The sequence below is a fragment of the Streptomyces hyaluromycini genome (genome assembly GCF_002217755.1).
GTDB classification, from domain to species: Bacteria; Actinomycetota; Actinomycetes; order Streptomycetales; family Streptomycetaceae; genus Streptomyces; species Streptomyces hyaluromycini.
The window spans coordinates 948,125-1,002,935 of sequence record NZ_BCFL01000017.1 but is presented as its reverse complement, the minus strand read 5'-3'; the positions used below and the strand labels follow the sequence as shown (position 1 = coordinate 1,002,935).

Annotated in this window: 58 protein-coding genes and 1 tRNA gene (1 of these 59 only partly in view); 30 read left to right on the top strand and 29 right to left on the bottom strand. The window is 70.7% G+C overall.

The features are described 5' to 3' along the window. The 5 genes from SSP29_RS12550 to SSP29_RS12535 all read right to left on the bottom strand — a co-directional run. A protein-coding gene (locus SSP29_RS12550) for a lanthionine synthetase C family protein (RefSeq protein WP_150134036.1) crosses the window boundary here: on the bottom strand, positions 1-232 show its 5' end (the start). The gene continues 944 nt to the left of window position 1, outside the view; 232 of the gene's 1,176 nt are visible here — the first part of the coding sequence; it begins with the start codon at positions 230-232; the stop codon falls past the left edge of the window. Next, a complete protein-coding gene (locus SSP29_RS12545; protein ID WP_089100617.1) occupies positions 229-3,282 on the bottom strand; it encodes a lantibiotic dehydratase in 3,054 nt (1,017 codons plus the stop codon). The genes SSP29_RS12550 and SSP29_RS12545 overlap by 4 nt, the downstream gene beginning before the upstream one ends. Before the next feature lie 80 nt (positions 3,283-3,362). Then, entirely contained in the window at positions 3,363-3,581 is a 219-nt protein-coding gene (locus SSP29_RS55470) for an FxLD family lanthipeptide (protein ID WP_089100616.1), read from the bottom strand. Between the two features lie 196 nt (positions 3,582-3,777). After that, complete coding sequence (locus tag SSP29_RS52495; RefSeq protein ID WP_145968885.1) at positions 3,778-3,957, bottom strand: hypothetical protein; 180 nt, start codon at positions 3,955-3,957, stop codon at positions 3,778-3,780. Continuing rightward, positions 3,954-4,361 (bottom strand): hypothetical protein, encoded by a 408-nt coding sequence (locus SSP29_RS12535; protein WP_150134033.1) that lies wholly within the window; start codon positions 4,359-4,361, stop codon positions 3,954-3,956. The genes SSP29_RS52495 and SSP29_RS12535 overlap by 4 nt, the downstream gene beginning before the upstream one ends. A 211-nt stretch (positions 4,362-4,572) precedes the next feature. Between SSP29_RS12535 and SSP29_RS61175 the strand changes: the two genes are divergently transcribed. Next, positions 4,573-5,133: an ATP-binding protein gene (locus SSP29_RS61175; RefSeq protein ID WP_123060324.1), complete on the top strand. Its 561-nt coding sequence runs from the start codon at positions 4,573-4,575 to the stop codon at positions 5,131-5,133. Here the strand turns inward: SSP29_RS61175 and SSP29_RS12525 are convergent. Then, positions 5,014-5,718: a 2'-5' RNA ligase family protein gene (locus tag SSP29_RS12525; RefSeq protein WP_089100615.1), complete on the bottom strand. Its 705-nt coding sequence runs from the start codon at positions 5,716-5,718 to the stop codon at positions 5,014-5,016. The two genes, SSP29_RS61175 and SSP29_RS12525, sit on opposite strands and share 120 nt — an antisense overlap. A gap of 55 nt (positions 5,719-5,773) precedes the next feature. Further along, positions 5,774-7,114 (bottom strand): NsdA family TPR-like regulatory protein, encoded by a 1,341-nt coding sequence (locus SSP29_RS12520; protein WP_089100614.1) that lies wholly within the window; start codon positions 7,112-7,114, stop codon positions 5,774-5,776. 224 nt (positions 7,115-7,338) lie between these two features. Between SSP29_RS12520 and SSP29_RS12515 the strand changes: the two genes are divergently transcribed. The 3 genes from SSP29_RS12515 (at position 7,339) to SSP29_RS12505 (ending at position 9,496) form a co-directional block, all read left to right on the top strand. After that, positions 7,339-8,220 carry a helix-turn-helix domain-containing protein gene (locus SSP29_RS12515; protein ID WP_089100613.1) on the top strand — a complete coding sequence of 294 codons (882 nt, stop codon included), beginning with the start codon at positions 7,339-7,341 and terminating at the stop codon, positions 8,218-8,220. After that, the gene (locus SSP29_RS12510) at positions 8,217-8,468 is read left to right on the top strand and encodes a DUF397 domain-containing protein (RefSeq protein WP_150134031.1); all 252 of its coding nucleotides are present in this window, start codon (positions 8,217-8,219) and stop codon (positions 8,466-8,468) included. The genes SSP29_RS12515 and SSP29_RS12510 overlap by 4 nt, the downstream gene beginning before the upstream one ends. A 131-nt stretch (positions 8,469-8,599) precedes the next feature. Next, the gene (locus SSP29_RS12505) at positions 8,600-9,496 is read left to right on the top strand and encodes a hypothetical protein (RefSeq protein WP_145968884.1); all 897 of its coding nucleotides are present in this window, start codon (positions 8,600-8,602) and stop codon (positions 9,494-9,496) included. A 21-nt stretch (positions 9,497-9,517) separates the two neighbouring features. Here SSP29_RS12505 and SSP29_RS12500 read toward each other — a convergent pair whose 3' ends face one another. Continuing rightward, entirely contained in the window at positions 9,518-9,823 is a 306-nt protein-coding gene (locus SSP29_RS12500; RefSeq protein WP_145968883.1) for a hypothetical protein, read from the bottom strand. A 581-nt stretch (positions 9,824-10,404) separates the two neighbouring features. On the opposite strand from SSP29_RS12500, the gene SSP29_RS12495 reads away from it, so the two are divergent. The 7 genes from SSP29_RS12495 (at position 10,405) to SSP29_RS12465 (ending at position 17,812) form a co-directional block, all read left to right on the top strand. Then, on the top strand, positions 10,405-10,887 hold the full coding sequence (locus SSP29_RS12495; RefSeq protein ID WP_089100610.1) for a hypothetical protein: 483 nt from the start codon (positions 10,405-10,407) through the stop codon (positions 10,885-10,887). Beyond that, positions 10,884-11,546 (top strand): hypothetical protein, encoded by a 663-nt coding sequence (locus SSP29_RS12490; protein WP_089100609.1) that lies wholly within the window; start codon positions 10,884-10,886, stop codon positions 11,544-11,546. Before SSP29_RS12495 ends, SSP29_RS12490 begins: the two co-directional genes overlap by 4 nt. 728 nt (positions 11,547-12,274) lie before the next feature. Next, complete coding sequence (locus SSP29_RS12485; RefSeq protein WP_089100608.1) at positions 12,275-14,710, top strand: helicase C-terminal domain-containing protein; 2,436 nt, start codon at positions 12,275-12,277, stop codon at positions 14,708-14,710. Between the two features lie 61 nt (positions 14,711-14,771). Further along, positions 14,772-16,193, top strand: coding sequence for an ATP-binding protein (locus tag SSP29_RS12480; protein WP_089100607.1), 1,422 nt, complete (start codon positions 14,772-14,774; stop codon positions 16,191-16,193). Between the two features lie 287 nt (positions 16,194-16,480). Next, positions 16,481-16,759: a ribbon-helix-helix domain-containing protein gene (locus tag SSP29_RS12475; protein WP_089100606.1), complete on the top strand. Its 279-nt coding sequence runs from the start codon at positions 16,481-16,483 to the stop codon at positions 16,757-16,759. Beyond that, positions 16,756-17,181 carry a hypothetical protein gene (locus SSP29_RS12470; protein ID WP_089100605.1) on the top strand — a complete coding sequence of 142 codons (426 nt, stop codon included), beginning with the start codon at positions 16,756-16,758 and terminating at the stop codon, positions 17,179-17,181. Before SSP29_RS12475 ends, SSP29_RS12470 begins: the two co-directional genes overlap by 4 nt. Before the next feature lie 121 nt (positions 17,182-17,302). After that, positions 17,303-17,812, top strand: a complete 510-nt coding sequence (locus tag SSP29_RS12465) for a DinB family protein (RefSeq protein WP_089100604.1) — start codon at positions 17,303-17,305, stop codon at positions 17,810-17,812. Positions 17,813-17,831: 19 nt separating this feature from the next. Here the strand turns inward: SSP29_RS12465 and SSP29_RS12460 are convergent, their stop codons facing one another. From SSP29_RS12460 to SSP29_RS12440, 5 genes are all read right to left on the bottom strand, one after another. Further along, positions 17,832-19,721 carry a copper resistance CopC/CopD family protein gene (locus SSP29_RS12460; RefSeq protein WP_174855961.1) on the bottom strand — a complete coding sequence of 630 codons (1,890 nt, stop codon included), beginning with the start codon at positions 19,719-19,721 and terminating at the stop codon, positions 17,832-17,834. A 236-nt stretch (positions 19,722-19,957) separates the two neighbouring features. Continuing rightward, on the bottom strand, positions 19,958-20,728 hold the full coding sequence (locus SSP29_RS12455; protein ID WP_089100602.1) for an SDR family NAD(P)-dependent oxidoreductase: 771 nt from the start codon (positions 20,726-20,728) through the stop codon (positions 19,958-19,960). After that, positions 20,725-21,198 (bottom strand): cupin domain-containing protein, encoded by a 474-nt coding sequence (locus tag SSP29_RS12450; protein ID WP_089100782.1) that lies wholly within the window; start codon positions 21,196-21,198, stop codon positions 20,725-20,727. Before SSP29_RS12450 ends, SSP29_RS12455 begins: the two co-directional genes overlap by 4 nt. After that, positions 21,185-21,793, bottom strand: coding sequence for a GNAT family N-acetyltransferase (locus SSP29_RS12445; RefSeq protein ID WP_150134027.1), 609 nt, complete (start codon positions 21,791-21,793; stop codon positions 21,185-21,187). The genes SSP29_RS12450 and SSP29_RS12445 overlap by 14 nt, the downstream gene beginning before the upstream one ends. Then, the gene (locus SSP29_RS12440; protein WP_089100601.1) at positions 21,780-24,092 is read right to left on the bottom strand and encodes a penicillin acylase family protein; all 2,313 of its coding nucleotides are present in this window, start codon (positions 24,090-24,092) and stop codon (positions 21,780-21,782) included. The genes SSP29_RS12445 and SSP29_RS12440 overlap by 14 nt, the downstream gene beginning before the upstream one ends. Before the next feature lie 233 nt (positions 24,093-24,325). Here SSP29_RS12440 and SSP29_RS12435 point away from each other — a divergent pair, with 233 nt between their 5' ends. The 3 genes from SSP29_RS12435 to SSP29_RS60895 all read left to right on the top strand — a co-directional run bounded on the left by SSP29_RS12435 (position 24,326) and on the right by SSP29_RS60895 (position 25,700). Beyond that, complete coding sequence (locus SSP29_RS12435; RefSeq protein ID WP_089100600.1) at positions 24,326-24,976, top strand: HdeD family acid-resistance protein; 651 nt, start codon at positions 24,326-24,328, stop codon at positions 24,974-24,976. 189 nt (positions 24,977-25,165) lie between these two features. Then, positions 25,166-25,513 (top strand): hypothetical protein, encoded by a 348-nt coding sequence (locus tag SSP29_RS12430; protein WP_145968882.1) that lies wholly within the window; start codon positions 25,166-25,168, stop codon positions 25,511-25,513. A 58-nt stretch (positions 25,514-25,571) separates the two neighbouring features. Then, entirely contained in the window at positions 25,572-25,700 is a 129-nt protein-coding gene (locus SSP29_RS60895) for a hypothetical protein (protein ID WP_275539756.1), read from the top strand. Between the two features lie 86 nt (positions 25,701-25,786). Here the strand turns inward: SSP29_RS60895 and SSP29_RS12425 are convergent, their stop codons facing one another. After that, the gene (locus tag SSP29_RS12425) at positions 25,787-27,421 is read right to left on the bottom strand and encodes a helicase HerA-like domain-containing protein (RefSeq protein ID WP_089100598.1); all 1,635 of its coding nucleotides are present in this window, start codon (positions 27,419-27,421) and stop codon (positions 25,787-25,789) included. Between the two features lie 115 nt (positions 27,422-27,536). Between SSP29_RS12425 and SSP29_RS12420 the strand changes: the two genes are divergently transcribed. Then, positions 27,537-27,833, top strand: coding sequence for a type II toxin-antitoxin system VapB family antitoxin (locus SSP29_RS12420; RefSeq protein ID WP_003999914.1), 297 nt, complete (start codon positions 27,537-27,539; stop codon positions 27,831-27,833). Positions 27,834-27,966: 133 nt separating this feature from the next. Continuing rightward, positions 27,967-28,635, top strand: coding sequence for a LytR C-terminal domain-containing protein (locus SSP29_RS12415; protein ID WP_150134025.1), 669 nt, complete (start codon positions 27,967-27,969; stop codon positions 28,633-28,635). 216 nt (positions 28,636-28,851) lie between these two features. On the opposite strand, the gene upp is transcribed toward SSP29_RS12415, so the two are convergent. Further along, complete coding sequence (gene upp, locus SSP29_RS12410) at positions 28,852-29,487, bottom strand: uracil phosphoribosyltransferase (protein ID WP_089100780.1); 636 nt, start codon at positions 29,485-29,487, stop codon at positions 28,852-28,854. Positions 29,488-29,602: 115 nt separating this feature from the next. On the opposite strand from upp, the gene SSP29_RS55460 reads away from it, so the two are divergent. The 4 genes from SSP29_RS55460 (at position 29,603) to SSP29_RS12390 (ending at position 31,381) form a co-directional block, all read left to right on the top strand. Next, a complete protein-coding gene (locus SSP29_RS55460) occupies positions 29,603-29,809 on the top strand; it encodes a hypothetical protein (RefSeq protein ID WP_438363786.1) in 207 nt (68 codons plus the stop codon). Between the two features lie 394 nt (positions 29,810-30,203). Continuing rightward, on the top strand, positions 30,204-30,731 hold the full coding sequence (locus SSP29_RS55455; RefSeq protein ID WP_089100596.1) for a tRNA adenosine deaminase-associated protein: 528 nt from the start codon (positions 30,204-30,206) through the stop codon (positions 30,729-30,731). Between the two features lie 56 nt (positions 30,732-30,787). Beyond that, a complete protein-coding gene (tadA, locus tag SSP29_RS12395) occupies positions 30,788-31,219 on the top strand; it encodes a tRNA adenosine(34) deaminase TadA (RefSeq protein WP_150134022.1) in 432 nt (143 codons plus the stop codon). Positions 31,220-31,296: 77 nt separating this feature from the next. Further along, positions 31,297-31,381: transfer RNA gene (locus tag SSP29_RS12390), tRNA-Ser, on the top strand. 45 nt (positions 31,382-31,426) lie between these two features. Here the strand turns inward: SSP29_RS12390 and SSP29_RS58440 are convergent. Then, positions 31,427-31,630, bottom strand: coding sequence for a PLDc N-terminal domain-containing protein (locus tag SSP29_RS58440; RefSeq protein WP_167449904.1), 204 nt, complete (start codon positions 31,628-31,630; stop codon positions 31,427-31,429). Between the two features lie 220 nt (positions 31,631-31,850). Here SSP29_RS58440 and SSP29_RS58435 point away from each other — a divergent pair, with 220 nt between their 5' ends. The 5 genes from SSP29_RS58435 (at position 31,851) to SSP29_RS12360 (ending at position 35,715) form a co-directional block, all read left to right on the top strand. Continuing rightward, complete coding sequence (locus SSP29_RS58435; protein WP_089100593.1) at positions 31,851-32,027, top strand: hypothetical protein; 177 nt, start codon at positions 31,851-31,853, stop codon at positions 32,025-32,027. A gap of 17 nt (positions 32,028-32,044) precedes the next feature. Further along, a complete protein-coding gene (locus tag SSP29_RS55450) occupies positions 32,045-32,338 on the top strand; it encodes a Dabb family protein (RefSeq protein WP_089100592.1) in 294 nt (97 codons plus the stop codon). 185 nt (positions 32,339-32,523) lie between these two features. Further along, positions 32,524-33,486 carry an RNA polymerase sigma factor SigF gene (locus SSP29_RS12370; RefSeq protein ID WP_438363792.1) on the top strand — a complete coding sequence of 321 codons (963 nt, stop codon included), beginning with the start codon at positions 32,524-32,526 and terminating at the stop codon, positions 33,484-33,486. Between the two features lie 454 nt (positions 33,487-33,940). Continuing rightward, complete coding sequence (locus SSP29_RS12365) at positions 33,941-34,867, top strand: RNA polymerase sigma factor SigF (RefSeq protein WP_089100591.1); 927 nt, start codon at positions 33,941-33,943, stop codon at positions 34,865-34,867. A gap of 50 nt (positions 34,868-34,917) precedes the next feature. Then, positions 34,918-35,715, top strand: coding sequence for a TrbL/VirB6 family protein (locus tag SSP29_RS12360; RefSeq protein WP_150134018.1), 798 nt, complete (start codon positions 34,918-34,920; stop codon positions 35,713-35,715). Positions 35,716-35,780: 65 nt separating this feature from the next. Here the strand turns inward: SSP29_RS12360 and SSP29_RS12355 are convergent, their stop codons facing one another. Beyond that, positions 35,781-35,987, bottom strand: coding sequence for a hypothetical protein (locus SSP29_RS12355; RefSeq protein WP_089100590.1), 207 nt, complete (start codon positions 35,985-35,987; stop codon positions 35,781-35,783). A 206-nt stretch (positions 35,988-36,193) separates the two neighbouring features. Between SSP29_RS12355 and SSP29_RS12350 the strand changes: the two genes are divergently transcribed. The 4 genes from SSP29_RS12350 (at position 36,194) to SSP29_RS12335 (ending at position 40,850) form a co-directional block, all read left to right on the top strand. Then, positions 36,194-36,790, top strand: coding sequence for a MarR family winged helix-turn-helix transcriptional regulator (locus SSP29_RS12350; protein ID WP_089100589.1), 597 nt, complete (start codon positions 36,194-36,196; stop codon positions 36,788-36,790). A 104-nt stretch (positions 36,791-36,894) separates the two neighbouring features. Beyond that, the gene (locus tag SSP29_RS12345) at positions 36,895-39,378 is read left to right on the top strand and encodes an MFS transporter (protein ID WP_167449913.1); all 2,484 of its coding nucleotides are present in this window, start codon (positions 36,895-36,897) and stop codon (positions 39,376-39,378) included. Positions 39,379-39,500: 122 nt separating this feature from the next. Continuing rightward, complete coding sequence (locus tag SSP29_RS12340; RefSeq protein WP_089100587.1) at positions 39,501-40,322, top strand: YceI family protein; 822 nt, start codon at positions 39,501-39,503, stop codon at positions 40,320-40,322. A gap of 54 nt (positions 40,323-40,376) precedes the next feature. Next, positions 40,377-40,850, top strand: coding sequence for a PPOX class F420-dependent oxidoreductase (locus SSP29_RS12335; protein ID WP_089100586.1), 474 nt, complete (start codon positions 40,377-40,379; stop codon positions 40,848-40,850). A gap of 118 nt (positions 40,851-40,968) precedes the next feature. Here SSP29_RS12335 and SSP29_RS12330 read toward each other — a convergent pair whose 3' ends face one another. The 8 genes from SSP29_RS12330 to SSP29_RS12295 form a co-directional block, all read right to left on the bottom strand. Continuing rightward, complete coding sequence (locus SSP29_RS12330; RefSeq protein WP_150134016.1) at positions 40,969-41,700, bottom strand: TetR/AcrR family transcriptional regulator; 732 nt, start codon at positions 41,698-41,700, stop codon at positions 40,969-40,971. 134 nt (positions 41,701-41,834) lie between these two features. Continuing rightward, positions 41,835-43,217 (bottom strand): MFS transporter, encoded by a 1,383-nt coding sequence (locus SSP29_RS12325; protein WP_150134015.1) that lies wholly within the window; start codon positions 43,215-43,217, stop codon positions 41,835-41,837. 108 nt (positions 43,218-43,325) lie between these two features. Further along, positions 43,326-45,641, bottom strand: coding sequence for a glycosyltransferase family 39 protein (locus SSP29_RS12320; protein WP_089100584.1), 2,316 nt, complete (start codon positions 45,639-45,641; stop codon positions 43,326-43,328). Next, positions 45,638-47,149, bottom strand: coding sequence for a bifunctional glycosyltransferase family 2/GtrA family protein (locus SSP29_RS12315; RefSeq protein WP_089100583.1), 1,512 nt, complete (start codon positions 47,147-47,149; stop codon positions 45,638-45,640). Before SSP29_RS12315 ends, SSP29_RS12320 begins: the two co-directional genes overlap by 4 nt. 14 nt (positions 47,150-47,163) lie before the next feature. Next, positions 47,164-48,807, bottom strand: coding sequence for a sensor histidine kinase (locus SSP29_RS12310; RefSeq protein WP_089100582.1), 1,644 nt, complete (start codon positions 48,805-48,807; stop codon positions 47,164-47,166). Further along, positions 48,804-49,544 carry a response regulator transcription factor gene (locus tag SSP29_RS12305; RefSeq protein WP_150134013.1) on the bottom strand — a complete coding sequence of 247 codons (741 nt, stop codon included), beginning with the start codon at positions 49,542-49,544 and terminating at the stop codon, positions 48,804-48,806. The genes SSP29_RS12310 and SSP29_RS12305 overlap by 4 nt, the downstream gene beginning before the upstream one ends. Before the next feature lie 255 nt (positions 49,545-49,799). Then, positions 49,800-50,720 carry a DUF2797 domain-containing protein gene (locus SSP29_RS12300; protein WP_089100580.1) on the bottom strand — a complete coding sequence of 307 codons (921 nt, stop codon included), beginning with the start codon at positions 50,718-50,720 and terminating at the stop codon, positions 49,800-49,802. A 375-nt stretch (positions 50,721-51,095) separates the two neighbouring features. Continuing rightward, on the bottom strand, positions 51,096-51,464 hold the full coding sequence (locus SSP29_RS12295) for an HGxxPAAW family protein (RefSeq protein WP_089100579.1): 369 nt from the start codon (positions 51,462-51,464) through the stop codon (positions 51,096-51,098). A 196-nt stretch (positions 51,465-51,660) separates the two neighbouring features. Between SSP29_RS12295 and SSP29_RS12290 the strand changes: the two genes are divergently transcribed. Beyond that, positions 51,661-52,152, top strand: a complete 492-nt coding sequence (locus SSP29_RS12290; RefSeq protein WP_089100578.1) for a MarR family winged helix-turn-helix transcriptional regulator — start codon at positions 51,661-51,663, stop codon at positions 52,150-52,152. Here the strand turns inward: SSP29_RS12290 and SSP29_RS59330 are convergent. The 4 genes from SSP29_RS59330 to SSP29_RS12270 all read right to left on the bottom strand — a co-directional run bounded on the left by SSP29_RS59330 (position 52,107) and on the right by SSP29_RS12270 (position 54,236). Next, positions 52,107-52,322, bottom strand: a complete 216-nt coding sequence (locus SSP29_RS59330) for a hypothetical protein (protein WP_089100577.1) — start codon at positions 52,320-52,322, stop codon at positions 52,107-52,109. The two genes, SSP29_RS12290 and SSP29_RS59330, sit on opposite strands and share 46 nt — an antisense overlap. Positions 52,323-52,408: 86 nt before the next feature. Next, positions 52,409-52,666, bottom strand: coding sequence for a hypothetical protein (locus SSP29_RS12280; protein WP_089100576.1), 258 nt, complete (start codon positions 52,664-52,666; stop codon positions 52,409-52,411). Positions 52,667-52,789: 123 nt separating this feature from the next. After that, entirely contained in the window at positions 52,790-53,161 is a 372-nt protein-coding gene (locus tag SSP29_RS12275; RefSeq protein WP_089100575.1) for a VOC family protein, read from the bottom strand. Positions 53,162-53,249: 88 nt separating this feature from the next. Further along, on the bottom strand, positions 53,250-54,236 hold the full coding sequence (locus SSP29_RS12270) for a tetratricopeptide repeat-containing protein (protein WP_145968881.1): 987 nt from the start codon (positions 54,234-54,236) through the stop codon (positions 53,250-53,252). Positions 54,237-54,811 lie beyond the last annotated feature (575 nt).

Here is a 54,811-nt window from a genome sequence, read left to right as displayed (position 1 = left end):
TGAAGCTGAGGACGTACGCGACGGCTGGCGCGCCCTCGTACAGGCCGCATGCCTCCGGGGCGGCCTGTATCGGGCCCTTGACCATGGCAGCGGCCCACGGCCGGAGCGCATCCGTGTCGTCTTCGCCGGTGTGGGATCTGACGGCGTGCAGCAGGGCGGCTCCCGCCGCGCCGGAGTACAGCGACTGGCCCCAGCCGGGCCTGGTGGGTGTGGGCGACGCGTCGTGGTTCATGGGTGGCTCTCCCCCAGCCGGGCGGTCCACGCGAGAGCGGACTGACGGGCCAGGCGGCGGCAGATCCGCTCGTCCTCCCGGTCCAGGCCGCGCAGGCGGTTGTGGTGCATGTGCAGCAGGGACTCCAGAACCGAGTCGAGGTCCATGTCCTTGGCGAGGTGTTCGCGATACAGCGTCAGGGCCACGGCGCGGCGGTGCCACGCTTGGGCGAGCGCTTCGCCCCAGCCGCGGGCGTGGGGCGTGGCGTGGCGAACGAGGTCGATGGTCTGGTCTCTGGCGCCTCGCTCGACTCGGGCTGGAGGCGCGGGACGGTTGGCCAGCCAACGCATGCCCTCGTCGGGGCCGAGCAGGCCGCAGGCAATGTCCACCATGCCGGCCGCGGCCAGTGCGCGTCCGTCGACGCCGTCGGCTCCCAGGCCCTGCAGGACGGCGAGGGCGTAGGCCGAGTCGGCGGTGAACACCGCCTCCGCACCGCGCAGGGAGGCGCCGGGGCCGTAGCGGCCGATCTCTGGGGTGTAGGTGTCGAACACGAGCCTGCTGCTGAGCCCCTCGTGGCGTAGCCCGGCGGCCCATCGGGCGACGAGCTCGGTATAGGCGGCGTACTGTCCGGGGCTTCGGGTGCGGGTGCGCAGGCGCAGGTGGTCGGGGTCGTGCGGGGTGCGGTAGCGGACGAACCACCACTCGGGTCCGCCTTGGAGCTGGGCCATGAGCCGTGCGAGGTGGGTGCCGATCAGTTCATCGAACTGGTCGGGGTGCGTGTAGATCTTGGCGTTCAGCCAGGGTGCCCACACCGACCCCGGTACGGGCCCGAGGGTGCTGTTGGTGAGCACGGGGAGGGGGCCGGAAAGTGGGTCGGGGGCTGGCGGGCGGGTGCTGGTCATCGGCAGGGCGATCTCGTGGACGTGGCCGCCGATCCAGCCGTAGCTCTCCTCGGGCGGCGCCTCGGTGAGCACGGCCTGGTCTTCCCTGGCCAGGTGGGCGCGCAGGACGGCGACGTGGGCGGGCACGTCGAGCCGCAGTCGTCGTGTGCGGTCGTCCTCCCGCAGCTCGACAGCATTGTGGCAGTGCCACCGCTTCCGCCAGCGGCCGAGGGCGTCCGCCCACTCCCGGGTGTCCGTACCCCGGCCTGGGAGGGCGTCGGCGGTCAGGTTCCAGCGGCCAGGAGAGAGGATCACGCGCCCGTAGCGGACGCGTGGCAGGAACGGTAGCCGTGCGCCGTGCGGGCCCCAGTCGAAGCCGGTCCAGGCGGGGCCGAAGGCGCGGGTCAGGTGCGCCAGGAACCGGGCCAGGGGCGGAGGTTGCTTGTCCAGGGCCATGGCGTGAAAGACCTGCGGGTCCACGACGCGACGGCGGGAGATGCTGACCAGGTACAGGCGAGTGTGCGTGGCCGTGACCGCGAGGTCATCGACGTCGATGAGCGTCGGCACGGTGTCGGCAGGGCTGCGGTGCTCGCCCAGTGGGATCACGTGCGGGAGATAGGCGGGGATGCGGGCGACGTTCTCGGTGTGCGGGTACAGCGGCGGGAAGGAGAGCTGCGCGGTCAGCGCGTTCTCGACGCTCGCGGGGACCTGACGGTAGATCTCGTCGAGTCCCGAGCCGGTGGCGACCGGTGAGAACCGGGACGTGAGCGTTCCTGCGGCGCGGGCCGGCGTCACGGTGAGCGTGAAGTCCCCACGCTCCAGCGCGGGCAGGCTGTCGGCGTGCAGGCGCGCGCACATCTCCACGTGAGGCGGCGCCTCCCGCGCGGCCATCGTCTCGTCGGCCAGGCGGTCGATCATGTCGTCGGTGAGGACGATCTCTCTGCCACCGTCGGCCAGGGCCTGCCAGGCCAGGGCCAGCAGCCGCTCGTCCCGCTCGGAGACCACCGGTGGCGGCGCGGTCATGCGGCTGCCGGGATACTCGGCCGGGTAGCCGAGCCCGGACGCCGCGTCGACGACCTCCTTGACCGGCACCAGCGTGCCGGTGCCGTACCGCTCCCAGAACGCGACCTGGTACTCCTTCCACACACCCTGGCCCGCCGGTCGGCGCGTCAACCGCAGCAGCGCATCGGCGGCCCGCTCCATCTCGCGCGCGACGCTCTCGGGGATCTGTACGTCGGCGTCCAGCCGCAGGTCGATGGTGAGAGGGCTTCGGCCCGCGCCGGAGAGCCGACGCAAGAGCGGCGTCAGCGCCTCCCGTTGGGGCGCCTGGCGGTTCGCGGGAAGCCGGTTGTGCTCGTGCACGGCGCGTCGCACCGCTTCCAGTTCGTGTAGGACCTGCCCGGCCTCCGGCACCGTACCGACGTCCACGCCGTGCAGTCGCTCGATCAGGTGGGACAGCGGATCGGTGTCGGTCATCGGCGGGCGCAGGCTGGTGATCAGGAACTTCTCGCGCACCAGCGTGCCGAGCAGTGTGGTGATGTGGCGTGGCTCGGTTCGGGGAAAGGCGGAGGCCAACTGCTCGGCGAGAGCGGCGAAGCGAACCGGCTCGCGCGCGAGGTCCTCGATCCAACGGACCGCGCTGGTGCGCCGGACGGTGGCCCCCATCGGCCCGCCGTGCGGGACGTGAAGGCGTCCGCCTCGGCGTGCCGCCAGGTTGTTCAGGACCACGTCCAGGCGTTCCAGCAGGTCGGGGCTCGCCTCCAGACGAGCGACGACGTCGTCCAGCCACTCGGTGTCCACCCGCGCCACGGCCCGGTGTGCGTCTCCCCATCTCGCGTACGGTGTGGAACCCACGCCGACCGGCGCCACCCCGGCGAAGAGGCCGAACGGGGTCGGCCGCCCGGTGGCTCGCAGCGCGTAGCGGACGGTGGCCAGGGCCGCGCGCCGGACCTGCTTGGGACGTGCCGGCTGCCCCGCGCGGATCGCGTCGACCCGCGTGGCAAGGTCACCACTCGTCTGCCGGACGGCGTCGGCGAACCCCTCGTCGGCCCACACCTGCTTCAACCATCTACGGCAGGCGTCCGTGTCGGCCGGATCGGGCCACCACTCCGGCAGGCTCGTCAGCGGCATCGCGGCGGCCCGGAGCAGGGCCGTGCCCGTGTGCTGGTAGAGCTTTTCGTCACTTCCCATTTCCAGTGCCTCCGCCATAGTGCTGTGACCGGGGCGGGGCCGGGAGCGAAAGTGCTCCCGGCCCCGCGTACGAGCCGCTGTCAGACGGCGCTCGCGCAGGACGAGGCGCAGGACGGCTTGCAGCCGTCACCGGTGTCGCACGCCCTGGGAAGCAGGTCAGAGTCGACCTCCGTGATGATGGTGAGGTCGATGTCGAAGGGGTCGGCGGGTACGTCGAGGGCGCCTGCCACGACGGACGCCTCGGCGCCGGCCGTTACCGGCGGTGGCGCGCTGATCGGGCTGAGTGTGGTTGCGGTCATCGCACTTCCTCTCGTGTCGGAAGGGTTCGAACGGTTCGTCGTACTGCTGGCCGGCCGGTGTGCGGCTCGCCGTGCCGCACACCGGCTGGCTTCCTGCATTCGCACCTTGCGGTGCGGCCCCTCTCCGGCTGATCGGATTCCGTGGGGGACGGGGATTCGGAGCATCCGGAGAGGGAGTCGAGGACGCGGGCCGTAGCTACCGGATCTGGCCTGCGTAGAGCGTGGTCAACGCTGTGCCGGTCACCAGGACGGGCAGGAACAGCACTTGGAAGGCGCCGAAGCCGAACCGGCCGACATACTTCGCCGGGTGCCGCAGCACCAATCCGAGCTGGCTGAGCAGTTGCCGCAGAGGCCGTAGCCGCATGCTGGTCATCACGCCGCCGTCCTCCGTAAGAGCGTCGGGACGGTGGCGTCGACGACCGCCCACGGTGTCGTGATCAACGCCCCGGTCCGGGCCTGCCAGGCCGCGAGGTTCGTCTTGTCCTCCTCCAGATGCCCCAGCATCACGAGCAGGGGGGTGACGATCCCGGCCGCCCGCCCCTGCTCGACCGCGGCCAGAGCGTTGTGCCAGCCCTCGCACAGGGCGCGGCTCTCGAACGGTGGCGCTCGGTCGACGTACGTCTCGACCGCCTCCCAGCCGGCATCGGCGACGTACTGCCGTGTGCTGGCCACGCTGTGGTCGGCGATCTCACCGAGCGACGCGGGCAGGCAGGCATACAGCACCAGGCGCGCGCCCGGGGGCACCTCGTGCGGTGCGGTCTGCCTCGCGCTGCCGCTCATTCCGAGTTACCTCCAGCCGGTTGGGTCGAGACGCCAAGGGCCGGCGTCTCGAAGAAGAGCCTCGCTGGGGGCGGCCGACGGCGGTACGCCGTCAGGACGCCGTTGGTCCGCCGTCCGGCGGCGCGCGAAGAGGCGGAGCTGCGGCGTACCGTCGCGGCTCACGGATGGCGAGGCTGATCGGTCCAGTGCCCAACCGGAAACGAGAGTGGCGATGGACGCGGTAGACGAAGAGCGCCTCTGCAGGCAGACACCGGTAAGGCGTCATTGGGTGAAGTTGGCCGACTACGCCGAGCCTTCGGGCCTCGCGCGGCGACACGTACACGAGTCCCTCAAGGGATGTGCCACACCGGGGCGCGTCGACGACGCCGTTCTGGTCGCCTCGGAACTGGTGGGCAACGCGGTCAGACACACCGCCGGCGGACCGGACTGCATGTGCGTGGAGGTCTACCGGGACGTAGCGGTACTGCGAGTCCACGACGCGGGACGGGATGTCTCCGAGGTCCGGGCACGATCAGCGCAGGCGTCGCCGGGTGAGCTGACGGGAAGTGGTCTCGGACTGCTGCTCGTCGGGGCGCTGGCCTCCGAATGGTCGGTCCGGCCGACCGCGATCGGTAAGGAAGTGGTCGTGGTCTTCCCCCTGGATGTCCGTGGGCTACCCGAGCGGGACGCTCTTCCGTACATCCCAGCGGTACGTCCGCCCCTCGCGGCGGAGCTCCACCAACTGAACGGCGGACACGGAGAGCTCGACAGCGGGGAGAGCACGAAGTGCTGAGACCGCCTCCACGACGGGGGCAGCGGGACGCCGACGGTTGTTGTAGGCGAGGCTCAGGTGCGGTCGGAAAGCGGACGTCGGCTTCTTCGGCGCGAGACCAGCACTGCTTCCGGCCTCGGCCAGTGCGTGGTGCAGCCGAAGCAGGGGTTCCCACGGGCCGAGGGACAGTCGGACGGCACCGCGGGAGCCGGCCAGCGGCATGGCACGTATGGAGAATGCGGGGGGCAGCAGCGCCTCCGCGTCCCGCGCCAGGCTGTCCAGCTGATCGGGGGCGACAGCGCCCGGCCTGCCCACGCGGGCGAGGGTGATGTGCAGCCCGTCCGTCGGCACCGGGTCGAGGCCGAGGGGGGCCAGCTCCTCCTGGCAGTGCCGGGCGAGGGTCGCGAGCCGCTGGTCGTCCGGAAAGCTCAGCATCCAGTAGTACGCCCGGCTGCCGTCCGCCCATCCGGGGCGTGCCCAGTGATCGGTCATCTCGTCGAGTGCGCTGAACGCCGCCCAGTCGTGGGCCGCGGTGACCGCCGGATCATGCGTGTCGGCGGGAGGCTCGGCGGGGAACGCGGCGGGATCGGCGCTGAGCAGGGGCACCCGTCGAACTCCTTCGGCTTCACACCGCCCCGGTGTACGACAACACCGACGGCGTCTACGACGCGGATGACGCCATGGCCAGGACGGCTGGCTGCGAGCTCCAGGCCCGGAACTCCTCGCCATAATCGCGTACCGCCGGGTGATCACGCCACGGCCTGGCCTGCTCGCGCAGGTCACGGGAGCGTTGGTAGACGGAGCTGATCGGGGTGTCTCCGCACAGCCGTAGAGCCTCACCCCCGAGCGCCATCGCGTGATCGATGTCGGGAGTGCGCTGCTGCAGCAGCGCGGTGGCGACGTCGAGGCGTACCAGCGAACGGCTCCAGGAGGATGTGGAGTGCTCCACGAGGTCGTCGATGTGCTCGGCGTCGCGCAGCACCTGGGCCGTGTTGCGCAGGGCAACGTGTGACGTGACGGCGTTGGCCAGTGTCCGGGCCCGTCCGTACGGCTCGAAGGAGATGCAGGAGGTCAGCCCGACGGGTACCTCGTGGAGGTCGGAGAGGCGGAGTGCCTGCCCGATCGCCTGCTCGACGGCACGCCGGTCACCGGTCTTGCCGAGGGCTCGGGCTCGGCCGTTGGCGAGCAGGCGGATGGACTGGGCATGGCGTGGCGCGCGCTCGACGGCCGCGGCGGCGCAAGCGTCGGCCTCGTCATACCGGCCGGCGTAGTAAAGGCCGAAGGAGAGGGTCCCACGCGCCCAGAGCTCTGTGTCCAGGTCGCCGATCTCACGGCTGAGGTCCCGGGCTTCGGTGCAGTACGCCTCCGAAAGCGCGAAGTCGCCCGTGTTCACCGCCATGTAGCCGAGCAGGCCGGCGGCGCGTGCGGCGAGGCGGAAGAGTTCCCGGCGCGTGCCTGGGGGCTGGCGGCCGTCGAGGAGGGTGTGGGCGAGCTGCCTCACCTGGCGAGCCTGGGGGCGCAGGGCGTACGGCCCGTCCTGCTCGTACCGGTCGGCAATGCCCTCCAGGGAGGAATCCAGGAACGCGAGCGTCGCGGCGTCGGTGTTGCTGGCCGTGAGCTGCCGCGTCCGGGCGACGATGTCCAGGGGGTTCTCGTCGTCCTCTCGTGACGGAAGGGGACTCGGCGCCTGCTCGCGAGTGCGCGGCTCCTCGGAGCGGCCGGACTCGGAGTCGCCGTCGTACACCGCGGAGAACAGCTCGGACACCGGTCTGCCCAGCATGTGCTCCAACACCCGGCAGGCGTCAGGACGGGGCAGAGTCAGTAGCTCCCCGCCGTACCAGCGGTCGAACTGGCGTGGAGAGACCTGGAGGGACGCCAGGCGAGGGTCTCGGTCGAGCTCCGCCAGCCGCACGGCAGCCCGCTCGTACTGGGCGGCGAAAGCCTCGTGCGTCGTCAGGTGCCGCTGCTGGAGCAGCTGCCGAAGCAGCGTTGTCCGTGGCATGGCCCACCCTCCTGGTACGGCGTGCGGGACCGACATGGAGGCGCGCGCCGGTGACGGGGTCGTGGCGAGGCATCGCCCATCGGTCTGCTGCGGCGCGCACCCGAACGAACGCGCGTCGTGACTCCTGACAGCATGCCGATGCAACCACCAACTAGGCAATATGTCTTGAGAAGTTGACCCGTACGGGCTTGTCGAGGCGGCGCCGGTACGGAGAGACTTCCGGCATGGCCTTGAAGAGAAGCCTGGTCCCGCAGTCGGTCTACCGGCGACAGCTCGCGGCACGGCTGAAGGAACTGCGTGACGCGACCGGGCTCACCCTCACCGAGGTCGCCGACCAGCTGGAGGTCAACCAGGGGTCACTGAGCCGGATCGAGAACGGGGAACGCGGTACGACACCGGTCCTCGTCCGTGCTCTGCTAGACCTGTACGGCGTCGAGGACGAAGGCCGGCGCGCCGACGTGCTCGACCTCGTGCGAGCGGACAAAGAGCAGCAGAAGCCCTGGTGGCGGAAGTACTCGACGGTACTCACCCCGACCCGCTACGACGGGTACCTCGCGCTGGAGGCCGGCGCGACGCACCTCGCCAGCTACCAGCCGATGCTCGTGCCAGGGCTGCTCCAGACCGAGGACTACGCGCGTGCCGTGATCTCCCAGATGAGGAAGGACCTGTCCCCGCCGCAGGTCGAGTCCCTGGTCAGGGTCCGCATGGAGCGACAGAACAGCCGCTTGGGCGGCGAGACCCCCGCCAGACTCTGGGCGATCCTCGACGAAGCTGTGCTGCGCAGGACAGTCGGCTCTGCACAAGTGATGCGCGACCAGCTGCGGAAGCTGGTGGAGGCGAGCGAACAGTCGAACGTCACCGTGCAGCTGCTGCCATTCTCCCTCGGAGCGCACCCCGGACTGTATGGCCCGTTCGTCATCCTGACCTTCCCGCACCCGACGCCGGACCTGGTGTGGCTGGAGAACCCCAAGAACTCCGTGTATCTGGAGTCCCCTGAGGACGTGGCCAACTACACGGACATCTTCGATCAGTTGAGAGGCAGCGCCCTCGACGCGTCGGAGACTCGCACCCGCACCGCACGCATCAGCAAGGAGCTCGAAGAGTGAGCACGCCCAGCATGGACGCCCCGCACGTTGTCACGACAGCTCAGCACGACGTCGATCTCACGCATGCGCGGTGGCGGAAGAGCTCGTACAGCGGGGGTGCGAACGACTGCGTGGAAGTTGCGGAACTGGGTGAGTGCGCCGCAGTGCGCGACTCCAAGGACATCAGCCGTGGGCCGTTGCTCTTCTCGACGGCGGCGATGCGCGCGCTGGTCAGCGGGATCGCTAACGGGTCGATCATTGACCGTTGATGCCGAAAAGCGAGCTGGCGCGTGAGCGGTGACAGCCGTCGTGGTGGGCGCGGGTGTCCCGGTCTCAGGACGGGCGTGACCCTGTCGGAAAACCTTGGCGACAGTGTCCCGGGCGCCCTTATAGTCCGGGAATGATCGAAATACCGACCTTCACGGCTTGGATGGAGGAGAACCGGGCCCAAGGTTTTCCCAACCAGACAACTGCGTGGGCGGTCTACAACGACCGGATGCATGAGGGCATGCAGGCCCTCTTCGCACATCCAGAGGTCGCGGCGAATCGTTACGAGGCTGCCGTAGCCGAGACCGCGGCGACCACCTTTCTCGAATCCATCTTCGGCGCCGCCTGGGTAAAGGAGAGGTTCCCCCTCGCCGACAACCGAGAGGGACTCGGCCCTTGGGTGCAGCAGGCCCGGCAGCGCCAGGAACTCGCTAGGAGGGTGTTCGAGTTTCAGGGCGAACCGTGGTTCGCCGACTTCCTCTTCTACACCAAGACGAACGATGTCGTGTCGGCGATCTTCGAAGCAGACATCCTTCAGAACCTCATGTGCATGCCAGCTGGCATCGCCAGGGTGACGGAGTCGGGAGTCAAGGGCCAGGACTTCGACATCCTCCTCAACTTGGCGAACATCGGTAACGTCCCCGTCGAGGTGAAGTACAAGCAGGACGAGACGCCCTTCTCGGAGGCCACGGTCCGAAATACGGTCAAGGGCGCGGTCAAGCAACTGCCGCGGGGCAAAATCGGGTGGCTGTTCATCCACGTCCCGACGGCCTGGGTGCGCCCCGGTCGTGCGGACGAGTATCACGAGGCGCTCTACGAGGCACTGAGGCAGACGTCGCGGATCGGTGTCGTCTTCACCGCCATCGACAAGCCCTTCCACGATGAAGAGGCGGGAAAGATCCGTCACCGGAGATTCTGGGACCTTTACAAGGACGATGGCGCGTCGCAGGAATTGTGGGGTGCTGCCGTCCTGTTGCGGGATCTCTTGGACAAGCGCTGGGACTTCTTCGCTCCGCGTGCGCCGTTCTGATGTGCGCGGCCCGCGTCGTCTCTATTGCGCCCAGTCCCAGACGGTGGCACGAGGCTGGGCGCCGATCTCGGACATGAACGAGTCGGTGCCGTCCGGCGGAACTGGGTTCTGCTTGGAGGCCAGCTCGGGCGCGCACACCTGCCAGTACAGGGTCCGGCTCCCGTACGGGGCGATGCCCGCGTCCTGAGTGAGCATCTTGACCGGGCCGTCCACTTCGTCGGGGTACTCGCCGTCGGCATGCTTGGGCGTGTACAAGGTCTGGAATTTCTGGGTGATGGAGATTACTGCGGTGTCGGAGCGGTTCTCGTAGGCGGTCATGACATTCACGCACTTGTTCGTCGCATCGCCGTCGTGCCATTCGGTCAGGGCGACCGATCCCTGAGGAGCGCGGGCCGGGGCTGTCGCGGGCGTCGAGGAGACAGCCGGTGTGGGAGTGGCCGAAGTGCGGCTGGCTGCAGGCGTTGGCGCCGATGTGGGGGTCGACATGATGGTCTGAGTGACCGTGACCGTGGGGGCTGCTGCAGCGGGCTGCGGGGCGCGGCTGCTACAGCCAGCGGCGAGTAGTGCGCCCGCGCAGGCGGCTATGACAGGAAGGAACCGGCGGGTCATGTCTGCCTTTCACGTTCAGCGAGATCTCGGCAGGCGCTGCTCGGCCGGTTTCTGTGGGGGACGAAAGCGGAGGGTCGCCACCTGACATTCGGTACGACGCGGATCATAGTGGCGGGTCGGCCGCTCCAGCGGCCGGACCTCACTGAAGTAGAGCAGCAACAGCAGTGAGCCCGCGCGAAGACACAAGGAAGTCTTACGGCCGGAGGCGCCGGGCCCAGACCGGCTGATGTCGATCAACTCGCCGTCATCTGTCGGTGCCCCTGAGTACAGTCCCGGAAGGGCATCTAGGGAGGGGCCACGTGTCGTTCGACAGCGATCAGTACGTGTACATCATGGAGCGGCTCAAAGAGGCCGAGCTGGGGGATCTGGCGAGCCAGCTGGACCAGGAAGTCCGACAGGGGCGGGCTGTCCCGGAGGAAGAGCTCAAGCAGGAGCAGCAGAGCCAGTACGAAGCACGTGCCAGCCGGCTGGCGGAGACGAAACTTCAACGCCTCGGGGAGTCCGACGTAGCGGTGATCCCGTACACGGGCGACGAGAGCATCGGACTAATCCGTGGCGCCCTCCTGACGCTCGCTGAGACCATGTACGCGTCACGCAAAGCCTCACTAGACACAGCTGTGGCTCACGAGATGCACCCGACCATCGAGTTCGGCGACCCGGACCTGGAAACACCCTCCTACATCGACCTTGAACAGGAAACAGCGCAGGCACGTGTCGCGCTCGAACTGGTAAGGGAGTTGTTGTCCGAGGGGATCGACACGCACGCGGAGGCCATCCGATGAGCAGGGGAAACCTGATCCAGGCCATCGAGAAGGCGATCGGTGTCCTGCAGCCCGTGTACCGCAACAGCGCAGACGAATCCGACCTCTACGAGGCGTCGCTTCTGACACTGTGCCTCGAAGCCGCGAACGCAGCCGGCGGGACCACAATGCTCACGCAGGACGGCACGACTCCAGCCACTGCACTGCGCTTTCGTAGGCACCCGGGAAACCTATGGTCGGGCACCTTCACTTACATCCTGGTCAGCTTCCCCGGCACTCAGAAGCAGCTGGAGATCCACCTGGGCGTGTACGTCGCCGCCACCACCTCGAAGGTCGCACACGAATGCGACGTCGCCGTCATCGATCACCAGGAGGCCGAGCGGAGCCGACAGGCTGAGGTGCACCCACGGAGCGCCAAGCTCGTCGCGGCGATCGAAGCGAAGCACTACAGTTCCTCGCCTCCCCTTGGCATCGGCAGGGGATTCCTCGGGCTGGCCCAGGAAATGGGTGCGAAGAAGTGCTCGCTCGTCTTCCCTTCGCAGAGTTCCACCAATCTGGGAGCCCTGATCGCTGGGCGCCCAAGCGAGTCGTACCCCGAGCTGCTACCGGGCACCGATGCAGCTAACCGGCTGCGCTCACAGCTTGACCAGGCCATCCGCAACTGGAAGAACAAGCGCTGATCCAGGAGGCACGTCCCGAAGCCCACGCTGACCAGCGAAAGCGCCGTGCTCCGTGGTCTCAGTTCTGGTCTCATTCACCCACGTCCGGCTCGGTTCAGCGCCCTGTCCAAGACCCACTCCGCTCCAGGTCAGGACGCTCCCGGCCTTCCCCGGACCCCCAGACGAACATTTGGAAAGCGTGTTGGGGGCAACCCCTCACGAGTTCGAATCTCGTATCCTCCGCAGCTGCCTGACCAGGCGAAGTGAAGAGCCGAGCCACGAATGTGGCTCGGCTCTTCGGTGTGGACCAGTCGCATTTTTGGTTGCATTTGCGGCCGACATTCGGGGCATCACGGCGAACAGCCAGGCGCACGCTTCCGCATCCCACGGCGGGGGGGCTGGCACTGGCCACGTGGCGGAGCCCTACAGAATCTGACGGTAGACGTCGCGACGGTTGCCGCCGGGGTGTGTGCCCTTGGAGCGGCGATGTCGAACCCAGTCGCGCCCTCGCGTCCAACGCCTTCCGGCGTTCCGCGAGGCGGTACAGGATGCGCAGGGAGTTCGGAGTCCGGGCGCGGGATTCGGTCACCTCTCGCGCCTCAGTGGGGGCGGGCCACACCCTGCCTACGCTCGCTGGGGGCAACTGCCCTCGTGCGGCACCCGCTGATCACGGGGATACGCCATTCTTGAACCCGGCGCCGGTTCTCCGGCCCCGCTGCGACTCACTGGTGCGACGAGGTGCATTCCGCGTGAAGTCCCGATCAACGCTGGCGACATGGCTGGGCAGCCTCGATGGCTCTCGTCTGGCACGCGTACTCGAAGCGCGAAAGGACGCTATGTCCCCTCCGGAGCCACGCTCGGTGGGTGAACTGGCGGACCGTCTTCAGCGCCCGGGATCGGTAGCGCTGTCCCTGCCGCGGCTCGCGCTGCCACACCTCCAGGCGGCCGAGGCTCTGGCGGCGCTGGGTGCGCCGGCGTCGCGCGAAGCCCTGGCGGAGTTACTGGGGGCGGCGGACGACGACGCCACCGGCGAACTGGACGCCGTACTGGAAGTGCTGGCCGATCACGCTCTGGTCTGGCCGGGCGGCGCAGGAACGCTCCGCATGGCCGGACCGCTACGGCAGGTGTGGGACGCGCCCCTGGGCCTGGACGCTCCGCTGGAGCAACTGCTCGCGGGCGCGACCTCCGACGAACTTCGAGCCATGCTGGTGGCACTGGGCGTCAGGCCGGCGGCCACCAAGCCGCAACGACTGGCCACACTGGTGGAACACCACAGCGACCCGGAACAGGTCGTCTCGGTGGTCGCGAAAGCCCCTGCAGCGGCCCGGAAGCTGCTCGAACGCCGAGCGGAGGGTGTGCCGGGGCAGCCGCAGTTCATCGTGTTCGGCACCGCCGGCCCCGGCCTCGAACCGGGCGAGCGATGGGCGCTGGACAGGGGGCTCCTGGTCCAGGACCGTCACCGCTACGGCCCGGCCCGTATGCCTGCCGAGGTGGCGCGCGCACTGCGCGGACCCGGCTGGCGCGCCCCGTTCGAGCCCGTACCGCCTTTCGCGCGGCTGACGCCCGTCACCCCAAGGGAGGTGGACAGCGAGGCGTCGGCCGCAGCCACGGCGTTCGTGACCCATGCCGTCTCGGTCCTGTCGGCCTGTTCGACGACCGCGCCTGCCCGGCTGAAGTCCGGCGGAATCGGTGCGCGGGAACTGGCGCGGATCGGCAAGGCCGCCCAGGCCGAAGACGCCGTCGTACGCCTTGCTCTCGAGACCGCGTACGCGGCCGGGCTCCTGGGGCGGGACGGCGATCGAGTGGCGCCCACCGAGGCGTATGACGCCTGGGCGGAACAGGAACCCCCGGAGCAGTTCGCCGTACTGCTTCAGGCATGGCGGAACCTGCCGCTCACCCCGACCCAGGCGCGTGACGAAGACAGCAAGTCGCTTCCCGCTCTCGCGGGAGCACCGCCCTGCAATGGCTGCATGCAGGCTCGCCACGGGCTGTTGACCGCAGCCGCACAGCTTCCGGCGGGGCAGGGCACGACGGTCACGTCGGAGCTGGGGCCTCTGATCGCCTGGCACCGCCCGCTCGCCCACTCGTCGCTCCCGGACGGAACACCGTTGGCCACCGTGATCCGTGAGGCCGAGATCCTCGGGGTACTCGCTCGCGGTGCCCTGTCCGCCCTCGGCATCCATCTGCGGACCGGCGACACGGAGGCGCTGGGCGTCGAGTGCCGGCGGCTGCTGCCCTCGGCCACCGCGACGGCACGGATCGGCGCCGACCTCACCGCCGTCGTCACCGGCACACCGTCCGCGCGGCTGGCCTCGCTCCTGGACTCCGTCGCCGACCGGGAGACCAGCGGCACGGCATCGGTGTGGCGCATCAGCTCCCGCAGCATCCGACGGGCACTCGACGCCGGCCGTACCTGCGACGACATCACGGCCAGCCTGGCCGCCGTCGCCGCCGGGCCCCTGCCGCAGCCGCTGTCGTACCTGATCACCGACACCGCACGTGGCCACGGGCGCGTGCGCATCGCCCCCGCCGCCTGCGTCCTCCACGGCGACGAGCCCGCACTCTTGGCGGAACTCGCTGCCCACCGCAAGCTCACCAAACTCGGGCTACGGCAGCTGGCGCCGACGGTGCTGGTCAGCCGCAGCCCGCTCGACACGACCGTCGCCGCGCTCCGGGCCGAGGGATACGCCCCCGTCGCCGAGACTGCCGAAGGCACGGTACGGATCGAGAAAACCCAGCCCCAGCGGGCCGCCGCTCCTGTGCCGGCTCCGCGCCGCACCCGCACGCGGGACAGCGGCCGGAAAGCTGCCACAGGCGTGGCGAAGGCACCCACCGCAGTTGACCCGAACATCTTGGCGACCCAACTGCTGAAGGCCCCGCCGGCACCTCCCGAGCCCTCGCCGTTCGACGGAGGAGCGGCCTTCGCCACGGACACCGAGGAGATCGTCGCAGGGTGGGCAAAGCGCCTGCCGTACAGCGACGTCCGTCAGCTCGCCCATGCCATCGATACCGGTGAGCCCATCACCGTCGAGTACGTCGCCACCTCGGGGAACCGGACGGTGCGCACCCTCAGCCGCCTCATGCTCGACCCGCCCTACCTCGAAGCCTGGTGCCACCTGCGAGGCGACGAGCGCGTTTTCACCCTCTCCCGTATCCACAGCGTCATGAGCCTCACGCCGGACTAGAGCAGGACAGTATCGGTAGCGATAGTATCCCTGTCGACACTATTGCTGTAGGGAGGATTATGTGCGTCGTTTCATCGGGCGGGATCGCGAACTGAGCGTGCTCGGCAACGCCTTGCAGGCGGTTCGCTCTGCCGTCGGGTCGGCGAAACCGGGGCAGTGCGTCCTCATGCGGGGAAGACGGCGGGTCGGCAAGTCCAGCCTCGTCGAGGAGTTCCTCCGGCGTACCGAGACGCCGTACCTCTTCTTCACCGCGGCGGGCGGCACCGCGGAGGACGAACTGTCGGAGCTGCTCGACGCCGTCGCCAGATCCACCCTGCCGGAGCGGGGACTGTTCTCGGAGGAGACCCCGGGTCAGTGGAACGCGGCGTTCAGGCTGCTCGCGGAGATCCTTCCTGACGACAGCCCGAGCGTGGTCGTCATCGACGAGGTTCCGTATCTCATGGACCGCATCGATGCCTTCGAGGGCATGCTCCAGCGGGCCTGGGACCGGCTGCTCAGCCGTAAGCCGGTACTCCTCCTCCTGGTCGGATCCGATCTGTCGATGATGGAGGCGCTGAACAGCTACGACCGCCCCTTTCACCAACGAGGCCGGGAAATGATCGTGGGGCCCCTGAACCCGGCCGACATCGGCGAGATGCTCGGCCTGCCAGCGGCAGCCGCGTTCGACGCCGCTCTGATCACTGGAGGGCTCCCCCTGATCTGCGCCGAGTGGCGGGCCGGAGCAGACGTCTGGGAGTTCCTCCGCGACTCGCTGGACAACCCGATCTCGGCCCTGCTGGTCTCCGCCGAGCGCTCACTGGCCGCGGAGTTTCCACCGCAGGCGATGAGCAGGGAGGTACTGCGGGCCATCGGATCCGGGGAGCGAACCTTCACCAACATCGCTCGCGCGGCCGGCGGCATCGCCCACACCACTCTCACCCGAGCCACTGACGTCCTGACCGAGAAGAGGGTCGTGGCCGCCGAGCTGCCGCTCTCGCTGAGGCCGTCGAAGGAACGCCGCTACCGAGTGGCAGACCCTTACCTCCGGTTCTGGCTCGCGTTTCTGGACCCGCACATGGCGGAGATCGAACGAATGCGGGGAGATCTCACTCTGAGCCGTATCAAGGAGCAGTGGACGAGCTGGCGGGGCCGCGCGATCGAACCCCTCGTCCGGGAATCCCTCGCCCGCCTCCTGCCGGACGGGCTCCTGCCCGCCGCCCCGGCAATCGGCGGGTACTGGACCCGCAGCAACGACGTGGAAATCGACCTGGTGGGCGCCGACCGGCAGCCGGTGGCCAAGGAACTGCTCTTCCTCGGTTCGGTCAAATGGCTGGAGAACTCCGCGTTCGACAGCCACGACCTGGCCGCACTGCAGAAGCACCGCGCGGCGGTCACCGACGAGCCCGTACCGCTCGTGGCGGTCTCCCGTAACGGGACCAGCTGTTCCGGGCTCCAGGCGGCGTACGAACCCGAGCAACTGCTCAGCGCTTGGCGCAGGGTGTGAGCAGGGGGCCGGTTCTCCCAGCGGTTGCAGTTCTGGTTGCATTCGCCTCCGTCCGGTGCGGTCCGGGCTGAGCCAGATCGACTGCTCCGTCGCAGGTCAGGACGGATCCGTGCATCCACGAACCCCCGGACGAACATTTGGAAAGCGTGTTGGGGGCAACCCCTCACGAGTTCGAATCTCGTATCCTCCGCCAGTGCCTCACCGGGCACGATGTCGAAGGGCCCCACCGCAAGGTGGGGCCCTTCGACGTTGGTAAGGGCGCTTGCACCAGGAATATGGTCTCTTGTATGGCGACGAAGAAAGTCACGGTGACGATTCCCGAAGATCTCCTCGACGAGATCCGCGCCGATGCGGCTGAGCGGGGACTTTCGGCGTATGTGGCCGAAGCACTGCGATTCAAGCGCGATCGGGACCGGCTGCTGGAGCTGGTCGACTGGCTGCAGGAGGAACACGGGCCGGTCACCGAGGACGAGCGCGCGGCAGCCCTCGGGGAGCTGGACGATCTCGACGCCGAGCACGAGCGCCGCCGCACCGCCGGAGGTCACGACGCCGGAGAGGCCGCGTGACGCAGCGCGCCGGTGAGCACAGGCAGCGGCCACCGCGCGTCTTCGTACTCGGCTGCGAGGCCCTGTCCCTGGCCGTGTGCGGCGACCGCAGGATGATCGCCTGGCTCGACCTCGCGGCCAGGGGTGAGGCCGAGGTGGTGACGTCTCCCATGACACTGGTCGAGGCATACGACGGCAGAACCACCGAGCAACGCTGGGACTGGGTGCTCTCCCGGCTCAAGGTCGCCGACATCGGAAAGGACGAGGCCCGCCAGGCCCGGCGTCTCCTGGCCGACGCCAAGCTGCACGGCCACAAGTACGCGATCGACGCCGTGCTCGCTGTCATCGCACGCCGGCAGAAGGGGCAGGTCACCGTCTTCACCTCGGACGTGGACGACCTGGAGAAGCTCCTCCCGGACACCATCGTCGTCAAGAAGGTATGACCCGGCGCTGAAGACGGCCGGCGCCGCCGGGTGGGTGCGGGGCGGGTTGGATACTGCTGCTGCGCCCGGGTGACGGGGCGGATGAGCGGAATGGATGCGGAATGGATGGGGAGTACGGCCAGTGAGCAGCGACGACCGCATAGGACCGCCCAGTTTCGGCAGTGAACGGGACATGCTGCGGGCCTTCCTCGACTACCACCGGGCGACCCTCGCCATGAAGTGCGAAGGGCTCACCGACGAGGAGTTGCGGCAGCGGTCGATGCCGCCGTCCACGTTGTCGCTGCTGGGCCTGGTGCGGCACATGGCGGAGGTGGAACGCGCCTGGTTCCGCCGGGTCTTCGAGGACAAGGACGCGCCCATGGTGTGGTCCGACGAGATCGACTTCCAGGCGGCGTACGACGCCAGCCGGTCGACCAGGCAGGAGGCGTTCGCCGCCTGGGAGGCCGAGGTGGCGGCCTCGCGCCGGATCGAGCGCGCGGCCGGCTCCCTGGACCAGGCCGGATACCAGCCGAGGTGGGAGGAGGAGGTGTCGCTGCGGATGGTGATGCTGCACGTGCTCCTGGAGTACGGCCGCCACAACGGGCACGCCGACTTCCTGCGCGAGGGCGTCGACGGGACCGTGGGCGCCTGAGCGGCCGGGGTGGGGCCCGTTAGGCGGCGATCCGGACCTTCTTCGTCACCGTCACCTGGTCCAGGTCGGACACCCGTACCGTCACCGTCATCGTCCACTCGCCCGCGATGGGGATGTTGACGGAGTCGGCGGCCCAATAGCCCCCGCGGTCGGTCACGTTGGAGGGGAGGGGGCCGATCTTCTGGGCGGCGAGGGTGAAGGAGAGCCGGAGTTCGGGGACGGTGGAGATGCCGCCGTCGGGGCCGAAGACGACCGCCTGCACGGAGTTCTTGCCGACCCGGCCCGGGTCCAGGGTGATCTGTACCTTGCCGTGGCCGTTCGGGGTGCCGACGTCGAAGGGGACCATGGCGACGGCGGCCGCGGGGATGCCGGTCGAGTCCGACACCGTTCCCGACGCGGCCGCCTCGGCCGCGGCCCGGCCGGGCAGGGTACCGCCGAGGATCGTGCTGAGGCCCAGGACGGCGACGCCGATGGCCACTTCGGCGAGGACCGAACGGCGCAGGGACGCCTGGTGGCGGCCGGCGGAGGCGGCGGGCGGTTCCCCCGGGGACGCCGGATCCTCCTCGGCCGGTGCATCCCCCGAGGCCGGCAGGTCCACCGGGGCCGACAGGTCCACCGGGGCCGACAGGTCCACCGAGGTCGACAGGGCCACCGAGGCCGACAGGGCCGCCGGGGCGCCGACCGCCAGTGGGACGCGGTCGCGGGCCGCCGCGGCCGGGACCGTCGCCAGTTTCGCCGTCCAGCGGCGGGACTGCGAGGCCGCCGCCAGCAGCAGGGTCACCGCGGCGAGTTTGACGAGGAGGAGCCTGCCGTACGACGTGTCCGTGAGGGCCTGCCAGGAGCCGAGGCCGCGCCAGGACTGGTAGACGCCGGTGACCACGAGGACCGCCACCGAGGCGAAGGCCACGCGGGAGAAGCGGGAGACGACGACAGCGGGAAGGGGCGTGGTGGTGCGGTGGAGGGTGATGAGGAGGGCCGTGAGGCCGCCCAGCCAGAGCGCCATCGACAACAGGTGCAGGACCGACGACGTCATCGCCAGCGGCACCTGGATGCCGGCCGAGGCGTGTTCCGCCGCCGCCCAGGTCAGGGCCAGGGCGATGGAGAGGGCGGCGGCCGTGGCGAGCAGGGGACGGGACGGGCGGGCCAGGCGGGTGGGGCTCACGCGCTTGCGCAGGAGGAGGTGGAGCGCTGCGGTGAGGGCCAGCAGGGCCAGCCTCGCCAGCAGCGCCAGACCGGGACGGCCCGTCGCCGACCTGCCGAGGGCGGAGAGGTCGAAGGCCGTCGCCGGGGAGGTGCCCTCCTCGTACGGGGAGCGGAGGACGAAGAGGAAGAGGGTCGCGGCCAGGAGCGCCCACCACGCCGTGCGGACCGGGGTGCGGAGCGGGGCGGGGTCCGGCGGGCGGCAGACGGCCAGGAAGGCGGCGGCGCCTATGAGCAGCGCCACGGCTATGTACGCGACGTAGCGGCCGATGTTGTAGAGGCTGCCGGTGACCGGGTTCTCGACGGGGCCGGTGGAGACGGGCGTCGTGGTCGCCGACGGCTTGCCCACGGAGAAGGTGAGGGCGCCGGAGACGGGGTGGCTGTCCGCGGAGACGATCCGCCACGCCACGGTGTACGTGCCGGTGCCCAGCTTCTTCGGGAAGGTGATCCGGGCGGTGTCCGAGCCGGCCGGGCCGTGTTCGGGGTCGCTGGTGTCCACCCGGTGGTTGGTGGGGTCGTACACCCGGAAGGAGTCGTCGAGCAGGCCGACCGACTCGGTGAAGGTGAGGGTGACGGATCCGGGCGAGGACTTGAGCACGGCGCCGTCGGCGGGGTCGCTGCCGCGCAGGGCCGCGTGCGCGGAGGCGGGGCCGGCGGAGGCCAGGAGGAGGGCGGCGAGGAGGGTGCCGAGGAGTGCGAGGGCGCGCAGGGACCGGACCCTGTGCCTGTGGTCGCCGGTCGTCGCTCGCCGCTTGTCGTGTCCTTCGCTCACGTCACCCGCTCCGAGTTCGGCAACACGCGTTCCTGGGTCATACGGCTGGAGAGGCTGTGGTGCTCACTTTGTCTGCGGGCTCGTCGTGGCTGGTCGCGCCCGCGCGGCGGAGCCGCACATCGGTATCGCCCCGCGCCCCTTACGGGGCGCTTGAGTTCGGGGCGCTGGAATCGTCACCACGTCGGGCGCGCCGACACCCCGCCGTCCACCACCAGGTCGTGGCCGGTGATCCAGGACGCGAGCGGTGACGCCAGGAAGACCACCGCGTTCGCCACGTCGTCCGCGCTTCCCAACCGGCCCGTGGGCACCGCCTCCTGCCATCTCCGCACCCCCTCCGGCCAGTCCGCCGCCAGCCCCTCCCGGTCGATCAGGCCAGGGGAGACGGTGTTGACGCGGATGCCGAGGCGGCCGTACTCCAGCGCGGCCGCCCTCGCGTGCATGACGACGGCCGCCTTCGCCGTGCTGTAGTGGGCGTGGCCCAGGGCCGGGTGGGTCGCCTCGATGGAGGCGATGTGGGTGATCGTGCCGCCGCCGGACTGGGCGCGCATGATCTCGGCGGCGGCCTGGGTGCAGGCGAAGACGCTGGTGAGATTGGTGTCGACGACCGCGCGCCAGTCGGCCGCGGTCATGCCGGGCAGGGGCTGTACGGGCTGTACGGCCGCGTTGTCGACCAGCGCCGTCAGCCGTCCGCCGCCCCAGTCGGCGGCCTCGCGGACGACGCGGTGGCAGGTCTCCTCGTCACTCAGGTCGCCCTGTACGACCGTCGCCCTGCCGCCGCCGGCCGTGATGCCCGAGGCCGCCTCGTGCGCCGCCCGTACCCCTGTACGGCAGTGCAGGGCCACCGCCGCGCCCTCCGCCGCCAGGCGCCGCGCGATGGCCCGGCCGATACCGCCGCTCGCGCCCGTGACCAGGGCGATCTGTCCGTCCAGTAGGTGGTTCGTCATGGACGGCAGAGTTCCGTGATGCGGGCGGCTTCGGACGGGTAACGCGCCGTGAGGTCGGCCGCGTTCCCGTGTTCGTACCCCTCGAAGGTGAATCCGGGGGCCATGGTGCAGCCGAAGAGGGTCCAGGCGCCCGGGGATGCCACGCGGGCGCCCATCCAGGTGCCGGCCGGGACGGTCAGCTGGAGGTGCTGGCCGCCCAGGAGGTCGGGGCCGAGGACGGGGGTGCGGGTGGTGCCGTCGGGGGCGAGGAGCAGGAACTCCAGGGGGTCGCCCAGGTAGAAGTGCCAGATCTCGTCGGTGGGGAGGCGGTGCAGGGCCGAGTAGTCGTCGGCGGTGAGGAGGCCGACGATCGCGGTGCCCTCGGGGCGGCCGTCGGCGCGTGCGGGACCGGCCCAGGTCTCACGGAACAGGCCGCCCTCGCGGGGGATCGGCTCCAGGCCGTAGTGGGCGATCAGGTCATCGGGAGTCAGCATCCGGGACATCCGGGAAGGCTACCGGCCGGGTGAGGAAAGCAAGTTGAGCGTGCTTTTCGGGCAGGTGGACGTCGGGGAGGTCGATCTCGGGGAGTACGACGGCCGGGCCGAGCTCGAAGCCCTGGCGCCGGAACCGGGCGATCGCCTTCTCGTTGCGGACGTCCGGGTCCACGACGATGCGGTGGCGGTCGAGGGTGCGCAGGGCGTACGCCGTGAAGGCGGTCAGGAGGGCCTGTGTCCAGCCGGGGCGGGGACCTTCGGGTCCGGGCGGGGCGAGGAGGACGTGGACGCCGATGTCGCCGGGGCGGACGTCGTAGCACTCGCTCACCCGGTCGGCCTCCGGCTCGTACGTCTGGAGGAGCCCGACCGGGGTGCCGTCCTTCTCGGCGAGGTACGCGTGGTGGGTGTCGAGGGTGGCCATGTGGGCGTAGATCTCGGTGACCTGGGGGCGGGTGAGGCCGGTCATGCCCCAGAAGGCGGCGCGTTCCGCACTGACCCAGGTGTGGACGACGGCCGCGTCGCCCTCGGGGTCCAGGGGGCGGAGCCGGACGGTGCCGAAGCCTGGTTCGGGGTGGTGCTCAGATATCGACATCGGTCTTCTCCGTGAGGTCTACGCGTTCCAGTCGGTCCCAGTCGGTGACGACCGGGGCCAGGTCTCCCTTGAGCCACAGGGGGAGTTGGTCGGTGTGGTGGGGTGCGCCGGGGACGCCGTCCGCGCCGAGCGGGACCACCCAGAGGCTGTCGTCGCGGCGGGCCAGGTCCCAGACGTACCGGGCGGCCGGACCGCGCGCCGAGCGGTCGGTGAGGCCGGGGACGGCGGAGGTGCACAGCACGCAGTCGTGGTCGCCGGACAGGGCCGGTCCGTCGTCGTACGACGGCTCGGGCAGCGCCTGCCAGGGGGTGAGGCGGTGGGTGTCGCCCCAGGTGCCGGCGGGCGGGGCGGCCGCGACTTCTTCCACGGCCGCGCGTACGGCGGCGGGGCGGTCGACGCCGTACAACTCCTCCGTCCTCAGGAGGTGTTCGAGGGCGAAGGCGATACGGGGGGTGAGGGCCAGCCAGGGGAGCAGGACCTTGGGGTGGGCCGGGGGTTCGGTGAGGGCGGCGAAGGCGGGATGGGCGGCGAGGTGCCGTACGACGGCGGAGCGTACGGCCGCGTAGGCGGCGGCGTCGGTGCTGTCCGCGTCCATCCGGCGGTCCCAGGCGAGGAGGCGGTCGCGGAGCCTGCCTGCCTCGGGGGTGAGGTCGTCGAGGGCGGCCAGGCGGTCGAGGAGGGGCGCGGCGGAGGCCAGATGCGTGTCGGTGTGGATCGCGGGCATGTCGGCGGCGGACCAGGTGCGGCGCTCGCCGAGGAGGCTGCGGATGCGGTCGGCGCGGTGGGGCGGGGCGAACTCGACGCCGAGGGGGGTGGCCGGGCCGCGCTGGTTCGCCATCACGGCCACGCCGTCGGTGATGTCGCCGTACGGCATCTCGTGCCAGCCCTGCCAGTCGTGGCCGGGGAGCCAGGCGGGGGCGAGGCGGGTGCGGTTGGTGCGGGAGCGGACGGGGACGCGGCCGGCGACGCGGTGCAGGACGCCTCCGGCGGTGTCGGCGGCGTGGACGACGTTGACGGGCTCGGCCCAGGCGTCGAAGGCCCGGTCGACGTCGGTGACGTGGCGGGCGCGGAGGAGGGGGAGGAGGGCGCTGAAGCCGAGGTCTTCGGTGACGCGGGGCGGGTAGCGAAGCGCCAACGCCTCGGCTCCGCCGTCGGCGGATGATTTCCCACCCGCACCACCCGTGCGGCTTTCGTCGTCGGGTGCGAGTGGCCCCCGCGGGGGCCGACCGCCGTCGGCGGCCGCCGGTGCGTGCACGACAGCAGGCCGTTCGGCGTGCGGAGCGAGAGGCGTGCGGAGTTCGCGGCCGAGCTCGTCCTCCGCCTCCGCCGTCTCCATCGCCTCCGTCCCCGTCGCCTCCGCTGTCCCCGTCCCCAGCCCCTCCGGCCCCCCGGCGATGACCGGGCCCCGGGGTGTTTCGAGTACCTCGATGGGTACTGGGGGGTTGCCGGAGACCTCGATCGTCTCCGTGTGGTGGGGGGCCGGGGTCCAGGTGCCGTCGGGGGCGAGGGCCTCCACGCCGGTGTTCGTGCGCCGCAGGCGCTCCCGGTAGAGGTCCTGGTAGTCGGCCATCGCGTTGGTGATGGACCAGGCGACCGTGCCCGTGTGGGCGAAGTGGGCGATGCCGGGGACGCCCGGGACCGCGAGGCCGACGACGTCGAACTCCGGGCAGGCGAGGTGGATCTGCTGGTAGACCCCGGGCGCCTCGACGAAGCGGTGGGGGTCGCCGGCGAGGAGGGCCTGGCCGGTGGTGGTGCGGGAGCCCGCGAGGAGCCAGCCGTTGCTGCCGGCGGTGCTGGGGCCGTCCGTGGCGAAGAGCGGGACCGCCTCCTCGCCCAGGTGCCGTATCGCCTCCTCGCGCCACAGCTTGGCCGGGAAGCCGGCGAACAGGATGTGGGTGGCCAGCCAGATGCCGAGCGGGTGCCAGGGCTCCCAGGTGCCTGGGGTCAGGCCGGTGCGGGCGAACTCGGGCGTGCGGGCGGCGCCGGCCGGCAGGCCCTCGTTGACGCCGGCCACGTACGCCCGTACCCACTCCGCCGTCTCCGGGTCCCGTCTCTCCAGCGCCTCGAAGCAACGTCTCGCCGTGTCCGCCAGGCGGGCCCGGCGGGCAAAGACGTCCCAGGCGACGGCCGGGGCGCCGAGGAAGGACGCCGAGGTGCCCTGCGCCCGGTGCCGTTCCACCTCCAGCTGCCAGGCCCGGTCATGGGCCGTCACCCGGCCCTGCGCGCGGGCGAGTTCGCGGACGTCGGCCGCCCGCAGATGCGGGATGCCCCAGGCGTCGCGGTACGTCTCGATGGTCACCTGGTGACCCCCCTGTCTGAGGTTAGCCTTACCTAAGTCGAATCGCGGAGGAATCGTACGCGAGAGGTGAGAGCGTCGAGGAGGCCGGGCAGCCACGGGCGCGCGAGGGCCGTCCCGGCGCGGGATCATCGAGCCATGGACGCCAACGCCGACTCCCCCGACCGGATCCGGGGGCTCACCCGTCCGGCCCTGTCCTGCTGGCAGGGCCGGCCCCGTCGGTCTCAGCTGGAACCATGACCGAGCCCCCCAGCACCGGCCCCGCCGACGACGACCGGAAGGCGCACGCCACCGGCACCGCTCGGCCTGAGCCCGAACCGCCCTTCGAGGGACCGCTGCACGCCCTCTCCAAGGCCGCCTGGCAGACCGTCCTGCTCACCGGGATCGCCTCCCTGATCCTCGGCATCCTGATCCTCGTGTGGCCCGGTGCGTCGCTGCTCGCCGCCGGTGTGCTCTTCGGCATCTACCTGCTGATCAGCGGCGTCTTCCAGCTGGTGGCCGCGTTCGGCACGCACAAGGCGACCTCGCTGCGCGTGCTGGCCTTCATCAGCGGCGCGCTGTCGATCCTGCTGGGCCTGTTCTGCTTCCGGGGCCCTCTGGAGTCGATCCTGCTGCTCGCCCTGTGGATCGGGATCGGCTGGCTGATCCGCGGGATCACCCAGACGCTCGCCGCCGTACACGACCACAGAATGCCCGCCCGCGGCTGGATGATCTTCCTCGGGATCGTCACCTTCATCGCCGGCATCGTGCTGATCGTCTCGCCGTTCAGGTCGGTCGCGGTGCTCACCCTCGTCGCCGGCATCTGGCTGGTCGTCGTCGGCATCGTCGAGATCGTCACGGCGTTCGGCATCCGCGGCCGCGCCAAGCAGATCCCGCAGGCCCTGTGAGCGTCGCCGGCCGCCCCGTGGGCGCGGACCGAACGAGCGCAGGCCGGACGAGCGCAGGCCTCGTCGGCACGGACCCTGTCGGCACCGGCCCGTCGGCTTCGTCAACTTCGCGCCTCGCCGGTACGCCGAGCGAGCGGATCTCGCGCCCCACGCGATGAACACCGCCCACCACACGGGGAGATGACCGCCATGAGCAGCGGTCCCCCGACCGGACGCCGCCCGCGGCCAGGCCCCGCCTGGCCGCGGGCGCTCGTGCTGCTGCTCGCCCTGCTGCTGGCCGGCGTCCCGACGGCGGCGGCGGCGCTCGCGGCGGCCACCCCGACCGTCTCGGCGGAGACCGCCGAGCACGACGCCCTCGACACCCCGCTGCGGCCACCCGCCCGCACCGTCCACCGCGCCGACGTACCCCAGCGCCCCGCGCCGCTCCCCGACACGGCGCCGTCCGCCGGCCCGGGGGACAGCCACCGCCCCTGCCCGACGACACCGCGTCCGCCGTACGCCACGCCCCTCCTGCGCACCGTGGTCCTGCGCTGCTGACCGACCTGCCTGTCCCGCGCTCCCCCAGGTCAGTCAGCTCTACGCAAGGAACACAGTCATGTCCTCAGACCCGTACACGGTCCTGCGCGCCCTGCTGCGCGCGGAAGCCGTCCGCAGCACGCCCAAGCCGGAGACGAAGACGGCGCAGCCGTCCAGGCCGCGACCGCAGGAGCAGAAACCCAGTTGATACCTCGGACCGGAGAGACCGGAACCGGGCGGCCCGTGCGGGGCGCCCGGCCTCCGGCCCCTGGCTCCCGGCTCCCGGCCCCCGGCTCACCTGCGTCTGCGGGCCGTGCCGAACAGCGACCGCGTGATCTCCCGGCCGAGCTGGGTGCCCACCGACCGGGCGAGGGACTTGAACATCCCGCTGCTGACCACCTGTTCGACCAGCGACGGTTCTTCTTTCTGGGCTTTCTGGGCTTTCTGGGCTTTCGGAGCTCTCGGTTCGGCGGCGGCCTTCGGCTCGGCCGGCGTCCGCTGCAGCCTCTCGTACGCCGACTCACGGTCCACAGCCTGTGCATAACGCCCGTGGAGCGCGGACCCGCGCACCGCCGCGTCCAGCTCCGCCGCGTCCAACGGCCCCATCAGGGACTCGGGGGCCCGCAGCCGGGTCGCCGCGACCGGCGTCGGGGCGCCCGTCTCGCTGAGCACGGTCACCACGGCCTCGCCGATACCGAGCCCGGTGAGCAGCTCTTCGAGGTCGTACGACGACTTCGGGAAGGTCTGCACGGTCGCCCGCAGCGCCTTCTGGTCCTCCGGGGTGAAGGCCCTGAGCGCATGCTGGACGCGGTTGCCGAGCTGGGCGAGGACGTCGGACGGTACGTCCTTCGGGGTCTGCGTGACGAAGAAGACGCCGACCCCTTTCGAGCGAATCAGGCGCACGGTCTGCGTGATCGAGTCCAGGAACGCCTTCGAGGCGCCGTTGAACAACAGGTGCGCCTCGTCGAAGAAGAAGACCAGCCCGGGCCGGTCGGCGTCGCCGATCTCGGGGAGGTCGTGGAAGAGGTCGGCGAGCAGCCACATCAGGAAGGTGGAGAAGAGGAGGGGCCGGTCCTGGACGGCGGGGAGTTCGAGGACCGAGACGACGCCCCGGCCGTCCGGTGCCGTACGCAGCAGGTCGGCCGTGTCGAACTCCGGCTCGCCGAAGAAGTCCGCCATGCCCTGGGCCTCGAAGGCGGTGAGCGAGCGCAGGATCACCCCGGCGGTGGCCGTCGACAGCCCTCCGATGTTCTTCAGTTCCGCCCTGCCCTCGTCGGAGGTGAGGAAGGCGACCACGGCCCTGAGGTCCTTGAGGTCGATCAGCTCCAGGCCCTTGGTGTCGGCGTAGTGGAAGATCAGGCCCAGGGACTGTTCCTGGGTCTGGTTGAGCTGGAGCGCCTTCGACAGCAGCACCGGTCCGAAGCTGGTGATCGTCGCCCGGACGGGGATGCCGTGGCCGAGGCCGCCGAGCGCGAGGAACTCGGCGGGGAAGCCGGTCGCCGTCCACTCCTGCCCCACCTCGCCGGCCCGGCCCCGGACCCTGTCGTTCGGCTGCCCGGGGCGGGCGATGCCGGACAGGTCGCCCTTGACGTCCGCCAGGAACACCGGGACGCCCTGCGCCGAGAGCTGCTCGGCGATCAGCTGGAGCGTCTTGGTCTTGCCGGTGCCGGTGGCGCCGGCGACCAGGCCGTGCCGGTTGAGCATGGGGAGGGGGATGCGGACCGGGGCGTCGGGACGGCACCGTCCGTCCCAGAGAAGGGCACCGAGCTCCAGCGCCTGACCGCCGAAGGCGTACCCGGCGGCGATCCCGGCGACCACGGGGTCAGGGGCGCCACCGGGGTCAGGGGCGCCTGCAGGGTCGGCTGCGTCCCTGGCCGGGGTCGTGGCCGGGGTCGCGGCACCTGCTTCGTCGGCCTCGCCGGCACTCATCGTCGGACCCCCTGTTCCCGTTTAGCCCGTTTGATGACCTTTACGGAGTCTTTTCCAGCGTCGCACTCGGTCGCCATGGCTGCGCCCGGAACGTCTGGACCGGTAGGCTTTCCGTGTGATCTTCAAGCGCATCGGAAACGGCCGGCCGTACCCCGACCACGGCCGGGAGAGCACCCGGCAGTGGGCGGACGTCGCACCGCGCCCGGTCCGCCTCGATCAGCTCGTGACGACCAAGGGTCAGCTCGACCTGGAGACCCTCCTCGCCGAGGACTCGACGTTCTACGGCGACCTCTTCGCGCACGTCGTGAAGTGGCAGGGCGACCTGTACCTGGAGGACGGGCTGCACCGTGCGGTCCGCGCCGCCCTCCAGCAGCGTCAGGTGCTGCACGCACGCGTGCTCGAACTCGACTGACACCCGCCCGGCACTCGCCCGACACCCGCCTGCCATCCGGCATTTGCCGCCGGTTGGCCCTTTCGGGTTGGACCGGGCACCGTCAGATGATCATCTATTAGTCAACGCACCCGTGGCGCACTACGCTGCGCTCATGAGCATGCTGACTCCCCCCGGCATGGGCGGCCAGTACCGGATCACAGGGGACAAATACCCTCGCATGCGCCCGCGCCGGCGGCGTGCCCGGCTCGTCCTCTCCATGGTCGCCTCCGTCACCGCGCTCGGCCTGGTCGGCTGGGGCACCCTGCAGCTCATCGACGTCTTCACGGGCGGCGGCGGAACGGCGTCGGCGGCCGGCTCGGCGCGCGACTGCATCAGGCAGGCCGCCGCCAGCGCGAGTCCCGCGGCCGGTGCGTCGGCCGGTACGACGACGACGGAGCTGCCGAAGCCCGCCCAGATCACGGTGAACGTCTACAACGCCACGACCCGCGCGGGCCTGGCCAAGAACACCGCCGACGAACTGAAGAAGCGCGGCTTCAAGATCGGCGACATCGGCAACGCGCCGACGAGGTTCGACAAGAAGGTCAAGGGCACGGCGATACTGCTCGGCCCGGCCTCGGCCCTGAAGACCTCGCTCCCGGTCCTGGCCACCCAGGTGACGGCCGCCGACCAGCGCACGGAGGCGGGCCGCAAGGGCACCGCCGTCGACCTGATCATCGGCAACGCCTTCAAGACCCTGACCCCCCAGGCGACGGCCGCCAAGGCGATCACCGCCCTGTCCAACCCCACACCGACGGCGTCGACTTCGAAGAAGACCTGCTGAAGCAACGCCCCGAAAGGCGACGCCCCGTAAGGGGCGCGGGGAACTGCGCGACCAGACACGACACTCCCGCGGCCGCCGACCTCGCCCGCACCCCCTCGGCGCCCGGGCGAGGATCCCGCCGGGCACCGCGAGGCACCGCCGGACTCCGCCGTCGTGGCCGATCACCGTCGCGGCGGCCAAAGAGGCGGGGCACGGTGCCCCGAAGCGAACGGCTCGCTACTCGGCCGCCCCGTACAGCCGGTCCCCCGCGTCCCCGAGCCCCGGCACGATGTAGCCGTGCTCGTTGAGGTGGTCGTCCACCGCCGCCGTCACGACCGTGACCGGCGTTCCCGCCAGCTCCCGCTCCATGAGCTCGACGCCCTCGGGCGCGGCCAGCAGCACGACCGCCGTCACGTCGTCCGCGCCGCGCTTGATGAGCTCGCGGATCGCCGCGACCAGCGTGCCGCCCGTGGCCAGCATCGGGTCCAGGACGTACACCTGGCGCCCGGAGAGGTCCTCCGGCATCCGCGACGCGTACGTGGACGCCTGGAGCGTCTCCTCGTCGCGGATCATGCCCAGGAAGCCCACCTCGGCGGTCGGCAGCAGCCGGACCATGCCGTCCAGCATGCCGAGCCCGGCCCGCAGGATCGGCACCACCAGCGGGCGCGGACGGGCGAGCTTGACGCCGGTCGTGGCGGCCACCGGGGTCTGGATGTCGACGGCCTCGGTCCGCACGTCCCGCGTCGCCTCGTAGGCGAGCAGGGTGACCAGTTCGTCGGCGAGCCGCCGGAACGTCGCGGAGTCGGTGCGCTGGTCGCGCAGCGTGGTGAGCTTGTGGGCGACCAGAGGGTGGTCGACGACGTGGAGACGCATGTCCACAACAGTAACCGCGCCCCCGCCCACCTCGCGCAGGCCCGCGCAAGCCCACGCTGGCATCAAACCCTCCATCCGGGGGAAAGTGGAGGTGTCGGACGGGGGTGGTGTGACCGTGCCTGAGCTGTCTGAGGGGCCCGAACGGCCCGACCGTGCGTACGGCGCGCCCGAGGGCGAGACGGAGACCGAGCGGCGGCGCCGCCGGGCCCTGTTCCTGCGCGAGCTCGCCGAGGCGCGGGCGCTGCGCGACCGGGTCCAGCCCCGCCGCGCCAAGGCGGCCCGGCTGCGGCACGCGCTGCGCATGCGGACGTTCCGCTGGTAGGAATCGGTAGGAGTCCCCAGGACCCGGTAAGAGTCCGCAGGACCCGGTAAGAGTCCGCAAGAGTCGTAAAGCCGATCCTTCGGCAAAGATCCACTGCTTGTGGCACGTTGCGGTCCGTCATGGAGAAGGCCGTGCGTGGGCTGCGGGAAAACCCGCGTACGATCCGCAGGTGGCGGCAACGAGTGCGCTGGTGACTGCGTTGACGGACGCGTGGAAGCCTCTTTGCATACGTGCGATCAAAACTGCCAGACACAGGGAGCCGAAGACGTCCCCTGAACGCCTTGTTTCTGCCACGATTCCGAGTGGGTGGGGCTCGGAGCACAGCTCTCCCCGCCCAGAACCTCCGCCGGGGGGACCCCCAACCGGCACGCCTAAGACCAGTGGGAGAGTCACGGTGTACTTCGCCGCACTGCTCGCGCGCACCGAAGACGGGTGGGAAGCGAGCGACACAGAGCTCGACGATGTGGAGACCCTGTCGGACCTGGCCGACCTGGCCCGGGAATCGGCGTCGGACGCCGACGACACGGTGCTCGTCTTCATCGAGCAGGAAGACGCTTGGTTCGGCGTCGTGCGCGTCGACGGCGAGGAGGACCCCCGGGTCTTCGTCTCCAGCGCAGCCGCCGCCGCCCGGAGCTCGTACGGCGAGCTCCTGCTCACCGACGAACTGCTCGGAAGGGAGCCCAAGGACGAATCCGACGACCTGGACGCCCTCGACCTCGACGGCACCGAGGACGGTGAGCCGGAGGGCGACGAGGACGACGACGCGGACGGCTCCGCCGTGCCGGCCGGCCCGGTCGGCGACGCCGCGATCCTCGACGACCTGGGCGTGAGCGCGAAGGAGCTGCTGTCGCTCAGCGACGACGCGCTCAGCGAGATCGCCGAGGCCCTGGGCGCCTCCGACGTCCTGGAGACCGTCCGCTGACCCTCCACGAGGCACCCGGGTCCCCCGACCCGGTACGCGACCGCTGGCGGGCCGCGATGCGGCTCGCCCTGGTCGAGGCCGGCCGGGCCGTCCGGGGCGGGGACGTCCCCGTTGGTGCCGTCGTGCTGTCCCCGGACGGTACGACGGTCCTCGCCGCCGGGCACAACGAACGCGAGGCGACCGGCGACCCCACCGCGCATGCCGAGGTCCTCGCCCTGCGCCGGGCCGCCGCGGCGCTCGGGGAGTGGCGGCTCACCGGCTGCACCCTGGTCGTCACGCTGGAGCCCTGCACGATGTGCGCCGGCGCCCTGGTCCAGTCCCGGGTGGACCGGGTCGTCTACGGCGCCCGCGACGAGAAGGCCGGCGCCGCCGGGTCCCTCTGGGACGTCGTCCGCGACCGGCGCCTGAACCACCGCCCCGAGGTGGTCGAGGGCGTTCTGGCGGACGAATCCGCCCGCCTCCTCACGGACTTCTTCCGCACCCGCTGAACCCGCTCGCAGGGGCCTTCCCCGGCCCCCGAATACCGATTTCAGAGCACGGCCCCCCGTGCTGTAAGGTCTCCCTCGGTAGCGTGTCCGAGCGGCCGAAGGAGCTCGCCTCGAAAGCGAGTGTGGCGCAAGTCACCGAGGGTTCAAATCCCTCCGCTACCGCTGTCGCATGAAGGGTGGCTCCGAATCGGAGCCACCCTTCATGCGTTACGCCGACGGCTCGGGGCGCTTGCCCGCGTAGTTCCAGACGAGGGCCCCGAAGACCGGGGCGTGCAGCAGGAACAGCAGCCAGAGCCACTTCGGGACGTACCTGACCCGCTCCGCCGGTGTGCGCACGCAGTCGAGCAGCGCCGCCACGACGAGCACGATCAGCAGGGCGACGAGCCCGAAGGCCATCGTTGTCATCAGCATCTGTGTGTTCCCTCCGTCTTCGTTCCCTCGGCCCTTCATCGGAGCGACCCCCGCGATCGGTTCACGCTTCGGGGCAACGGAGCTTCGGAGCATGGGCGCATGGGCGCATGGGCGCATGGGAGAAAAAAATCCGGCATCCATCGCGCCGTTGGTCATACAAAACGATCGGAGAGTTACACTCGCGCCCGGCAGCCGGGTGACCAGACAGGGGAGAGGCCAGGTGGCGGTGAACGCCAAGAAGATCGCCGTCTACGTACTCGTGATCTTCGCGCTCTACGTGATCATCACGGACCCGCCCAAGGCGGCGGACTGGGTCCAGATAGTCTTCCAGGGCATATCGGACGCCGCGAAGTCCGTCGGCGACTTCTTCACCTGGCTGGCCGACGGGGCGAAGTAGACGCACTGGGAGTGCCCATGATCCGCCACCTGGTCCTCTTCAAGCTCAACGAGGGCGTCGAGCACGACGATCCGCGCGCCGTCGCGGGCGCCGAGGCCTTCTTCGCCCTCGGCGACCAGATCGAGGAGCTGCGCTTCTGGGAGTGCGGCTGGAACATCACCGACCGCCCCATCGCCCACGACTTCGCGATCAACTCGGCGGTCGAGGACCGGGACGCGCTGAAGCGGTACATCGAGCACCCGGCCCACCAGGCGGCCGCGGCGCAGTGGCGGGAGTTCGCCACGTGGGTGATCGCCGACTACGAGTTCTGAGCCGTACGGCGGCATCCGGATCCTGAGCCCCTCGCCTGCGACGGCGGGGGGCTTTACTGCGCCTTATGCCTCAACTTGCCAGTATTAATACCCAACACGACGTTATGAGGTGCTTGCACACAGTGCACATGTCTTGTGATGCTATGACCGCTTTTGACGGATGATTGACCGATGAAGAGGTGGCGTTGACCGTGTCGGCCAGTTCTGCGCCGCCCCAGGAAGAGGCGCCCGCCCCCGCTCAGACCCCCGCCCAGACCTCGATCCAGCCCCCGGCCCAGACCGCCACACAGACCGCCGCCCAGACCGCCGCCCAGACCGCCGCCCAGCCCCTCGCCCAGACCCCCGCCGCTCCCGCCCAAGGCGCCGCCCCCGCCCCGGAGAAGCGACGGGGCGCCGACACCCGGGCGCTGACCCAGGTGCTCTTCGGCCAGCTGAAGGAGCTCAAGCCGGGCACGCCGGAGCACAACCGGGTGCGCGCGGCGCTCATCGAGGCGAACCTCCCGCTCGTGCGCTACGCGGCCGCCCGCTTCCGCTCCCGCAACGAGCCGATGGAGGACGTCGTCCAGGTCGGCACCATCGGCCTGATCAACGCCATCGACCGCTTCGACCCGGACCGGGGCGTACAGTTCCCGACCTTCGCGATGCCGACCGTCGTCGGGGAGATCAAGCGCTACTTCCGGGACAACGTCCGCACCGTGCACGTCCCGCGCCGGCTGCATGAGCTGTGGGTCCAGGTGAACAGCGCCACCGAGGACCTGACCACCGCCTTCGGCCGCTCCCCCTCCACCGCCGAGATCGCCGAGCGGCTGCGGATCAGCGAGGAGGAGGTGCTCTCCTGCATCGAGGCCGGCCGGTCGTACCACGCGACCTCCCTGGAGGCCGCCCAGGAGGGCGACGGCCTGCCCGGCCTCCTCGACCGCATCGGCTACGAGGACCCGGCCCTGGACGGCGTGGAACACCGCGACCTGGTCCGCCACCTGCTCGTCCAACTCCCCGAGCGGGAGCAGCGGATCCTCCTGCTGCGCTACTACAGCAACCTCACCCAGTCGCAGATCAGCGCGGAGCTCGGCGTCTCCCAGATGCACGTCTCCCGTCTCCTGGCCCGCAGCTTCCAGCGCCTGCGCTCGGCGAACCGCATCGAGGCCTGAGCGCTCCGCCGGAAGTGCCGCGATGTGCCGTCTGCCGACTGCGGCGCCGTCGCGGCTGGTCGCGCAGTTCCTCCCCCAGCCTTCGGCCGGGGGTACCCCCAGCGCCCCTTCGGGGCGCTGCTTGGAGCCCGCCCCAGGGGCCCGTTACCGGTCCGAGACCCGCCGCGGGCGACTTGGTACGGCCGTAACCGGAAAAAGGATCGAGCCATCACCGGCGAGAGCGAATCGCTCACCAGCGCACTTCCCGACAGTTGAGGGTCGAAAATGCGTCAGACCCCCTTCATCCAGGGCGGATTCACATCTCGCATGTCGACATGTCACTACAGCGTGTTGCCGACATGTGACATTCTGCCGGAAGCGCGTTTGCCGAGGCTCCGGCTCCGGTATTCAGGTGAAGGCATCGTTCCTCCCAGGGAACGCCGCCGCGACCGTCCCGCGACCCAAAGGGGGTGGCATGTCCGCAGACCAGGGCAGCTCGAAGGTGCTCACGCCCACGAAAAGCGAGGCAGCGCCCAAGGAGCTCGACGCCATCGACGTGCTCGACAGCATCGAAGGCGCGATCCAAGGCGCCCCGGCGCTGGAGGCCCCTCCGACCCCGGAAGTCCCGGTGGTCTCGGAGAACCTCGACACCCGCACCCTGTCCCGCTCCCTGTTCCTGCGCCTTGCCGCACTCGACGAGGAGAGCCCCGAGCGTGCCTACGTCCGGGACACCCTGATCGAACTCAACCTCCCCCTCGTGCGCTACGCGGCGGCCCGCTTCCGCAGCCGCAACGAGCCGATGGAGGACATCGTCCAGGTCGGCACCATCGGCCTGATCAAGGCGATCGACCGCTTCGACTGCGAACGGGGCGTGGAGTTCCCGACGTTCGCGATGCCGACGGTCGTGGGCGAGATCAAGCGCTTCTTCCGTGACACCTCGTGGTCGGTGCGCGTCCCGCGCCGCCTCCAGGAGCTGCGCCTGGCCCTCACCAAGGCCAGCGACGAGCTCTCCCAGAAGCTGGACCGCTCCCCGACGGTGACGGAGCTCGCGGCCGTCCTGGGCGTCTCCGAGGAGGACGTGGTCGACGGCCTCGCCGTCGGCAACGCGTACACCGCCTCCTCCCTCGACTCCCCGGCCCCCGAGGACGACGGCGGCGAGGGCTCCCTGGCCGACCGCCTCGGTTACGAGGACACGGCCCTGGAGGGCGTCGAGTACCGCGAGTCGCTCAAGCCGCTCCTCGCCAAGCTCCCGCCCCGCGAGCGCCGGATCATCATGCTCCGCTTCTTCGCGAACATGACCCAGTCCCAGATCGGCGAGGAGGTCGGCATCTCCCAGATGCACGTCTCCCGCCTGCTGACCCGCACCCTGGCCCAGCTCCGCGAGGGCCTGATCTCGGACTGAGGTCGCGCCTACGGGTTCCTTACTGACGGAGTGTCAGCCACACTGGCGCGATGCCGCTCCGCAGCACACCGATCCGCAGGACACCGAGTGGCCGCCGGGCCGACGCCTCCGTGGCACCGGCGGCCGGCCCGACGCAGCCCCGCAGGGCGCGGGACGGCCGGTGGGTCACCGTCACGGCGGCCTCGGCGGTCGCCGCCTGCCTGGCCTCGGCACTCACGGCGTGCGGAGGAGGCGAGGCCGGCGGCTATACGGCGGTGGGGGCGGCGGGCGGCACGGCCCAAACGCCTGCGGCGGCACGACCGACGGGGTCGGTGACGCTGGTCCCGCTGGACGGGGCGAAGGGGGCGGACGGACCGGCGGGCACGACGAGCGGGCCGCACTCGACCGGCCCCGCCACAGCCGCCGCCGGCACACCCGACTCACCGTCTTCCCGGACCAGTTCGGCCGGCTCTCCCTCCCGCCGCGACGGCGCCCGGCCACGACGAAGCGACCCGGCGGTGCCGAACTCACCGCGGCCCGGCGCCTCTTCGGCCTCCCCCGCACCCGCGGCCCTCACCTGGAGCGCCCCCACCCGTGCGGCCACGGACAAGCGCTGGTGCGAGAAGGTGACCGTCACCTTCACCAACTCCGGCGGGACGGCGGTCCGTTCCGGCACGGTCACGCTCGGCACGCACATCATCGACCTGCTGGGCATCGACTGGTCGACGGTCACCTCGACGGAGCCCCTGCCGACCCCGGTCGCGCCCGGCTCCCGCATCAGCAGGACCTGGACGGTCTGCGTGGACGACTGGCGGGTGCCGCTCGGCATGCACGTCGAGACCCGGGTCGTGACGGTCGACTGGCGCTGAGCACGACGAAAGCCCGGGGCACGCGACCCCGGGTTCTCCGTCGTACCGCTGCCGTGGCGGCCGTACTACATGAGCGCGAGCCAGGCCACCGCCGCCACCACGACCACCACGGCGACGACGCCGAGGATCAGGCCGACACGAGGGCCGGAGGAGGAGGCGTAGGTGGACGTCGTCTGCTGGGAGGTCTGCGGGGCCTCGTCGACGAACGCGCGGAACATCTGGGTGCTGCCGGCGGGGTCGTAGTTGCCCTGGGGGCCCTGGGTGTTAGCCATGGCCCGAGACACTAGCGAATTCGCGGATGTCGCCCAAGTGGGGGGCCTCCCGTGGACGCAGCCGACCCCACCTGCGCGTTTACGTTCGCAATACTTGCCTTTGCCAAGTTTTTATACCCACCCCCCACTGATTCATTTGCCTGTGGCAACCAAGTAGTTCTATGGTTGCCCCAAGCAACGAATACGGTCGTGAGGAGGTGTGTGTGATGGCGAGGCAGGCGCAGTTCGAGGAGCTGGCGCGTCAGCTCAGCGCCGTCGGAGCCGTGAAGCGGGACCTGGGACGCATTCTGCCGCCCGAGTGCCCGACCGGTTCCGCGGCCGTGCTGACGCTGCTCGGCCGCCACGGCTCCATGCGCATGAGCAAGCTCGCCGAGCTGCTCGCCGTGGACATGTCCGTGACCAGCCGGCACGTGGCCCATGTCGCCGAGCGCGGCTGGATCGAGCGCTCCGCCGACCCGGCGGACAAGCGCTCCCGCATCCTGCACCTCACCCCCGCGGGCGAGGCGACCCTCCTGGACCTGTCCCGGCGCAGCACCGAGCTGCTCGCCGAGCGGCTGGGCGACTGGAGCGACGAGGAGGTCGACCAGCTGATCCGGCTGATGACCCGGCTCCGGGACAGCTTCGGCGACTGCCGGGCGGCGGCCCCGCACCCCCGGCTCGCCGCCGGCACGGCGCTCGCCCCGGGCACCCCGAAGGTCCCGGCCGAGGCCATGGACAGAGCCATGGACAAGGCCACGGTCACCTCCGCCGCCCGCGCCCCCACGCCCGTACTCGAACCGACGACCACCCGTACACCCGCATAAGACCCAAGAAAAGGAAGCCCATGGCAACGACCACACCAGCCGGTGTGCGGGCTCACGCCAAGCACGGGGGAGGCGGCTCCGGCAGCTCCGTCGAGCAGGCCCCGATGTCCCACCGGCAGATCATGGAGGCCATCTCCGGCCTCCTGCTCGGCATGTTCGTGGCGATCCTGTCCTCCACGATCGTCACCAACGCCCTGCCGCACATCATCAGCGACCTCGGCGGCGGCCAGTCCGCCTACACCTGGGTCGTCACCGCCTCGCTGCTGGCCATGACCGCGACCACCCCGCTGTGGGGCAAGCTGTCCGACCTGTACAGCAAGAAGGCGCTCGTCCAGATAGCCCTGGTCATATACGTACTGGGCTCCGCGGCCGCCGGTCTGTCGCAGAACGCCGGCATGCTGATCGCCTGCCGTGTCGTCCAGGGCGTCGGCGTCGGCGGTCTGTCGGCGCTCGCCCAGATCGTCATGGCCGCGATGATCTCGCCGCGTGAGCGCGGCCGTTACTCCGGCTACCTGGGCGCGACCTTCGCCGTCGCCACCGTCGGCGGCCCGCTGCTCGGCGGTGTCATCACCGACACCTCGTGGCTGGGCTGGCGCTGGTGCTTCTACGTCGGCGTCCCCTTCGCCGTCCTCGCGCTGATCGTGCTGCAGAAGACCCTGCACCTGCCGGTCGTGAAGCGGGACGTCAAGGTCGACTGGGCCGGCGCGTTCTTCGTCGCCGCCGCCGTCTCGCTGCTGCTGGTCTGGGTCACCTTCGCCGGTGACAAGTACGACTGGATCTCCTGGCAGACGTACGCGATGATCGGCGGTTCGATCGTCCTCGGTCTGATCTTCGTGCTCGTCGAGTCGAAGGCCAAGGAGCCGATCATCCCGCTGCGGCTGTTCCGCAACCGCACCATCACCCTGGCCTCGCTGGCCTCCCTGTTCGTCGGTGTCGCGATGTTCACCGGCACGGTCTTCTTCAGCCAGTACTTCCAGCTGGCCCGCGACAAGTCCCCGACGATGTCCGGTGTGATGACGATCCCGATGATCGGCGGTCTGTTCATCTCCTCCACCGTCTCGGGCCAGTTCATCACCCGCACCGGCCGCTGGAAGGCCTGGCTGGTCAGCGGTGGCGTGCTGGTGACGGCCGGCCTGGGCCTGCTCGGGACCATCCGCTACGACACGGCGTACTGGAAGATGTCGATCTTCATGGCGCTGCTGGGTCTCGGCATCGGCATGATGATGCAGAACCTGGTGCTGTGCACGCAGAACCAGGTCGCCCCGAGCGACCTCGGCTCGGCCAGCTCCACGGTCACCTTCTTCCGCTCCCTCGGCGGTGCGGTCGGCGTCTCGGCGCTGGGCGCGGTGATGGCCCACCGGATCACGCACTACGTGACGGAGGGCGCCGCCGCCCTCTCCCCCAAGTACCAGGCCGCCCTGGCCGGTTCCAGCTCGTCCAGCGACAGCCTCCCGGACCTGGGCAAGCTGCCCACCCCGCTGCGCACCCTCATGGAGAGCGCCTACGGCCACGCCATCGCCGACGTCTTCCTGATCGCCGGCGGCCTCGCGGCCCTCGCGTTCCTGATCAGCCTGTTCATCAAGGAGGTCCCGTTGAAGACCAAGGGCGGACTCGCCCAGGCCGCCGAGGCGGAGACCACGGAGAGCCCGGAGACCGCGCCTGCCGCCGTCGCCGCCGCTGTCCCGGCCCCCGCCGGGGAGCAGCAGGTCCCCGGCTGGGCCGCCCCGGTCGTGAGCAGCAGCACGGAGGCCGCGGCCGCGCCGGAGGCCACCCGGCAGTTCGCCGCCGTGGCCACCATCGCCGGTCCCGAGCAGTCGGCGGGCTCCGCCGGCACCCCGGTGCACGGTTTCGTGCGCGGTGCCGAGAGCGCCCCGGTCGCGCAGGCCGCGGTCACCCTCATCTCGCTGTCCGGCCGCCAGCTGGGCCGCTCGGTCGCGGGCTTCGACGGTTCCTACCGGCTGGACGCGCCCGGCGCGGGCTCGTACGTGCTGATCGCCTCCGCCGACGGCTACCAGCCGCAGGCCGCCACGATCGTGGTGGGCGAGGAGCCGGTGCCGTATGACATCTTGCTGAGCGGCACCAGTGGCCTGAGCGGCACCGTCCGCGGCGCCGGCAGCGCGCTCCCCGTCAAGGACGCGATGGTGATCGTCACCGACGTGCGCGGTGACCTGCTGGCCACCGCGGCCACCGGTGAGCAGGGCGACTTCCGCTTCGGCGAGCTGGTGCCGGGTGTCGTCACGGTCGCGGTGAACGCGGCCGGCTACCGGCCCCGCGCGGTCCCGGTCGAGATCGGCAGCACCGGGGTCACCCGGATCGAGGTCGACCTGGACGCCGGCGCCCAGCTCCAGGGTGTCGTACGGGCCCCGCACGGCCCGCTGGCGGACGCCCGCGTGACCCTCGTGGACGCGGCGGGCAACGTGGTCGGCACGGCCACCACCGGCGTGGACGGCGCGTACGCCTTCGCCGACCTGGACGGCGGCGACTACACCGTGATCGCGACGGGCTACCCGCCGGTCGCCACGGCCCTGAACGTCACCGGCGCCGGTGTCGACGGCCACGACATCGAACTCTCCCACCCGGGCGAGTAGTTCGCACTCCGGCCCGTGGCGGGCGCGCCCACAAGGAGGCGCCCGCCACGGGCCGGTCCCATACGACCAATTTGTAAGTCTCTGAGCGCTTTGGTGCTCAAGTGTTCGCAGGGAGAAACGGGATGGGACTGACCGCGAGGATCCGCACCCGGGACGGATGGGCCGTGTCGCACGCGGTCGTCACGGTGACCGACATGACCGGCACGCAGGTGCTGCGCGCCGAGGCCGACGACGAGGGCACGGTCCGCGACCCGAACCCGCTGGCGCCCGGGGCGTACACCGTCATCGTCACGGCCGTGGGCTACGCGCCCGCCGCCGCCAGCGCCATCGTCACCGCGAGCGGGCGCGCCGAGGTCGGCACGGTCACGCTGGCGCGGCAGGGCGGCACCGAACTGCCCCCGCCGGGCCCGTGGACGGTGGACCCGGCGCACTCCACCGTGGGCGCGGTCGCCCAGCACCTGGGCATCTCCAGCGTCCGCGGCCGCTTCACGGACTTCAGCGCCTGGATCGAGATCGCCCCCGACGACATCGCCAAGTCCCGCGTCCAGGCGGTCATCCGCGCCGCCTCCATCGACACCGGCAACGGCATGCGCGACACCCACCTGCGCTCCGCCGACTTCCTGGACGTCGAACGCCACCCCGAGATCACCTACTACTCGACGGGCCTCACGGCGGCCGGCTCCGACCGCTGGACGGTCCACGGCGAGCTCTCGCTGCACGGTGTCGTACGACCGGTCGACCTCACCCTCTCCTACCTCGGCACCGGCGCCGACCCGTGGGGCGGCACACGCGCCGCGTTCCGCGCGACGACGGAGCTGCACCGCGAGGACTTCGCCATGAACTACAACCAGGTGGTGCAGGCGGGCATCGCCGCGATCGGCACGACCCTCAAGATCGAGCTGGAGATCCAGGCGGTGCAGGGCGAGTCGCTGCCGCAGGCGTGAACATGAGCCCGGCAGGGACAGGCTGAGCGGGCCCCGCGGCCCTAGGCTGGCGCCATGGCACCGAACATCGCGACGAACACCACCGTCTCCCTCGACGAACTGCTGGACTTCGTACGATCGCGCCACCGCGCGATCCTGCTCACCCGGCGCGCCGACGGCAGCCCGCAGGGGTCGCCGCTGACCTGCGGGGTGGACGACTCCGGGCGCATCGTCGCCTCCACGTACCCCGAGCGGGCGAAGACGCGGAACGCGAAGCGGGACGAGCGGGTCAGCGTGATCGTCCTCAGCGACGACTGGAACGGGCCGTGGGTGCAGGTCGACGGGCGGGCCGAGGTTCTTGACGCACCGGAGTCGGTGGAGCCGCTGGTGGAGTACTACCGGAACATCGCCGGGGAGCATCCGGACTGGGACGAGTACCGGGCGGCGATGGTGAAGCAGGGGAAGTCGATCATTCGGGTGACGCCGGAGAAGTGGGGGCCGGTGGCGACCGGGGGATTTCCGGCGCGGTTGGCTTCGCCGGACGCGTAAGAGGGAGGACCGGGCGCCTAAGAGCTCGGGGTGCGTCATCGTTCGCGGGTGCGGGTTCGCTGTGGCTGGTCGCGCCCACGCGGCGGAGCCGCATATCGGACACAGTCCCGCGCCCCTTTCAGGGGCGCTGCACCATGGCCTCGATTCCAGCGATCAGCAGATCCAGTGCGAACGTGAAGTCCCTGTCCAGCATCTCGGCGACCGTGTCGCCGCCCCTTGCCGCCATGAGGTCCTTCGACTCCTCGATGATCTGTGCCGTCGCCGGGGCCTCGGTCACCGCGGTCATCGCGGTGTTGAAGTACTCGTCCTGGGTCATGCCGGCCGCCGCCACGCGCTCGGCGAAGTGGCCCTCGATCGTCCCGTAGCCGTAGACGAACTGGAAGACGGCCGAGATCGCGCCGGTCACGCCGTGCGCGGGCAGGCCGGCGCGGCGGACCACCTGCTGGACCACCCGGGAGAAGGCGAGCGAGTGGGGGCCGATGTTGAGGTAGCGGCCGGCCAGCGGGGAGAACCAGGGGTGGCGGACCAGCAGGGCGCGGTACTCCGTGGCCAGCGCCCGCAGTTGCTCCCGCCAGTCGCCGACGGCGGCATCGGGCAGGGACAGCTCGCCGAAGGCCGCGTCGAGGGCGAGTTCGAGCAGGTCGTCCTTGGTGTCGACGTACCAGTACACGGACATGGCGGTCACCTTGAGCTCGGCCGCCAGCCGCCGCATGGAGAACTTGTCGAGCCCGTCGGAGTCGAGGAGCCGGACGGAGACGGAGGTGATACGGGCCCGGTCGAGTCCGGAAGGCTGCCCGCCACGGCCACCGCGGCGGTCCTTCTCCTCAAGCCACACGCTGGCCCGCGCCATCACGACACCTTCCTCCACGACCACTTCTCAAGATGCTAAGACCGCAACGCCCCGTTTTTTGGGGGGGGCGCGGGGAACTGCGCGACCAGCCATACACAACCCGCAGCCGCGAACGGACACGCGCCCCCTCCCCACTAGGCGGCATTCTTCTCCGCCCGCCTGAGAAGCCCCGCCGCCACGAACCCCCCGGCAACGACAGCAACGGCTCCCACCAACTGCCCCGCCCCCAGCCCGTCCGCCAACGACTTCCCCGAGGCCACCCAAGAGCTCAGCACCGCGCCCAGTACGGCGACCCCCAACCCGTTCCCGAACTCGGCGAGCGTGCCGTTGATCCCGGCTCCCACCCCGGCCTTCTCCGGAGGAATCGCGCTCATGATGGCGTGCGCCATCGCCGGGTTGGCGATCGCGCACCCCGCGCCGATCAGCAGCAGACCGAGCAGCGTGCCGCCGTAGCCGCTCGAATCGAGCACGGCGATGGACACCAGGCCCAGCGACATCAGCAGCATCCCCAGGGCTGTCGCCACCGGCGTCCCCAGTCGCGTCGCCCACCTGGCCGACAGGCCGCTGAAGTTGAGGGCGACGACCGTCAGCGCGAGCGGCGCCGTCCGCAGACCCGCCTCCAACGCGCCGTATCCGAGGACGAGTTGCAGGTGCTGGGTGAGCAGGAACAGCGCTCCGCCCATGCCGAAGGTGATGAGGACCGCACCGGCGACGGCACCCGTGAAGCGGCGGTCCCTGAAGAAGTGCGGGTCGAGCATGGGGTACGGGACCCGGCTCTCCCAGTACGCGAAGAGGCCCAGCACCAGTACCGCCACGACGGCCGTGCCCAGCACCCGCGCCGACGTCCAGCCGTGCTCCGGGCCGGAGATGATCGCGAAGACCAGCGCGGCCATGCCGACCGTGGAGAGCAGCGCGCCTAGCAGGTCGGGGCGGTCGCCCTGAGGGTTCTTCGACTCGGGGACCAGGGCGATGACGGCCGCCAGGGCCAGCGCGGCCACCGGGAGGTTGATCAGGAAGATCGCGCCCCACCAGAAGTGGTTGAGCATGAACCCGCCGATCAGCGGACCGGCGGCGAAGCCCAGCGCGTTGACGGCGCTCCAGATGCCGATGGCCTTGGGGTGCTCGTCGGGGGTGAAGATCTGCATCGCCACGGCCAGGGTGGTCGTCAGCAGCAGCGCACCGCCCACGCCCATGCCGGCCCGCGCCGCCACCAACTGGCCCGTCGAGTCGGCCAGGCCCGCGGCCAGCGAACCCGCGCCGAACAGGACCAGGCCCGCGATCAGCATCTTCTTGCGGCCGTAGCGGTCGGCGGCGCTGCCCGCCGTGAGCAGCAGGCCGGACTGGACGAGCGAGTACGCGTTGATCATCCACTGGATGTCGGCGGTGGCCGCGTGCAGCTCCCGGGTGAGGGAGGGGATGGCCACGTTGAGGACGGTGTTGTCGAGCAGCACGGTGAGCTGCGCGAGACAGATGACACCGAGGATCAGCCAGCGCTTGGGGTGCCCCTGAGAAGTCATGTTGTACACCGTAAGACGGTTCCTATACGGCGTACAACGCGGTTTCTCGCGGCACGGCAAAGGGCGGTGACCGGGGAGGTCACCGCCCTTGCGCCGCTCAGGAGTTGGTCAGCTGCTGCTCGCCTTCTGTGTGAGGTCGTAGAAGGTGGACGAACCCACCGTCACCTTCTTGAAGTTCTTCTCGACCCAGGAGGTGATCTGCGAGGACGTGCCGCTGCTGCTGCCGCCCATGCCACCGCCTCCGGTGCCGGAGGAGATGAAGTAGTGGATCTTTCCTTCGGCCACGTACTTCTCGAACTGGGCCAGCGTCGGCGACGGGTCGGTGCCGTTGAAGCCGCCGATCGCCATCACCGCGTCACCGGTGGAGAGCTGGTAGCTCGCCGCGTTCTGGGCACCGATGGCCGCCGCGACCCAGGTGTACTGGGAGGAGTTCTTCTGCAGCAGCGCCTTCGCCTCGGAGGTGACGGTCGCGCCGTTCAGCAGACCGCCGACGCCACCGCCGCCGGCCATGCCGCCGCCCTCGCCCATCCGGCCGCCGCCCGGGAAGCCCCCGGTGCCGTTCTGCGTGGTTCCGTTGCCGCCCTGCTGGTTCTGGCCCGGCATACCGCCGCCGAAGCCACCGGTGCCACCGGTGCCGCCGCCCGGGAAGCCGCCGGTGCCGTTCTGGCCCTGGCCCTGTCCCTGACCCTGGCCCTGCGTGGTGCCACCGCCGCCCGTGCCGCCGCCGAAGCCGCCCCGGCCGCCGCCGGGACCGCCACCGCCGCCGAAGCCCATCGTGCTGGCGCCCGCCGGACCGGCCGTCGGGATGGAGCCGGTGTGCGCGGAGCTCACCGTGCTGAGGGTGTACGCCGTCGGGCCCGCCAGTGCGGCCACCAGGCCGACCGCGGCCGCACCGAGGGCGAGCTGCCGCGAGATCCGGCCCGCGAAGACCAGGCCGAGCGCGGCGGCCAGACCGCCGATCAGGACCAGGTACTTCAGCCAGGGCAGGTAGGTGGAGGTGCGGTCGAGGAGGACGTAACCCCACACCGCGGCCGAGACCACGGCGGCGGCGAGGGTGATCGACGCCCACAGCTCGGCGCGCTTCTCCCAGAGGAGACCCGCGCCCATGCCGACCACGGCGGCGATGTAGGGGGCGAGGGCGACCGTGTAGTACTGGTGGAAGATGCCCGCCATGTAGCTGAACACGATCATGGTCATCAGCAGCGAGCCGCCCCAGACCAGGAACGAGGCCCGGGTCACCGAGGTCCGCTTCAGCCTGCGGGTCGCCACCAGACCGGCGACGAGGAGGATCAGCGCGGCCGGGATCAGCCAGGAGATCTGGCTGCCGATCTCGTCGTTGAACATCCGGTTCCAGCCGGTCGCGCCCCAGCGGCCGGTGCCGGTGCCGCCACCGCCGCCGACGCTGCCGGTCTCGTCGCCGCTGATGCGGCCGAGGCCGTTGTAGCCGAAGGTCAGCGACAGGAAGCTGTTGTCCTGCGAGCCGCCGATGTAGGGGCGGGAGGAGGCCGGCCACAGCTCGACGATCGCCACCCACCAGCCGCCGGCGACGACCAGCGCGCCGGTCGCCAGGGCCAGCTGCCCGATCCGCTTCTTCCACGTGTGCGGGCCGACGGCCGCGTACACGAAGGCCAGCGCCGGCAGGATCAGGAACGCCTGGAGCGTCTTGGCGAGGAAGGCGAAGCCGATCGCCACGCCCGCCCACACCAGCCACTTCGTCTTGCCGTCCTCGACGGCCCGGACCACGAAGTAGCAGGCCAGCGCCATCAGCAGGGCCAGCATGGCGTCCGGGTTGTTGAACCGGAACATCAGCGCCGCGACGGGGGTGAGCGCGAGCACGGCGCCCGCGATCAGGCCGGCCGCGGGGCTGAACCGGCGGCGCACGGAGGCGTAGACGACCGCGACCGTGCCGACGCCCATGAGGACCTCGGGGCCGAGGATCGTCCAGGAGTTCAGGCCGAAGATCCGGGCCGCGATCTCCATCGGCCACATGAACGCCGAGGGCTTGTCGACGGTGATCGCGTTGCCCGCGTCCAGCGAGCCGAAGAACATCGCCTTCCAGCTCTTGGTGCCCGCCTGGACGGCGGCCGAGTAGAAGGAGTTGGAGTAGCCGTTGACGCTCAGGTTGTAGAAGTACAGCACCGCGGTGACGAGCAGCAGGCCGAGGAAGGCCGGGCGCGCCCAGCGGGGGTCCTCGGGGCGGCCGCGCCACAGTCTCCGGACGAAGGGCTGCTTCGGTTCGCCCCAGCCCGTCTGCGGGGCCGGCGCGGCGGAGGCGTCATGGCCGTCCGGCGCGAACTGCGGCTGCTGCTGCTCCTGCTCCTGCTCCTGCTGCGACTGCGACTGCGGGGGAGCGGCGGGCGAAGCAGCGGGGGGTGCGGTCGGGGGCGGGCCCCACTGGGTCACGGGGTCGGTGTTCGTACTCATCGGGGTTCCCCCGGCTCGGTGTCGTGGGGGCGCACCGGCTGCAACTGCATGGTGCTGTCCCTCCAGGTGCCGTCCGCGGCTTCACCGGCGCGGAACTGAGTGGTCGTGGTGCCGTTCTGGGGGTACGGCTGGTGCGTGGGGCGCTGCGGGAGCGGGCCCTGCGGCTGGTACGGGGCCGGGGTCCCGGTCCTGTAGGCGGGGGACGCCGGGTTGTGCGTCGCCACCACCATCGACTCCTGCCGGTCGGTACCGGTACCGGAGCCGGCGCCGTCGCGGTCGGGGAAGACCCAGGCGCGGAAGAGCAGGAAGCGCAGCACGGTCGCCGCGAGGTTGGCGGCGATCAGCACCGCCAGCTCGGTGGAGTGCGAGGGGTCGCTGGTCGCCGCGTTCAGGGCGGCGAGGGAGCCGCTGGTGAGCGCGAGGCCGATACCGAAGACGACCAGGCCCTGCGCCTGGTGCCGGACCGCCCCGCCCCGGCCGCGCACCCCGAAGGTGAGGCGCCGGTTGGCGGCCGTGTTCGCCACCGCCGACACCAGAAGCGCGAGCGCGTTGGCTGTCTGCGAACCGGAGAACTCCCGGAAGAGGCTGTAGAGGACCAGGTAGAAGAGGGTCGACAGGCCGCCGACCACGCAGAACCCGACGAGCTGGCGGGCCAGGCCCTTCGGCACGTCCTGGATGTCGCGGTCGCGCGGGTCGTCGCCGAACGGGCGGGCCACCCGGTCCAGCGGCAGCGAACCGGTGGCCAGGGCCTTGCCGACCCGCCACACGCCCTTGAGGTCCTCGGTCGCCGTCTTCACGATGTGCACGGTCGAGTTCGGGTCGTCGACCCAGTCGACCGGCACCTCGTGGATACGGAGGCCCGCGCGCTCGGCGATCACCAGCATCTCGGTGTCGAAGAACCAGCCGGTGTCCTCGACCATCGGCAGCAGCACCTGGGCGACATCGCGCCGGATCGCCTTGAAGCCGCACTGCGCGTCCGAGAAGCGGGCCTGCAGCGAGCCGCGCAGGATCAGGTTGTACGAGCGGCTGATGAACTCCCGCTTGGCGCCGCGCACCACGCGCGACGAGCGGGCCAGCCGGGAACCGATCGCCAGGTCGGAGTGGCCGGAGATGAGCGGCGCCACCAGCGGCAGCAGCGCGTTCAGGTCGGTCGACAGGTCCACGTCCATGTACGCGAGGATCGGCGCGTCCGAGGCCGACCAGACGGTCCGCAGCGCCCGGCCGCGGCCCTTCTGCTCCAGCCGGAACGACTTCACCTCGGCGATCTCCGCCTCAAGCTGCTTCGCCACCTGGGGGGTGGTGTCCGTGGACGCGTTGTCCGCGATGGTGATGCGGTACGCGTACGGGAAGGTGTGCTTGAGGTGCTCATGCAGTCTGCGGACGCATGGGCCGAGGTCCTTCTCCTCGTTGTAGACGGGGATCACAACGTCCAGGACAGGCGTTCCGGCATTGCCGGCCGGGAGGTGCTCCCGCGCCGGCAGGGTGCCGGGAGAAGAGTCGGTTCGCATGGCATCGACTCTCGTCAAGCGCCCTGTTGCACCCATGTGGTGGCACTGTGCTGTGCCTGTGAGTGCGATTGCCAGTTCGTTTCGGGGGAAGGCTGGGGAGCCGCCGGGGCAAGCGCGGGCAGATAGAGGGTGAACACCGTACGGCCGGGCACGCTGTCCACGGTGACGGCACCGCCGTGTGCGGTCGCGACGGCCTGCACGATGGCGAGCCCGAGTCCGGTGGACCCCGTGGACCGCGACCGCGCGGAGTCACCGCGCGCGAACCGCTCGAAGACGTGCGGCAGCAGATCCGGCGGGATGCCCTGCCCGTTGTCCTCGACGTCCACGCACATCCACGGCCCGCGCCGCTCGATGCGGGCGGTGACGGTGGTCCCCGGCGGGGTGTGCTTGCGCGCGTTGCCGAGCAGGTTGATCAGCACCTGCTGGATACGGGCCGCGTCGGCGGCGACCAGCGCCGGCTCGTCGGGCAGGTCGAGGCGCCAGTTGTGGTCCATGCCTGCGGCACGCGTGTCGCTGATCGTGTCGACGACGAGCGGGATGAGGTCGGTGTGCTCGAACTGCAGCGGCCGCCCCGCGTCCAGCCGGGCGAGCAGCAGCAGGTCCTCGACGAGGAGGGTCATCCGCCCGGCCTCGGACTCGATACGGCCGAGGGCGTGCCGGGTGTCGGGCCCGACCTGCTCCCTGCCGCGCCGGGTCAGCTCGGCGTAGCCGCGGATGGAGGCGAGCGGGGTCCGCAGCTCGTGACTGGCGTCGGCGACGAACTGCCGTACCCGCATCTCGCTCTGCTGGCGGGCGTGCAGGGCGCCGTGCACGTGGTTGAGCATCCGGTTGAGCGCGGAACCGACCTGGCCGACCTCGGTGTGCGGGTCGCACTCGGTGTCCGGCACCCGCTCGCTGAGGTTCACCTCTCCGGTGTGGAGGGTGAGTTCGGAGACGCGGGTGGCGGTGGTGGCGACCCGGCGGAGGGGGCGGGTGGCGACGCCGACGATGACGGTGCCGGCGAGGGTGGCGGCGATCAGGCCGGAGACGGTGAGGCTGATCTCGACGATGATCAGGGTGTTGATGGTGCCGTCGGCGTCGGAGGTCGGGATACCGACGTAGAAGGTGCCCTTGTTGCCCGTGACGTACTGGACCTTGTAGGTGCCGAGGCCGGGGATGTCGACCGTGTGCGGTTTCTGGTCCTGGGCGACGGAACCGATCACCTTGAGCTGGGCCTCGCTCAGGTTCCCGGCGCTCATCTGGGTGTAGCCGGCGGAGTTGTTCTCCTTGTTGCCGACCTTGCCGCTGGTGACCGACCCGTTCTCGACCGTGGCCGCGATGGCCTTCTGCGGCTGGGGACCGCGGGTGACGAAGTCCTCAAGGACGGACGTCTGCGTCGGCTTGAGCGTCTTGCCGTTGCCGGGGAGGTCGGTGCCGTTGCCGTTGCCTTTGCCGTCGGGACCGCCGATCGGTCCGCCCGACAGGCGTGCGGCGGCCTCCTTCAGGGAGCTGTCCAGCTGCCCGTACAGGTGGTCACGCAGCACGAGGGTGGTGACGGTCCCGATCACCGCGCAGACCACGGCGATCAGCGTCACCGACACGACGACGAGCCGAGTCCGCAGGGTGCGCGGCTTTCCCGCTCGTCGCTTCTGCGTACGCGGCCGTCGTCGCCCGCTCATGACGCGGCTGGCTTGATCAGGTAGCCGGCGCCACGCCGGGTGTGGATCATCGGCTCACGGCCGGCGTCGATCTTCCGTCGCAGGTACGAGATGTAGAGCTCGACCACATTGGCCTGCCCGCCGAAGTCGTACGACCACACACGGTCGAGTATCTGGGCCTTGCTGAGCACCCGCCGCGGGTTGCGCATCAGGAAGCGCAGCAGCTCGAACTCGGTGGCGGTGAGGTGGATCGACTCCCCGGCCCGCGAGACCTCGTGGCTGTCCTCGTCCAGGGTGAGGTCACCGACGACGAGCACGGAGTCGGAGCGCCGGTCGGCGGCACCGGAGCGGCGGATCAGCCCGCGCAGCCGGGCCACGACCTCTTCGAGACTGAAGGGCTTGGTGACGTAGTCGTCGCCACCGGCGGTGAGACCCGCGATCCGGTCCTCGACCGCGTCCTTCGCGGTCAGGAACAGCACCGGCACGTCCGGCAGTTCGCGCCGCAGGCGCCCCAGCACGGTGAGGCCGTCCATGTCGGGCAGCATCATGTCGAGGACGACGGCGTCGGGCCGGAACTCCCGGGCGGTCTGTATCGCGCCCTGCCCGTCACCGGCACTCCGGATCTGCCAGCCCTCGTAACGGAGGGCCATGGAAAGGAGTTCGGTGATCGACAGCTCGTCGTCCACCACAAGCACTCGGACGGGGCTCCCGTCCGGCCTCAGCAGTTCGGTGCGCCCCTGGGGCGAGGTCGTGGTCATGGTGGACACCTTGTCCGGGTCCTCTGAGAACACGCTTTCACTAATCTGTGATTTCCCTAAGAAACACACAGGTGCCTCTCAGGGAACGCCTGGGAATCCCATCACGTGCGCATGAACTCGTGACCACGCTCGCGCCGGGCTGTGCGGATCATGTCCGTCCGGAGCCCGCCCCGCGCCGTTCGTGAAGTGTCGATGAACCGCTGATGAGAGCGTACCGAGCCGGCGCGGGTGCCGCGCGGCGAGGCTTCCCCGGGTTCAGAAGAGCCCGCCCTGGGGTGCCGCGAACTCCCTTACAGGCACCCTGACTTGCCCTTCCTCCCCCGCCCCGGCGGCGGTCAGCTCCCAGCCGGGCAGCAAGCGCGTGTCGAGGACGACGACACCGCGCCGGGTGGCGAGATGCAGATCCGGCCCGGCCGCCGCGACCAGCTCACCGCTCACCACACCGCCCGGCACCAGCTCGGTCACCTCGCCGACGGCGGCGGGAACCCCGTCCAGCCCGAACACCCCTAGATGGTCGACCACTTGGCAGGGCTCGGGGACGAGGGACTCGGGCCAGCCGCCGAGCGCGACAGAAAGCGCGTGCAGTTCTTCGATCTCGGCCGCCCGCCCGGCCCGGGTCGCCGGCAGCAGGGCGCGCACGGCGCGCTTGGCCCCGTACGGGATCCGGTCCGGCACCCGGAGCGCGGCCCGCAGCAACTCCTCGGCCCGCCGGGCGGCCATCAGCGGCCCGGCACCGAGCCAGCTGAAGCACACGGCCCCCTGCTCCAGCAGCCGGGCCGGCCCCCGCTCGACGGCCGTGATCCCCACCTTGACCATGCCGGGCCCGAACCACGCGAGATACACGTGGTACGGCCGGGGATCATCGGCGAGGGTGTCGGCGGCCACGGAGTGCGCCCGGTCCAGCCGCGCACACTCCTCGCACCGGGCGCCGGTACTCCTGCCGGACACGGGTGCCCTGGTCGGGCAGGCATGCCCGCGCGCCCCCACGCACTCCCGCACACCCCGGGTCGCAGCCCCGTCGGCGCCCCCTTCCGAGAGCCCTTCCGCGACCCCTTCCGAGACCCCGAAGGCCACGCGCTTCCCCCGGGCGAGTGGACTGCGCCGCCCGCCGCTCCACACCAGCACGGGCCCGCCGTCCGACCACCGCAGCCCCGAGCATTTCCACACCTGTGCCATCACTCACGAGGGTAGAGGGCGGCACTGACAACGGCCCGGGGCTACCGGCTATGGGTTGAGGCGACCGGCTAGAGCTTGGGACCGACCGACGACAGCCCAGGGTGACCGGCTAGGGCTCGGGGTGACCGGCCACGGCTCGGGGCGACCGGCCACGGCTCGGGGCGACCCGCTGTAGCCGGGGGCGACCGGCTATAGCTGGGGGCGACCGGCGACAGCCGCCGACGGCGCAGCAGCCGATGACGGCCGCCGACAGCCCGCAGCGGCCGATGACGGCCGGCGACAGCCCGCAGCCGCCGATGACGCTCTCGGCTGCCAACAACGGGCCGGGGCAGCTGACTTGGACGGGGCCCGGGGGGGATCCTCAACCTCTCCCGATCAGCCGCCGGCCTCCGCGGTCGCCGGTTCCGCCTCGTCGGCGGCGGACACCGGCCGGAGCGCCGACGCGGTACGCCGCCCACGGCCGGCCAGCCGGCAGGAGACGCATCCGGGGTGGCCGTCGCGGGCGCCGGTGTCCCGCACGCCGAGGGGCCACTGTGCCCGGGGCCGCGGCCCCGGCGGCTTGCCCCACCCCGCCAGATGCAGATACCAGGTGACCAGGACGCTCACGGCACACACCGCGAGCCCTGCGACCAGGGCGGCGACCGAGACCGTACACACGCCCAGCCCCAGCAGACCGCTTCCGACGGTCGCGATCGCGGTACCGGTCCACCCTGCCACCGTGTGGCCTTCGTCGTGCTGACTCACGTACCCGTCTCCCCTTCATAGGCAGCGGAAACACACAGTCCGACGCGAGGGCGACTACAATCCCTCACCGGATAAGAAATTTACTACCCACACCTCTCACGCACTAAGAGAATCCGGGGATCCGACAATCCGGGGATCCCGGAACCCAAAGGCACTCGGTAACTCGGTCATCTCGAACGACGAATCGGGAACGCACATGCACGGCAAGCCGCGACCGGCCGCCGACGCGGCCCGGGCACTGTCCGCCATGGACCACCTCATCGCGGCCCATGTGATCGGCCAGCAGGAACTGGCCCGGCGGCTCGGGGTGAACGTCACGGACCTCACCTGCTTCGCCTTCGTCCTGGAGGCGGGCACCGACCTGCTGACGGCAGGCGACCTGGCCGCGCGCGCCCATGTGACGACGGGCGCGGTGACGGGCATCCTCAACCGCCTGGAACGCGCGGGCTACGTCACCCGCCGACCCGACCCCGACGACCGCCGCCGGGTCCGCGTCGCCGCGGTCCCGGAAGCCGTCACCCGAGTCGAGGCGGTGTACGCCGGCCACTACGCACGCCTCACCGAACTGTTCGCCGACTACACCCCCGACGAACTCGCCACCCTCACGGACTGGTTCACCCGGGCCACCGCCCTGGCACACGACTACTTGGAGAAGCTCAACAGGAACGACTCGGCGGAGCCCTGCTGAACTCGCGCTTGGCCGTCGGCCGCCATGCGGGTCTGCCCGTACGGCTCCGTGAAGTCGGCCATCCCACGGGCCATGGCACGCGTCCTTCGTACAACGCCCCAGGACGTGACCGCCACACCGAGGACCAGCGTGATGATCCAGACGGTCGGCCGGGTGTCGGTGAAGACCACGTCAGCCGATAGCCGAACTCGACGGCTGCCGCGGCCGTGCCGGGGTGTGCCACCGGGCCGAAACCCGGCCGCCGCTGGTACCGCTTTCAGCGCGGTTCCAGTGGTTCCCGCGATTCCCTGTGCTTCCTGCGCTGCGCGCGCTGCGTACGCCGCATGGCGCTCGCGCTGCCCACGATCGCCACGAACGCGGTCCCGCCGATCGAGATGGTGATGCTCGACGCGTCGGGGAGACGGTGATGCTGGACCCAGTAGATCCCGTCGGCCAAGGCGAGCCCCGCCAGGCAGGCGGTCCAGATCAACAGGGCTTTGGATGCGAACAGTCGGAGATCTCTGCCGTCGGCCATGGCGTCATGTTGCGGCCACGCTGCGGCGCCTGGCCAGAGTTCTGCGAATCGCACGGCGCTCGGCCGGCTTCGACCGCGTCGCGGATGCCCTGAGGGGTGACGGCAACGGCCCGGCTCCCAGGGCTAGCCGATGAGGGTCTCCTTCGGACGGACCACACAGAACTCGTTCCCCTCCGGATCGGCCAGCACCGTCCACGACTCGTCACCGCTCTGTCCGACGTCCGCTCTGCGAGCGCCGAGTGCGAGGATCCGCTCGATCTCGGCCTCCCTGTCCTCCGCCGCCGAGGTCAGATCGAGGTGCAGGCGGTTCTTGACGACCTTGCGATCGGTCACCGGCATGAAGCAGATTCCCACCGGGGCCGTCTCGTCCGGCCCGATCACCACCTCCCGCTCCCGCTCGGAGAGGACCCGCCAGCCCAGCACCTCGGCCCAGAACCGGGCCAGAGCGGGAAGATCATGGGCGTCGATGACGATGTGATGCAACGAGACAGGCATGCCGGACAGTGTTCCCCTCCAAGAGCACGGACAGACCGGAGCCGGTTCCCGTCGAACACTGCCGTCGGGGCAAAAGCCAGAGGCCGGGTCAGGGCGCCGTAGCGCTCGTTGCCCGCACCAGCAGTTCTCGGGCATCGCGTACGCACGCGTGGTCGGGGCTGAACAGTTCCGTGAGAGCGGTGATGGTGTCGCGGGCGGCCTGGGCCGCCTCGTCGTGGCGTTCGAGGCCCAGGAGAGCCTCGGCCGTGGGGACGCCGGCCGTGTGGGCCTCGGCGGCGTCGAAGTGTCGAGAGGCGGTGTAGGCCTGGCGGGCACTGGTCACGCAGTCGAGGGCCTCGGCGTAGCGGCCTTGCGCGCTGAGTGAATGGGCGAGGCTCTGCTCCAGGGCGAAAATCAAGTCGCCTCTGTCGTCCTGCCGCACCCGCATGGCCGCCAGGGCTTTGCGTGCGGCCGACTCCGCCTCCTCCGACCGTCCTTGGCGGGTGAGGGCGTAGGAAAGTGCGTGTGTCGCGATCCACCGCACGAAGAGGCCTGTGGGCGCGGGTGTGAACACGCTCCGCTCGATGATGGCACGCGCATCGGTTTCGGCCTCTTCGAACCGGCGCAGGTGACACAGTTCGGAGGAGCGCAGGGCCCGCACGCTGAGCCACGCCGAGCTGAGCTCGTCGACGTGTTCCCCGAGCTGATCGCCAACGGCTTCGTACGCGCGAGCGGCTTCCTCGTGGCGGCCCAGACGGGACAGGCTGGCGGCGTGCAGTCGCAGCAGGATCGGAGTGGCCCGGTCGGTCAGGGCCTGGCCTCGGATTCTCCGAAGTCGCCGGAACCCTGCCTCCGCCTCGGCTACGGGACCGGTACGGAGCAGACCGACGCTCAGCTGGTACAGGGCCAGCTGCGTCGCGCGATGCCCGTCACCGAGGCGGCTCTCGGCCTCGGCCAGGCACTCGCGCAGCTCGGCCTGAGCCTCATCCGAAATCGCGCCCACTCCGTCTGAGGGGACGGCCCGCTTGATGCGTTGCAGGAGAGCCTCTGCCTCCAGGGCCGCCGTGTCCGCGCGCCGTCGCTTGAAGATCCCCACCCTGTCCTCCCCCTGACCCGCCGAGTCGGCACCGATCCTGTCATGCAGCTCCCCGACGATCGCCCTGCAAGCCCACACCACATGGAGGAGACTCGACGGCTGCTTCGCTCCGCGTCTGTCCGTCGGCGTCGAATTCAGCTGTTGACGTCAGCCGCACCAGAGCCGGGTGATCAGCCCAGGGCCGGGCCGCGTCCATACCCGGTGCACGGGCGCGGAGCACCGCCGCAGACCCAACACCTCAAGCGCCGGTGGCCCTGACTCTGCACATTGCTGAAGCCGAAACGCAAAAGGCCCCGGATCTCTCCGGGGCCTCGCACCTGTGCGCACTCGGCAGGATTCGAACCTGCAACCTTCTGATCCGTAGCTCGGTAGAGATCGGTTGGGGAGGGGCATACCGATTACTCGGAAGCATCTGAAGGGGGCTGAAGGCCGGCGGCGGTTGCTGGGGTTGCTGTACCCGGCTGCTGTACAGCTGCCACGGCATCACGGGCGCGGGCGAGGTTGCTGCGGGCGGTGAGGGTGTCGGGGTGGTCGTCGCCCAGAATGCGCACGTAGTCAGCCAGGACCCGCTCTTG

Bases quoted from the DNA above. Each gene is read 5' to 3' on its own strand.
- SSP29_RS12545 (WP_089100617.1), bottom strand. From the start codon at position 3,282: ATGGGAAGTGACGAAAAGCTCTACCAGCACACGGGCACGGCCCTGCTC.
- SSP29_RS55470 (WP_089100616.1), bottom strand. From the start codon at position 3,581: ATGACCGCAACCACACTCAGCCCGATCAGCGCGCCACCGCCGGTAACG.
- SSP29_RS12535 (WP_150134033.1), bottom strand. From the start codon at position 4,361: ATGAGCGGCAGCGCGAGGCAGACCGCACCGCACGAGGTGCCCCCGGGC.
- SSP29_RS61175 (WP_123060324.1), top strand. From the start codon at position 4,573: ATGGACGCGGTAGACGAAGAGCGCCTCTGCAGGCAGACACCGGTAAGG.
- SSP29_RS12520 (WP_089100614.1), bottom strand. From the start codon at position 7,114: ATGCCACGGACAACGCTGCTTCGGCAGCTGCTCCAGCAGCGGCACCTG.
- SSP29_RS12515 (WP_089100613.1), top strand. From the start codon at position 7,339: ATGGCCTTGAAGAGAAGCCTGGTCCCGCAGTCGGTCTACCGGCGACAG.
- SSP29_RS12505 (WP_145968884.1), top strand. From the start codon at position 8,600: ATGATCGAAATACCGACCTTCACGGCTTGGATGGAGGAGAACCGGGCC.
- SSP29_RS12490 (WP_089100609.1), top strand. From the start codon at position 10,884: ATGAGCAGGGGAAACCTGATCCAGGCCATCGAGAAGGCGATCGGTGTC.
- SSP29_RS12475 (WP_089100606.1), top strand. From the start codon at position 16,481: ATGGCGACGAAGAAAGTCACGGTGACGATTCCCGAAGATCTCCTCGAC.
- SSP29_RS12455 (WP_089100602.1), bottom strand. From the start codon at position 20,728: ATGACGAACCACCTACTGGACGGACAGATCGCCCTGGTCACGGGCGCG.
- SSP29_RS12445 (WP_150134027.1), bottom strand. From the start codon at position 21,793: ATGTCGATATCTGAGCACCACCCCGAACCAGGCTTCGGCACCGTCCGG.
- SSP29_RS12435 (WP_089100600.1), top strand. From the start codon at position 24,326: ATGACCGAGCCCCCCAGCACCGGCCCCGCCGACGACGACCGGAAGGCG.
- SSP29_RS12430 (WP_145968882.1), top strand. From the start codon at position 25,166: ATGAGCAGCGGTCCCCCGACCGGACGCCGCCCGCGGCCAGGCCCCGCC.
- SSP29_RS60895 (WP_275539756.1), top strand. From the start codon at position 25,572: ATGTCCTCAGACCCGTACACGGTCCTGCGCGCCCTGCTGCGCGCGGAA.
- SSP29_RS12425 (WP_089100598.1), bottom strand. From the start codon at position 27,421: ATGAGTGCCGGCGAGGCCGACGAAGCAGGTGCCGCGACCCCGGCCACG.
- SSP29_RS12415 (WP_150134025.1), top strand. From the start codon at position 27,967: ATGAGCATGCTGACTCCCCCCGGCATGGGCGGCCAGTACCGGATCACA.
- upp (WP_089100780.1), bottom strand. From the start codon at position 29,487: ATGCGTCTCCACGTCGTCGACCACCCTCTGGTCGCCCACAAGCTCACC.
- tadA (WP_150134022.1), top strand. From the start codon at position 30,788: ATGCGGCTCGCCCTGGTCGAGGCCGGCCGGGCCGTCCGGGGCGGGGAC.
- SSP29_RS58440 (WP_167449904.1), bottom strand. From the start codon at position 31,630: ATGCTGATGACAACGATGGCCTTCGGGCTCGTCGCCCTGCTGATCGTG.
- SSP29_RS55450 (WP_089100592.1), top strand. From the start codon at position 32,045: ATGATCCGCCACCTGGTCCTCTTCAAGCTCAACGAGGGCGTCGAGCAC.
- SSP29_RS12365 (WP_089100591.1), top strand. From the start codon at position 33,941: ATGTCCGCAGACCAGGGCAGCTCGAAGGTGCTCACGCCCACGAAAAGC.
- SSP29_RS12360 (WP_150134018.1), top strand. From the start codon at position 34,918: ATGCCGCTCCGCAGCACACCGATCCGCAGGACACCGAGTGGCCGCCGG.
- SSP29_RS12355 (WP_089100590.1), bottom strand. From the start codon at position 35,987: ATGGCTAACACCCAGGGCCCCCAGGGCAACTACGACCCCGCCGGCAGC.
- SSP29_RS12350 (WP_089100589.1), top strand. From the start codon at position 36,194: ATGGCGAGGCAGGCGCAGTTCGAGGAGCTGGCGCGTCAGCTCAGCGCC.
- SSP29_RS12345 (WP_167449913.1), top strand. From the start codon at position 36,895: ATGTCCCACCGGCAGATCATGGAGGCCATCTCCGGCCTCCTGCTCGGC.
- SSP29_RS12340 (WP_089100587.1), top strand. From the start codon at position 39,501: ATGGGACTGACCGCGAGGATCCGCACCCGGGACGGATGGGCCGTGTCG.
- SSP29_RS12335 (WP_089100586.1), top strand. From the start codon at position 40,377: ATGGCACCGAACATCGCGACGAACACCACCGTCTCCCTCGACGAACTG.
- SSP29_RS12330 (WP_150134016.1), bottom strand. From the start codon at position 41,700: ATGGCGCGGGCCAGCGTGTGGCTTGAGGAGAAGGACCGCCGCGGTGGC.
- SSP29_RS12325 (WP_150134015.1), bottom strand. From the start codon at position 43,217: ATGACTTCTCAGGGGCACCCCAAGCGCTGGCTGATCCTCGGTGTCATC.
- SSP29_RS12320 (WP_089100584.1), bottom strand. From the start codon at position 45,641: ATGAGTACGAACACCGACCCCGTGACCCAGTGGGGCCCGCCCCCGACC.
- SSP29_RS12315 (WP_089100583.1), bottom strand. From the start codon at position 47,149: ATGCGAACCGACTCTTCTCCCGGCACCCTGCCGGCGCGGGAGCACCTC.
- SSP29_RS12310 (WP_089100582.1), bottom strand. From the start codon at position 48,807: ATGAGCGGGCGACGACGGCCGCGTACGCAGAAGCGACGAGCGGGAAAG.
- SSP29_RS12305 (WP_150134013.1), bottom strand. From the start codon at position 49,544: ATGACCACGACCTCGCCCCAGGGGCGCACCGAACTGCTGAGGCCGGAC.
- SSP29_RS12300 (WP_089100580.1), bottom strand. From the start codon at position 50,720: ATGGCACAGGTGTGGAAATGCTCGGGGCTGCGGTGGTCGGACGGCGGG.
- SSP29_RS12290 (WP_089100578.1), top strand. From the start codon at position 51,661: ATGCACGGCAAGCCGCGACCGGCCGCCGACGCGGCCCGGGCACTGTCC.
- SSP29_RS12280 (WP_089100576.1), bottom strand. From the start codon at position 52,666: ATGGCCGACGGCAGAGATCTCCGACTGTTCGCATCCAAAGCCCTGTTG.
- SSP29_RS12275 (WP_089100575.1), bottom strand. From the start codon at position 53,161: ATGCCTGTCTCGTTGCATCACATCGTCATCGACGCCCATGATCTTCCC.